Source organism: Flagellimonas alvinocaridis (assembly GCF_004916895.1).
GTDB classification, from domain to species: Bacteria; Bacteroidota; Bacteroidia; order Flavobacteriales; family Flavobacteriaceae; genus Flagellimonas; species Flagellimonas alvinocaridis.
The window spans coordinates 1-57,671 of the sequence record NZ_SNTZ01000005.1 but is presented as its reverse complement, the minus strand read 5'-3'; the positions used below and the strand labels follow the sequence as shown (position 1 = coordinate 57,671).

The 57,671-nt window shown below is 42.4% G+C and carries 56 protein-coding genes and 1 tRNA gene (1 of these 57 running past the window's edge); 23 read left to right on the top strand and 34 right to left on the bottom strand.

What is annotated here, in order from left to right; all coding sequences use genetic code 11:
* Nucleotides 1–289: the end of a flavin reductase family protein gene (locus EZV76_RS11330; protein WP_136566676.1), read on the top strand. The gene continues 581 nt to the left of window position 1, outside the view; 289 of the gene's 870 nt are visible here — the last part of the coding sequence; the start codon falls outside the window, past its left edge; it ends in the stop codon at nucleotides 287–289.
* 3 nt (nucleotides 290–292) lie between these two features.
* Nucleotides 293–1,399, top strand: a complete 1,107-nt coding sequence (hisC, locus tag EZV76_RS11325) for a histidinol-phosphate transaminase (RefSeq protein WP_136566675.1) — start codon at nucleotides 293–295, stop codon at nucleotides 1,397–1,399.
* On the opposite strand, the gene EZV76_RS11320 is transcribed toward hisC, so the two are convergent.
* Together EZV76_RS11320 and EZV76_RS17205 are read right to left on the bottom strand one after the other, a co-directional pair.
* Nucleotides 1,394–3,952, bottom strand: a complete 2,559-nt coding sequence (locus tag EZV76_RS11320) for a DUF5916 domain-containing protein (RefSeq protein ID WP_439107981.1) — start codon at nucleotides 3,950–3,952, stop codon at nucleotides 1,394–1,396. The two genes, hisC and EZV76_RS11320, sit on opposite strands and share 6 nt — an antisense overlap.
* Nucleotides 3,933–4,211 carry a hypothetical protein gene (locus EZV76_RS17205; RefSeq protein ID WP_201741856.1) on the bottom strand — a complete coding sequence of 93 codons (279 nt, stop codon included), beginning with the start codon at nucleotides 4,209–4,211 and terminating at the stop codon, nucleotides 3,933–3,935. Before EZV76_RS17205 ends, EZV76_RS11320 begins: the two co-directional genes overlap by 20 nt.
* A gap of 76 nt (nucleotides 4,212–4,287) precedes the next feature.
* Between EZV76_RS17205 and rplM the strand changes: the two genes are divergently transcribed.
* The 10 genes from rplM to EZV76_RS11270 all read left to right on the top strand — a co-directional run bounded on the left by rplM (nucleotide 4,288) and on the right by EZV76_RS11270 (nucleotide 14,888).
* On the top strand, nucleotides 4,288–4,743 hold the full coding sequence (gene rplM, locus EZV76_RS11315) for a 50S ribosomal protein L13 (RefSeq protein ID WP_136566673.1): 456 nt from the start codon (nucleotides 4,288–4,290) through the stop codon (nucleotides 4,741–4,743).
* Nucleotides 4,743–5,129: a 30S ribosomal protein S9 gene (rpsI, locus tag EZV76_RS11310; protein ID WP_136566672.1), complete on the top strand. Its 387-nt coding sequence runs from the start codon at nucleotides 4,743–4,745 to the stop codon at nucleotides 5,127–5,129. Before rplM ends, rpsI begins: the two co-directional genes overlap by 1 nt.
* A 205-nt stretch (nucleotides 5,130–5,334) precedes the next feature.
* A complete protein-coding gene (rpsB, locus tag EZV76_RS11305; RefSeq protein ID WP_136566671.1) occupies nucleotides 5,335–6,435 on the top strand; it encodes a 30S ribosomal protein S2 in 1,101 nt (366 codons plus the stop codon).
* An 80-nt stretch (nucleotides 6,436–6,515) separates the two neighbouring features.
* Entirely contained in the window at nucleotides 6,516–7,340 is an 825-nt protein-coding gene (gene tsf, locus EZV76_RS11300; protein ID WP_136566670.1) for a translation elongation factor Ts, read from the top strand.
* A gap of 140 nt (nucleotides 7,341–7,480) precedes the next feature.
* Nucleotides 7,481–8,188, top strand: a complete 708-nt coding sequence (gene pyrH, locus EZV76_RS11295; protein WP_136566669.1) for a UMP kinase — start codon at nucleotides 7,481–7,483, stop codon at nucleotides 8,186–8,188.
* 43 nt (nucleotides 8,189–8,231) lie between these two features.
* Nucleotides 8,232–8,786 carry a ribosome recycling factor gene (gene frr, locus EZV76_RS11290; protein ID WP_136566668.1) on the top strand — a complete coding sequence of 185 codons (555 nt, stop codon included), beginning with the start codon at nucleotides 8,232–8,234 and terminating at the stop codon, nucleotides 8,784–8,786.
* Nucleotides 8,787–8,861: 75 nt separating this feature from the next.
* Nucleotides 8,862–11,258 carry an efflux RND transporter permease subunit gene (locus EZV76_RS11285; protein ID WP_136566667.1) on the top strand — a complete coding sequence of 799 codons (2,397 nt, stop codon included), beginning with the start codon at nucleotides 8,862–8,864 and terminating at the stop codon, nucleotides 11,256–11,258.
* A gap of 90 nt (nucleotides 11,259–11,348) precedes the next feature.
* A complete protein-coding gene (gene asnS, locus EZV76_RS11280; protein WP_136566666.1) occupies nucleotides 11,349–12,782 on the top strand; it encodes an asparagine--tRNA ligase in 1,434 nt (477 codons plus the stop codon).
* A 46-nt stretch (nucleotides 12,783–12,828) separates the two neighbouring features.
* Entirely contained in the window at nucleotides 12,829–14,286 is a 1,458-nt protein-coding gene (gene rpoN / locus EZV76_RS11275; RefSeq protein ID WP_136566665.1) for an RNA polymerase factor sigma-54, read from the top strand.
* A complete protein-coding gene (locus EZV76_RS11270; RefSeq protein ID WP_136566664.1) occupies nucleotides 14,286–14,888 on the top strand; it encodes a hypothetical protein in 603 nt (200 codons plus the stop codon). Before rpoN ends, EZV76_RS11270 begins: the two co-directional genes overlap by 1 nt.
* Here EZV76_RS11270 and EZV76_RS11265 read toward each other — a convergent pair.
* The 8 genes from EZV76_RS11265 to EZV76_RS11230 form a co-directional block, all read right to left on the bottom strand.
* Nucleotides 14,883–15,590 carry a porin family protein gene (locus tag EZV76_RS11265; RefSeq protein ID WP_236640911.1) on the bottom strand — a complete coding sequence of 236 codons (708 nt, stop codon included), beginning with the start codon at nucleotides 15,588–15,590 and terminating at the stop codon, nucleotides 14,883–14,885. The two genes, EZV76_RS11270 and EZV76_RS11265, sit on opposite strands and share 6 nt — an antisense overlap.
* Nucleotides 15,591–15,659: 69 nt before the next feature.
* Nucleotides 15,660–16,142 carry an ExbD/TolR family protein gene (locus EZV76_RS11260; RefSeq protein ID WP_136566663.1) on the bottom strand — a complete coding sequence of 161 codons (483 nt, stop codon included), beginning with the start codon at nucleotides 16,140–16,142 and terminating at the stop codon, nucleotides 15,660–15,662.
* A gap of 9 nt (nucleotides 16,143–16,151) precedes the next feature.
* Nucleotides 16,152–16,757: an ExbD/TolR family protein gene (locus EZV76_RS11255; RefSeq protein WP_136566662.1), complete on the bottom strand. Its 606-nt coding sequence runs from the start codon at nucleotides 16,755–16,757 to the stop codon at nucleotides 16,152–16,154.
* 11 nt (nucleotides 16,758–16,768) lie between these two features.
* Entirely contained in the window at nucleotides 16,769–17,206 is a 438-nt protein-coding gene (locus EZV76_RS11250) for a hypothetical protein (RefSeq protein ID WP_136566661.1), read from the bottom strand.
* A gap of 26 nt (nucleotides 17,207–17,232) precedes the next feature.
* Entirely contained in the window at nucleotides 17,233–17,967 is a 735-nt protein-coding gene (locus tag EZV76_RS11245; RefSeq protein ID WP_136566660.1) for a MotA/TolQ/ExbB proton channel family protein, read from the bottom strand.
* Nucleotides 17,968–18,045: 78 nt separating this feature from the next.
* Nucleotides 18,046–18,133 (bottom strand) — tRNA-Ser (locus EZV76_RS11240).
* A gap of 65 nt (nucleotides 18,134–18,198) precedes the next feature.
* Complete coding sequence (locus EZV76_RS11235; protein WP_439107973.1) at nucleotides 18,199–19,236, bottom strand: asparaginase; 1,038 nt, start codon at nucleotides 19,234–19,236, stop codon at nucleotides 18,199–18,201.
* Nucleotides 19,233–20,000, bottom strand: coding sequence for a TatD family hydrolase (locus tag EZV76_RS11230; protein ID WP_136566659.1), 768 nt, complete (start codon nucleotides 19,998–20,000; stop codon nucleotides 19,233–19,235). Before EZV76_RS11230 ends, EZV76_RS11235 begins: the two co-directional genes overlap by 4 nt.
* A 101-nt stretch (nucleotides 20,001–20,101) precedes the next feature.
* Between EZV76_RS11230 and EZV76_RS11225 the strand changes: the two genes are divergently transcribed.
* Complete coding sequence (locus EZV76_RS11225; protein ID WP_136566658.1) at nucleotides 20,102–20,545, top strand: retropepsin-like aspartic protease; 444 nt, start codon at nucleotides 20,102–20,104, stop codon at nucleotides 20,543–20,545.
* A gap of 6 nt (nucleotides 20,546–20,551) precedes the next feature.
* Here the strand turns inward: EZV76_RS11225 and EZV76_RS11220 are convergent, their stop codons facing one another.
* From EZV76_RS11220 to EZV76_RS11190, 7 genes are all read right to left on the bottom strand, one after another.
* The gene (locus EZV76_RS11220; RefSeq protein ID WP_136566657.1) at nucleotides 20,552–21,064 is read right to left on the bottom strand and encodes a GNAT family N-acetyltransferase; all 513 of its coding nucleotides are present in this window, start codon (nucleotides 21,062–21,064) and stop codon (nucleotides 20,552–20,554) included.
* A 64-nt stretch (nucleotides 21,065–21,128) separates the two neighbouring features.
* A complete protein-coding gene (gene odhB, locus EZV76_RS11215) occupies nucleotides 21,129–22,346 on the bottom strand; it encodes a 2-oxoglutarate dehydrogenase complex dihydrolipoyllysine-residue succinyltransferase (protein ID WP_136566656.1) in 1,218 nt (405 codons plus the stop codon).
* 21 nt (nucleotides 22,347–22,367) lie between these two features.
* Nucleotides 22,368–25,166: a 2-oxoglutarate dehydrogenase E1 component gene (locus EZV76_RS11210; RefSeq protein WP_136566655.1), complete on the bottom strand. Its 2,799-nt coding sequence runs from the start codon at nucleotides 25,164–25,166 to the stop codon at nucleotides 22,368–22,370.
* 97 nt (nucleotides 25,167–25,263) lie between these two features.
* Nucleotides 25,264–25,620 carry a hypothetical protein gene (locus EZV76_RS11205; RefSeq protein ID WP_136566654.1) on the bottom strand — a complete coding sequence of 119 codons (357 nt, stop codon included), beginning with the start codon at nucleotides 25,618–25,620 and terminating at the stop codon, nucleotides 25,264–25,266.
* Nucleotides 25,621–25,652: 32 nt separating this feature from the next.
* Entirely contained in the window at nucleotides 25,653–26,930 is a 1,278-nt protein-coding gene (locus tag EZV76_RS11200) for a metal-dependent hydrolase family protein (RefSeq protein WP_136566653.1), read from the bottom strand.
* A gap of 137 nt (nucleotides 26,931–27,067) precedes the next feature.
* The gene (galE, locus tag EZV76_RS11195) at nucleotides 27,068–28,084 is read right to left on the bottom strand and encodes a UDP-glucose 4-epimerase GalE (RefSeq protein WP_136566652.1); all 1,017 of its coding nucleotides are present in this window, start codon (nucleotides 28,082–28,084) and stop codon (nucleotides 27,068–27,070) included.
* 2 nt (nucleotides 28,085–28,086) lie between these two features.
* Nucleotides 28,087–29,241: a DegT/DnrJ/EryC1/StrS family aminotransferase gene (locus EZV76_RS11190; RefSeq protein ID WP_136566651.1), complete on the bottom strand. Its 1,155-nt coding sequence runs from the start codon at nucleotides 29,239–29,241 to the stop codon at nucleotides 28,087–28,089.
* A 178-nt stretch (nucleotides 29,242–29,419) separates the two neighbouring features.
* Between EZV76_RS11190 and EZV76_RS11185 the strand changes: the two genes are divergently transcribed.
* The 3 genes from EZV76_RS11185 to EZV76_RS17075 all read left to right on the top strand — a co-directional run bounded on the left by EZV76_RS11185 (nucleotide 29,420) and on the right by EZV76_RS17075 (nucleotide 32,242).
* A complete protein-coding gene (locus tag EZV76_RS11185; RefSeq protein WP_313790961.1) occupies nucleotides 29,420–30,565 on the top strand; it encodes a 3-deoxy-D-manno-octulosonic acid transferase in 1,146 nt (381 codons plus the stop codon).
* A gap of 34 nt (nucleotides 30,566–30,599) precedes the next feature.
* A complete protein-coding gene (locus EZV76_RS11180) occupies nucleotides 30,600–31,991 on the top strand; it encodes a sugar porter family MFS transporter (protein ID WP_136566650.1) in 1,392 nt (463 codons plus the stop codon).
* A 104-nt stretch (nucleotides 31,992–32,095) separates the two neighbouring features.
* Entirely contained in the window at nucleotides 32,096–32,242 is a 147-nt protein-coding gene (locus tag EZV76_RS17075; RefSeq protein WP_161594410.1) for a hypothetical protein, read from the top strand.
* Here EZV76_RS17075 and EZV76_RS11175 read toward each other — a convergent pair.
* The 4 genes from EZV76_RS11175 to EZV76_RS11160 form a co-directional block, all read right to left on the bottom strand.
* On the bottom strand, nucleotides 32,239–32,868 hold the full coding sequence (locus tag EZV76_RS11175) for a hypothetical protein (RefSeq protein ID WP_136566649.1): 630 nt from the start codon (nucleotides 32,866–32,868) through the stop codon (nucleotides 32,239–32,241). The genes EZV76_RS17075 and EZV76_RS11175 overlap by 4 nt on opposite strands.
* 43 nt (nucleotides 32,869–32,911) lie before the next feature.
* Nucleotides 32,912–33,211, bottom strand: coding sequence for an HPF/RaiA family ribosome-associated protein (locus EZV76_RS11170; RefSeq protein WP_136566648.1), 300 nt, complete (start codon nucleotides 33,209–33,211; stop codon nucleotides 32,912–32,914).
* 74 nt (nucleotides 33,212–33,285) lie between these two features.
* On the bottom strand, nucleotides 33,286–34,593 hold the full coding sequence (locus EZV76_RS11165) for an ATP-dependent 6-phosphofructokinase (RefSeq protein WP_136566647.1): 1,308 nt from the start codon (nucleotides 34,591–34,593) through the stop codon (nucleotides 33,286–33,288).
* An 89-nt stretch (nucleotides 34,594–34,682) separates the two neighbouring features.
* On the bottom strand, nucleotides 34,683–35,474 hold the full coding sequence (locus EZV76_RS11160) for a universal stress protein (RefSeq protein WP_136566646.1): 792 nt from the start codon (nucleotides 35,472–35,474) through the stop codon (nucleotides 34,683–34,685).
* A 165-nt stretch (nucleotides 35,475–35,639) separates the two neighbouring features.
* On the opposite strand from EZV76_RS11160, the gene hemN reads away from it, so the two are divergent.
* Together hemN and EZV76_RS11150 are read left to right on the top strand one after the other, a co-directional pair.
* Entirely contained in the window at nucleotides 35,640–36,998 is a 1,359-nt protein-coding gene (gene hemN / locus EZV76_RS11155) for an oxygen-independent coproporphyrinogen III oxidase (protein WP_136566645.1), read from the top strand.
* 16 nt (nucleotides 36,999–37,014) lie between these two features.
* Nucleotides 37,015–37,836: a universal stress protein gene (locus tag EZV76_RS11150; RefSeq protein WP_136566644.1), complete on the top strand. Its 822-nt coding sequence runs from the start codon at nucleotides 37,015–37,017 to the stop codon at nucleotides 37,834–37,836.
* 90 nt (nucleotides 37,837–37,926) lie between these two features.
* Here EZV76_RS11150 and EZV76_RS11145 read toward each other — a convergent pair whose 3' ends face one another.
* The 9 genes from EZV76_RS11145 to EZV76_RS11105 all read right to left on the bottom strand — a co-directional run bounded on the left by EZV76_RS11145 (nucleotide 37,927) and on the right by EZV76_RS11105 (nucleotide 48,048).
* A complete protein-coding gene (locus tag EZV76_RS11145) occupies nucleotides 37,927–39,195 on the bottom strand; it encodes an acetyl-CoA hydrolase/transferase family protein (protein ID WP_136566643.1) in 1,269 nt (422 codons plus the stop codon).
* A gap of 75 nt (nucleotides 39,196–39,270) precedes the next feature.
* On the bottom strand, nucleotides 39,271–39,981 hold the full coding sequence (locus tag EZV76_RS11140) for a sulfite exporter TauE/SafE family protein (RefSeq protein ID WP_136566642.1): 711 nt from the start codon (nucleotides 39,979–39,981) through the stop codon (nucleotides 39,271–39,273).
* Between the two features lie 3 nt (nucleotides 39,982–39,984).
* Nucleotides 39,985–40,431 (bottom strand): FixH family protein, encoded by a 447-nt coding sequence (locus EZV76_RS11135; protein ID WP_136566641.1) that lies wholly within the window; start codon nucleotides 40,429–40,431, stop codon nucleotides 39,985–39,987.
* 50 nt (nucleotides 40,432–40,481) lie between these two features.
* Nucleotides 40,482–41,891: a cytochrome c oxidase accessory protein CcoG gene (ccoG, locus tag EZV76_RS11130; RefSeq protein ID WP_136566640.1), complete on the bottom strand. Its 1,410-nt coding sequence runs from the start codon at nucleotides 41,889–41,891 to the stop codon at nucleotides 40,482–40,484.
* A 49-nt stretch (nucleotides 41,892–41,940) separates the two neighbouring features.
* Nucleotides 41,941–42,897, bottom strand: coding sequence for a cbb3-type cytochrome c oxidase N-terminal domain-containing protein (locus EZV76_RS11125; RefSeq protein WP_136566638.1), 957 nt, complete (start codon nucleotides 42,895–42,897; stop codon nucleotides 41,941–41,943).
* 4 nt (nucleotides 42,898–42,901) lie between these two features.
* Nucleotides 42,902–43,090: a CcoQ/FixQ family Cbb3-type cytochrome c oxidase assembly chaperone gene (locus EZV76_RS11120; protein WP_136566636.1), complete on the bottom strand. Its 189-nt coding sequence runs from the start codon at nucleotides 43,088–43,090 to the stop codon at nucleotides 42,902–42,904.
* A 121-nt stretch (nucleotides 43,091–43,211) separates the two neighbouring features.
* Nucleotides 43,212–45,392: a cytochrome-c oxidase, cbb3-type subunit I gene (ccoN, locus tag EZV76_RS11115; RefSeq protein ID WP_136566635.1), complete on the bottom strand. Its 2,181-nt coding sequence runs from the start codon at nucleotides 45,390–45,392 to the stop codon at nucleotides 43,212–43,214.
* A 2-nt stretch (nucleotides 45,393–45,394) separates the two neighbouring features.
* Nucleotides 45,395–45,604 (bottom strand): cbb3-type cytochrome oxidase assembly protein CcoS, encoded by a 210-nt coding sequence (ccoS, locus tag EZV76_RS11110; RefSeq protein WP_136566634.1) that lies wholly within the window; start codon nucleotides 45,602–45,604, stop codon nucleotides 45,395–45,397.
* Between the two features lie 71 nt (nucleotides 45,605–45,675).
* Nucleotides 45,676–48,048, bottom strand: coding sequence for a heavy metal translocating P-type ATPase (locus tag EZV76_RS11105; protein ID WP_136566633.1), 2,373 nt, complete (start codon nucleotides 48,046–48,048; stop codon nucleotides 45,676–45,678).
* A gap of 121 nt (nucleotides 48,049–48,169) precedes the next feature.
* Here EZV76_RS11105 and EZV76_RS11100 point away from each other — a divergent pair, with 121 nt between their 5' ends.
* The 3 genes from EZV76_RS11100 to EZV76_RS11090 all read left to right on the top strand — a co-directional run bounded on the left by EZV76_RS11100 (nucleotide 48,170) and on the right by EZV76_RS11090 (nucleotide 50,828).
* A complete protein-coding gene (locus tag EZV76_RS11100) occupies nucleotides 48,170–48,859 on the top strand; it encodes a Crp/Fnr family transcriptional regulator (protein ID WP_136566632.1) in 690 nt (229 codons plus the stop codon).
* Between the two features lie 78 nt (nucleotides 48,860–48,937).
* On the top strand, nucleotides 48,938–49,843 hold the full coding sequence (locus EZV76_RS11095; RefSeq protein ID WP_136566630.1) for a universal stress protein: 906 nt from the start codon (nucleotides 48,938–48,940) through the stop codon (nucleotides 49,841–49,843).
* Between the two features lie 49 nt (nucleotides 49,844–49,892).
* Nucleotides 49,893–50,828, top strand: a complete 936-nt coding sequence (locus tag EZV76_RS11090; RefSeq protein WP_136566629.1) for a threonine/serine dehydratase family protein — start codon at nucleotides 49,893–49,895, stop codon at nucleotides 50,826–50,828.
* 18 nt (nucleotides 50,829–50,846) lie between these two features.
* Here the strand turns inward: EZV76_RS11090 and EZV76_RS11085 are convergent, their stop codons facing one another.
* From EZV76_RS11085 to EZV76_RS11070, 4 genes are all read right to left on the bottom strand, one after another.
* Nucleotides 50,847–52,298, bottom strand: a complete 1,452-nt coding sequence (locus tag EZV76_RS11085) for a sensor histidine kinase (protein WP_136566627.1) — start codon at nucleotides 52,296–52,298, stop codon at nucleotides 50,847–50,849.
* A 47-nt stretch (nucleotides 52,299–52,345) separates the two neighbouring features.
* The gene (locus EZV76_RS11080; protein ID WP_136566626.1) at nucleotides 52,346–52,741 is read right to left on the bottom strand and encodes a response regulator; all 396 of its coding nucleotides are present in this window, start codon (nucleotides 52,739–52,741) and stop codon (nucleotides 52,346–52,348) included.
* 365 nt (nucleotides 52,742–53,106) lie between these two features.
* The gene (locus tag EZV76_RS11075) at nucleotides 53,107–55,050 is read right to left on the bottom strand and encodes a heavy metal translocating P-type ATPase (protein ID WP_136566625.1); all 1,944 of its coding nucleotides are present in this window, start codon (nucleotides 55,048–55,050) and stop codon (nucleotides 53,107–53,109) included.
* Between the two features lie 44 nt (nucleotides 55,051–55,094).
* Entirely contained in the window at nucleotides 55,095–55,511 is a 417-nt protein-coding gene (locus EZV76_RS11070) for a Fur family transcriptional regulator (RefSeq protein WP_136566624.1), read from the bottom strand.
* Nucleotides 55,512–56,340: 829 nt separating this feature from the next.
* Between EZV76_RS11070 and EZV76_RS11065 the strand changes: the two genes are divergently transcribed.
* Nucleotides 56,341–56,595 (top strand): hypothetical protein, encoded by a 255-nt coding sequence (locus tag EZV76_RS11065; RefSeq protein WP_136566623.1) that lies wholly within the window; start codon nucleotides 56,341–56,343, stop codon nucleotides 56,593–56,595.
* A complete protein-coding gene (locus tag EZV76_RS17070) occupies nucleotides 56,588–56,752 on the top strand; it encodes a hypothetical protein (RefSeq protein ID WP_161594409.1) in 165 nt (54 codons plus the stop codon). The genes EZV76_RS11065 and EZV76_RS17070 overlap by 8 nt, the downstream gene beginning before the upstream one ends.
* The last annotated feature ends 919 nt before the right edge of the window (nucleotides 56,753–57,671 follow it).

Below are 57,671 nucleotides of genomic sequence, written 5' to 3'. Positions count from 1 at the left end.
CTCGAAGGATGCCCTTTTTGAAATTCCCAAGCCTCTTCGCACCAAAGGTATGGGCGTGGATGCCTTACCCCAAGGCATTAAGGAAAGTGAGGTATTGACAGGAAACAATCTGGGACGATTGGGGAATATGGAACAGCTACCTTCCCAAGAAGATGTAACTCACATTTCCCAAGACCCAGAAGTAAAAACATTGTCCAAGATTGAATTGCACCATTTGGCACAGCGAATTTTGGAAGAAGGAAATACCCACAGGGCCATGTCCATTTTGTTGCACGCAGAAACCTTATAGTTCATGAAAAACGGAATAGAATCCATTTTTAAGGCCCATTTGGTGCCCAAAGAAGTATATAAAGGGGGTAAGAACATCCCTCCTTCCGACAAAAAAATATATAAACTTTCCTCCAATGAAAATCCGCTGGGAGCATCACCCAAAGCGGTTGAGGCCATAAAAAAAACCGCCGATCGGATTGATTTGTATCCTGACCAGACCGATGTCCGTCTCCGACAGGCCCTTGCCCAAGATTTTGATGACAAACTGAACGAAAATCAATTTCTCTGTGGGAATGGTGGCTCCGAAATCATAGATATGATTCTACGGGCCTTTATCAATGAAGGGGACGAGGTCATTTATTCCAATCCCTGCTTTTTGCCCTATTCGGTCTTTTCAAGGTGGTATGGCGCCAAACTTTTGGATGTTCCCTTGATGCAACCCGACTACACCTTAGATGTGGAAGGAATCCTCAATGCCATTTCGGAACGGACCAAGGTCATTTTTCTGACCAGTCCCAACAATCCCACAGGAACTTATATTCCAAAATCGGTGATGGATGATTTCATCTCCCGTATCCCCAAAAACATTGTAGTGGTGTTTGATGAGGTATACCGTCATTTTGCCGATGCCGAAGACTATGTGACCGCGCTCCCCTATGTGTTGGGCGGTCATAATGTGATAGGCTTGAACAGTTTTTCAAAAACCTATGGTTTGGCAGGCCAACGGGTGGGCTATTGCTATACCACTGCCAAGATTGCCAATTACATCCGGTTGATCCACAAACCCTTTTTGTTGCCCCAGACCTCGCTTGAGGCAGCTCTGGGCGCTTTAAGCGACCATGGGTTTATTAAAAAAACAGTCCAAACCGTACACGATGGCCGAAAGTTTTTGGCCAAAGCCTTTGATGAAATGGGAATTACCCATTGGGCCAGTCAAGCCAACTTTTTCATCATAGACCCTCCACTTCCTGAAATGGAATTTACTGATAGGATGATGGATGAAGGCATCATGGTACGGCCGGTCTCCCAATTTGGGGCTCCAGGAAAGGTGCGCATTACCATTGGTGACCACGAGGCCAACGAAGCCGTGGCCCATGCCGTTAAAAAAATTCTTGGCCTTCAATCATAGCACAAAGCGATAGGTAGCCTTCAACAGGAAAATGTTCTGTGGTTTCTGTCCAAAAATATTATCGTTCAAGCTGGGCAGTAATCCGTTTGTGGGGTCTCCATTACGGGACACGTCTTGGGACCACACCAAGAACAGTTCGGAACCTGGAATGTACTCCCATCGAATCACCAAATTGGAACGGAACTGCACAAATGAAAAGTCTGGATTGTCAAAGCTGAAATCTTCAGTACCGTCCAAATTTTCATCAACGGAATAAACATCATCCATCAATGCAACCTGATCTTGATCATAGGTCATAATCCTATCTTCAAACCGTTTGGCCGTGGCATCGGTCACATGTTTAAAGTTCGTATACCTACCTCTGGAAATAAAAGGTTGTCCCCAATATTGAATGGTAAGGTTGGGATTGATGGTATAATTCAATCGAATGGACATACTCAAGGTGCGCTGGTCAATCTCGCCATTTAGGTATCGGGGTGACCCGTTCACATCATCAAAATTATCAATGAACTGAAGCTTGTCGTGGTTGATCCGTAGCGAGGGAAAAGCCGAGACACTCAAGGCATTGATCGGTTGATAGGTTACCCCTCCCTCCATATAATAGGATTTGTATGAATTGTCCAACGCCTTTTGGCCATTATGGAAATAGAAAAACCGCATTTTCTTCCGGTTATCCGTCTCGATATTGTTCCAAAAGCTCACCCAGGGCGATAGCCGTAGTCTAGGGCCTCCCCGCAAGGCAAAGTTGGAATATTCAAGAGGTGCATAATTCAAACCAATATTGCTGAACCAATTGCCTTTCCAGTTTTGCCAGCTGTTGGTATTGAATTGCAAATAATTGTGATTACCCCCATAGTCCCAAGCGGTGTAATGGTTATAATTGATGCCCAATTGTCGAAACGTGTTGTCCGGTTTTAAGGTGCGGTAACCTACCCAAGTGTAGTGTCTAATATCATCGGACTGGCGTTGAAAGCCAATATCGTTGAGTTCGAGTTCCGGGGAACGCCAGGTTGCCCCACTTTCAAATCTAAAATTACCTTTACCGAGCTTCCCTATCTGAAGATTTCCCCCAGTACCGGTCAAGGAAGTCCTGGTTGAATCCAGCTCCAAGTAATCGGCATCAACACGGTGAAACAGGTGGGTGATGGATTCTTGGGTATTCTTGATGGAAGCTTCACCCCCTTTTACATGGCTAAAGGTGATGTTTCCCTCCAAGTACCAATCCCTATTATTCCATTGGTGCTTAAAATCGACTCCTCCTGTAAACGCGGATCTGTGTAAAAAGTCAAGGGCCTGGGGCAATTCTTCCCGATGGGTAGCCGTAAAGATACCTCCTATATATGAGTTCCGGTCATTGAAGTCTTTCTGCAATCTTCCCACAAAATAATTGGTCATGGGCTCCACCATCTCCTTTCTACGGTCACCGTTCACTCCCGAAATGGTGGCCCGTCTTTGGGCGGTGAAACTTTCCAAAACCCCAATGGCCCAACCATTCTTGGTCTTACCACTGAACTTGGCCGCTCCTATGATCGGAGTATTGGCCGGTTGGTCCACAAACTCACCATCTTCGGTATCGGGGCTTCCCTGTGGGCTTCTACCGATACGCCTCGAATAAAATATATTGTCGGAACCAAACGTGTTGCCGGCCTCGGATTGGGAAACATTAAAATCAAAAATGTTCTTGTTCTCCACAAAAAAGGGTCGCCTTTCTTGAAAGAAAATTTGGAATCCATCCAACGCAATGGCCGAAGGGTCCGCTTCCACTTGCCCAAAGTCGGGGTTTACCGTTAAATCCAAGGTAAGGTCATTGGTCACCCCTATCTTGGCATCCAAACCTACGGTAATATTGCTATCGCTGCCATCCTCAAAGGGATTCCCCTCCTCTGCTTCAAAGGTTTCGGTCTTGGCAACCGTGTAGGGCTGTATTTCCACTTGCCTTTGAGGTTCCATATTCTTTAGTCCATGCAATTCCCCAAACTCACTGGTCCAACCAGCAACATCCCTAGGCAAACGCTGCCACACGGAGCGCTCCTCGTTCCTAAAATACCTTCGCATCACCTGAAACCCCCATACCTGATCTTCGGCATGGCCAAACTTGATTTGACTGAGCGGTATCCGCATTTCGGCGGTCCACCCTTCCTCATCGGTATGGGTCTTTACATACCAGATGGGATTCCAACTGTCGTCCTCATCGGCACCATTGTTTGATCCAAAAACATCTCCCTTTACCCCTGCTGCGGTGACAATGAAGCCAAAAGAGGTTCGCTTATCCAAATAGCTGTCTATAAAAATGCCGATCCAATCTCCGTCAAAGCCATCCCTTCGGGACAATCGCTTTACAATTTTCCCTGGTTCGTCATCAAAACACCGAACACCTATATATAAAGACTTCTCATCATAGAGTACTTTGAATGCAGTCTGTTGACTAGGAGGAGTATTTTCATCTGGGCGTTGTTCTATAAAATCATCTCCCCATTGCACAAGATTCCATGAGGTATCATCCAAAACACCATCAATAATAGGTGCTCCCTCCTTATCCAGCGCTTGGGTCAAGTATTTCTTTTTGGGAACTACCGTAGTTGAATCTTGGGCCTGAATAATCTGAATAAAGAAGATACATAGAAGGGAAAGGCATGCTTGTTTCACTAGATTTATTTTTTGATTGATTGAGGTAAAGACCCATGAAGAAAGCAGCAGTTACAGTTTGAGATGACTTTATATTTTTTTTAACAAAAGATGGTGGATTTAGCCGTGGTTTTGCCTCTCTTCCATATAAAATGGAAAAAGCAAAAAAATATTCCCAATCAACCATTTGTAATTCAATCTAATAATTGTACATTTGCAGCCCGTTTATCGGGATAGGTTATTAAATCAATACTATTAGAGCAGTGGACACATTAAGTTATAAGACTATTTCCGCCAATAAATCTACCGTTGACAAGCAATGGTTATTGGTTGATGCTGAAGGACAGACATTGGGTAGATTGGCGTCGAAAGTAGCCAAATTGCTTAGAGGAAAGCATAAAACCAATTACACTCCCCATGTGGATTGCGGAGACAATGTTATTGTCATCAATGCCGAGAAAATCAATTTGACCGGCAATAAGTTGGATGACAAAGTATATTTGAGATATACAGGATATCCAGGTGGACAGCGCTCTGCTTCCGCTAAGGATGTTTTGGAAAAGCACCCTGAGCGAATCATTGAGAATTCGGTGAAAGGAATGTTGCCCAAGAACAGACTTGGCGCCGACCTTTTCCGAAACCTAAAAGTATATGCTGGTTCTGAGCATGGACAAGAAGCACAAAAACCAAAAGCAATAAACTTAAACGACTACAAATAATGGAAGTGGTTCATAAGATTGGTAGAAGAAAAACTGCTGTGGCAAGGGTATACGTTTCTGAAGGTAAAGGAAACATTACCATCAACAAAAGAGATTTAAACGATTACTTCACCACGGCCACTTTGCAATATAAAGTAAAGCAGCCTTTTGCCCTGACAGAAACTGAAGACAGCTATGATGTTAAGGTAAACGTATATGGTGGTGGAATCACCGGCCAGGCTGAAGCCGTTCGTTTGGCTTTATCCAGAGCCATGTGCGAAATAAATGAAGAGAACAGAAGCGTTCTTAAACCAGAAGGACTCTTGACCAGAGACCCAAGAATGGTGGAAAGAAAGAAATTCGGACAGAAGAAAGCCCGTAAGAAATTCCAGTTCTCCAAACGTTAATATTTCGGTGCAGTTGCACCTATATATAAGTTCATTGAAAACCCTGAATTTATTTTCAGGGTTAAATTTTTAACCAAGTTGTCGTTGTTCCAAAAGGAAAAAAATCGACTTTTTGGAATTTAGTTTAGCATCTAAATGGAGAGGGCGAACTTTTGTGACCACCTCTTTATTGCTACTACAACGGAACGTAAACTAAGTACAAAAAATGGCAAGTAAAATCGAAGTCAAAGACTTATTGGAAGCAGGTGTGCATTTTGGACACCTAACCAGAAAGTGGAATCCCAACATGGCGCCCTACATCTATATGGAGCGCAACGGAATCCACGTTATCAACCTTTATAAAACGGTTGCTAAACTAGAAGAGGCCAACGAGGCCCTAAAGAAAATTGCCGCTTCTGGCAGAAAAATCCTTTTCGTAGCCACAAAAAAACAAGCCAAGGATATTGTTGCAGACAAAGTATCCAAGGTAAACATGCCGTACATCACTGAAAGATGGCCCGGTGGTATGTTGACCAACTTTGTAACCATTCGTAAGGCCGTTAAAAAAATGGCTGCAATTGATCGCATGAAAAAGGACGGGACTTTTAACACCCTTTCCAAAAAAGAAAGATTGCAAGTAGACCGTTTACGTGCAAAACTGGACAAAAACTTGGGCTCAATAGCTGATATGACCCGTTTGCCAGGTGCTATCTTCATAGTGGACACCATGCGAGAGCATATAGCCGTAAAAGAAGCCCAAAAATTGAACATTCCCATTTTTGCAATGGTGGATACCAACTCAGACCCAAGACCTATTGATTATGTGATTCCTGCCAACGACGATGCAGGTAAATCCATAGAAGCCATCTTGGAGGAAGTAACCAAAGCAGTTGCTGAAGGTTTGGCCGAGCGTAAAAATGACAAACAAGACGATAAGGAGGAAGAGGAAGAAGTAGTTGCAAAAGCTGTTGCTGCTGAAGATGATGACGATGATGCAACAGAAGCCAAAGCTCCAAAAAAAGCTAAGCCAGCCCCTAAGAAAGAGGAACAAGCCCCAAAGGCCAAAGCCGCAAAAGCCGATGACCTTACCAAAGTAGAAGGTATAGGACCTAAAGCAGCAGAGGCAATTGTAAGCAGTGGTATTGGAACCTATGCTGAACTGGCAAAAGCTGACCCAGAAAAAATCAAGGAAATCCTAACCGAAGCCAGTTCAAACTTGGCTCATCTAGACCCAACTTCATGGCCAAAACAAGCAAAATTGGCCGCTGATGGCAAATGGGATGAATTGAAAGAATGGCAAGACAGTGTAAAAGGTGGGGTTGAATAAACCAACGCTGATTTAACATTGTCCTAAAACAAAACACCTTTATAGTGTTTTACTTTACATAAATTTTAAAAGCATAAAAAATGGCAAAGATTACCGCCGCTGAGGTAAATAAATTAAGACAGACTACTGGAGCCGGAATGATGGATTGCAAAAAAGCTTTGGTCGAAGCCGAAGGTGATTTCGACAAAGCAATTGAAATCCTAAGAAAGAAAGGCCAAAAAGTTGCAGCCAACAGAGCAGACAGGGATTCTTCTGAAGGTGCCGCAATAGCAAAAGTAAATGGTGATGCCACCCAAGGTGTAATTATTTCATTGAATTGCGAAACTGATTTTGTTGCCAAAAATGAAAGCTTTGTAAAATTAGCCAATGATTTGGCTGATTTGGCCTTGGGCCAAGATAGCAAAGACGATTTTCTTGCTGCCTCTTTTGATGGAATGACAGTTGCCGATAAACTGACCGAACAAACTGGTGTTATCGGTGAGAAAATAGAGATTGGAAGTTTTGAGAAATTGAGTGCTCCTTTCGTTGGTTCATACATCCACGCCGGGAACAAAATTGCCACTTTGGTTGGATTGTCCGCCAATGTTGATGGTGCCGCTGACGCTGCAAAGGATGTAGCGATGCAAGCAGCCGCAATGAACCCTGTTGCACTTAACGAAGAAGGTGTTGATCAATCTGTAATTGACAAGGAAATTGAAATTGCAAAAGATCAATTGCGTCAAGAAGGAAAGCCAGAAGCCATGTTGGACAATATCGCCAAGGGCAAATTAAAGCGTTTCTTCAAGGACAACACTTTGGTAAACCAAGACTTCATCAAGGATAGCAAGCAAAGTGTAGCCCAATATGTAAAGTCAGTAAATGCTGATTTGCAAGTAACTGGCTTTAAAAGAGTAGCTTTGGGATAATCAAACCCAACGATTGTTAAAAAAAACCGCTTTCATTTGGAAGCGGTTTTTTTATTTCCATCCAACAAAATCAAGACCTTTAGCCTATCCACCCCATAAATAATTTTGATTATTTTTGTCCGAACTTCAAGATACCTTCAATGCAATACAAAAGAATTCTATTAAAACTCAGTGGCGAGGCACTCATGGGCGAACAACAATACGGTATTGATGCCAAGCGATTGGCTGAATATGCCGAAGATATCAAGTCTGTGGTAGAAAAGGGCATTGAAGTAGCCATTGTGATTGGTGGCGGGAACATTTTTAGGGGTCTTTCGGGAACAAGCCAAGGAATGGATCGTGTTCAAGGAGACCATATGGGCATGTTGGCCACCGTAATCAATGGACTGGCCTTGCAAAGTGCTCTGGAGCATCAAGGTGTTGAGACCCGCCTACAATCGGCAATCAAAATCAATGAAGTAGCCGAACCATTTATCAGAAGAAGAGCTATTCGGCATTTGGAAAAAGGAAGAGTTGTCATATTTGGAGGGGGTACCGGTAATCCGTATTTCACAACAGATTCCGCAGCAGTATTGCGGGCCATAGAAATTGACGCAGATGTTATTTTAAAAGGCACACGGGTTGACGGAATCTATACCTCAGACCCGGAAAAGGATAAAAATGCCACGAAATTTGATTCCCTATCTTTCAAGGAAGTACTATCCAAAGGCCTTAAAGTAATGGACACCACTGCATTTACATTAAGCCAAGAAAATGAACTTCCCATAGTGGTATTTGATATGAACACACGGGGAAATCTTATGAAAATAGTTTCAGGCGAAAATATTGGGACCGTGGTCAACATTTAAGTTGGCACACGCTTTGATTTCAGACAGTTAAACTTAAAAAATTATGGACGAAGAAGTAAAATTTGTACTTGACAGCACTAAAGAAAGCATGGATGCCAGTATCACCCACTTAGAGAAGGCTTTGGTAAAAATACGTGCCGGAAAAGCAAGTCCAATGATGCTATCTACCGTTATGGTGGAGTATTATGGTTCCAAAACCCCACTTTCCCAAGTATCCAACATCAATACCCCCGATGCAAGGACTATTTCTGTACAACCTTGGGAAAAAAATCTTTTGGGTGAAATTGAAACCGCGATTATGAATGCCAATCTAGGATTTAACCCTATGAACAATGGCGAAATGGTTATTATCAATGTACCACCTTTGACAGAGGAAAGAAGAATTCAGCTTACAAAGCAAGCCAAAAGTGAAGCAGAAGATGCCAAAGTAAGTATTAGAAGTGCCCGACAGGAAGCCAATAAAGAGCTTAAGGCTTTGGACATCTCCGAAGATTTATTGAGCAATGCCGAAGTCGATGTACAGGAACTGACCGATTCGTACAGCAAAAAAGTAGACTCCATTTTATCTGTAAAGGAAGCCGAAATCATGAAGGTGTAAAACCAAGGTATAGATTGTCGGCTTTCCTAGGAACACAGCTGATCATTTTTTACCTTTGCGCCCAACAAAACCCAAATGGTAGCAAAGCTCACTAAAGGATTTTGGCCTAAGGTCGCACGGATTATTCTTCGCAATAGGATTCTGATACTTATTGCCATTGCAGGATTCACTGTTTTTTTGGCCCTTCAGTGGAAGAACATGCAGTTTTCCAATACTGAGGCCAACATACTTCCGGACGATCATCCTGCTTCGATAGAGTACAATGCCTTTACCAAAATTTTCGGTGAAGAAGGAAACGCCATTGTATTGGCTATTCGGGACTCTGCTTTGTTCACCCCTCAAAACTTCAACCGATGGAACAAGCTCAGTAAGCAATTGGAGGCTTTCCCTGAGATTGATTTTGTTTTATCCACGGACAATCTTAAGGTACTTGTCAAGGACGATGAAACGCAGGCTTTTGTCATGGAGCCCTTCATCAAAAACCCTCCAAGGACCAAACAGGAAGTTGATTCACTCACCAACCACCTCTTCAACGAATTGCCCTTTTATGACAATCTAGTATACAATCCCAAAAGTGGCACTATACAGACCATTGCCTATTTGGACAAGGATATCATGAATACAGCGGTACGCAATGAGTTCATCCTAAATGATCTTGGCGACTTGGTCAAAGGCTTCGAAGATGAAACCCAATTGGATGTCAGGGTATCCGGCATGCCCTACATACGCACTTGGAACACAAAATCCATCGTGGATGAAATAGGTATTTTTATTGTTGCTGCCCTTTTGGTGACCTCAATCATCTTTTTCTTTTTCTTTCGGAGTTTCCGTGCCACGTTCATTTCCATGTGCGTGGTGATCATTGGAGTGATGTGGGCCTTTGGCTTTTTGGGACTTTTGAAATACGAAATAACCATACTCACCGCGTTGATTCCGCCCTTGATCATTGTGATTGGAATCCCCAATTGTATTTTCCTGATAAACAAATACCAACAAGAGGTCAATAAACATGGAAATCAGGCCCTGTCGCTTCAACGGGTCATTTCCAAAATTGGGAATGCCACGTTAATGACCAACATCACCACAGCTTCCGGCTTTGCCACCTTTATTATTTTGGATAGCGATTTGCTTAAGGAATTTGGTATTGTAGCCTCTATCAATATTGTTGGGATTTTCATTCTTTCCCTATTGATTATCCCCATTGTCTACAGTTTTATGCCACTTCCCAAGACCAAGCACTTAAAGCACCTCAACAAAAGATGGATAGACTTTTTTGTCAATTGGATGGAGCGTATGGTGCGCCATCACAGAATAGCGGTCTATATTACCACAGTGGCAATTTTGATACTGAGCATTGTGGGAATCTATCAAATAAAGATTACAGGAAGCAGAATTGAAGATCTTCCAAAAAATACCCATTTTTTTAAGGACATTCGGTTTTTTGAACAAGAATTTGACGGTATAATGCCCATGGAGATTGTGGTGGATACCGAGCGTAAAAACGGAGTGATCAAACCTGCCACTCTTAAACGGATGGACCAACTGGGTATGGCCATTGACGAAATTCCCGAACTGTCCAGACCCATTTCAGTTGTAGATCTGATCAAATATTCCAAACAGGCTTTTTACAACGGCATCCCAAAATACTACCAGCTGCCCACTTCCCAAGAGAATACGTTTATTATGGACGCTGCCCGCAAATCTTCGGGCAATGACAATCTTTTGGAAAGTTTTGTGGACAGCACGGGACAAACGGCACGTTTGACCACCTTTATGCGAGATGTAAAAATAGACCGTATGGAGGAGATTGAGGAAGATGTACTACAAGCCATCGCCAAATTTTTCCCATCCGATCGATACAAGGTTTTTATGACCGGCAAGGCCCTATTATTTTTAAAAGGCACCAAATATCTGGTCAAAAATTTATTGCTCTCGCTAGCTTTGGCCATTGGTTTGATCTCACTTTTTATGGCCTATCTCTTCCGCTCGTTCCGAATGGTAATTATCTCTTTGGTCCCCAACCTGCTTCCCTTGGTGATAACAGCCGGGGTGATGGGGTATCTGGGTGTACCCATAAAGCCTTCCACCATTTTGGTATTCAGCATTGCCTTTGGTATTTCGGTTGATGACACCATTCACTTTTTGGCCAAGTACCGTCAAGAATTGGCCACCCACAAATGGCATATCAAAAGGTCGGTTTACGCTGCCTTGCGGGAAACCGGGGTAAGCATGTTCTATACCTCCATTGTATTATTCTTCGGATTCTCGGTATTTATCATTTCAAGTTTTGGCGGAACAAAGGCTTTGGGAGGATTGGTATCTGCCACACTTCTTTTTGCAATGCTTTCCAATTTGATTCTTTTGCCCTCATTATTACTTTCTTTGGAAAGAAGCATTGCCAACAAACAGGTCCTTAAAAAGCCTCAAATTGATATTCTGCCCAAGGAAGAGGACGGCCCAAAAGACAAATAATCCACGGAACAGCTATAAATTAGGCCATTCCATTGCTTTCATTTTTTATCAAAAACCTATCTTTACCCCTTAATTTACGATAGCCTTATAATGAAGTCTTATTCCATAAAAGAATTGCTTGAAAAGCAACCCGTAGGAGAACCTGTTGAAGTAAATGGATGGGTAAAAACATTTAGGAGTAACCGATTTATTGCCCTGAACGATGGTTCAAGCATACATAATCTGCAGTGCGTTGTCGATTTTGAAAATTTTGACGAGACCCTGCTCAAACAAATCAGTACTGGAGCAGCTTTAAAGATATCCGGCACCTTGGTGGAAAGCCAAGGAAAGGGACAAAGTGTGGAAATCCAAGCCACGGATGTATTTGTGCATGGTACGGCCGATCCAGAGACCTACCCCATTCAACCCAAAAAACACTCTTTGGAGTTTTTACGGGAAAAGGCACATTTAAGGGTCCGCACCAACACATTTTCAGCAGTAATGCGGGTACGTTCAGCACTATCATTCGCCATTCACAGCTATTTTCAGCAAAATGGATTCTATTATTTCCACGCACCTATCATTACTGGTTCCGATGCCGAAGGAGCTGGCGAGATGTTCCGGGTGACCACTTTGGATACCCAAAAACCTCCTGTTGATGATAGCGGCAATGTGGATTATAGTGAAGATTTCTTTGGAAAAGAAACCAACCTTACCGTCTCTGGCCAGCTAGAGGCCGAAACCTATGCCATGGCCTTGGGTAAAGTATACACCTTTGGTCCCACGTTTAGGGCCGAGAATTCCAATACCTCCAGACACTTGGCAGAGTTTTGGATGATAGAACCTGAAGTGGCCTTCAATGACTTGGATGCCAACATGGACCTTGCCGAAGATTTCATCAAATGGATCATTCAATACGTGTTGGATAACTGTTGTGATGATCTTGAGTTCTTGGAAAAACGTTTGTTGGATGAGGAGAAATCCAAACCCCAAGCAGAGCGCTCTGAAATGAGCCTGACCGAGAAACTGAAGTTTGTGGTCGAGAACAACTTTAAGAGGGTTTCCTATACCGAAGCCATCGATATTTTGCGGAACAGCAAGCCCAACAAGAAGAAGAAATTCCAATATCCCATTAATGAGTGGGGTGCCGATTTACAGAGCGAGCACGAACGCTTCTTGGTGGAAAAGCATTTTAAGTGCCCAGTAATCCTTTTTGATTATCCGGCCAATATCAAGGCTTTCTATATGCGTTTGAACGAAGATGGCAAAACCGTACGTGCCATGGACGTGCTTTTCCCAGGTATTGGGGAAATTGTTGGAGGTTCCCAAAGGGAAGAACGTTTGGATGTGCTTCAAGACAAAATCAAAGCGTTGAATATTGATGAAAAGGAGCTTTGGTGGTACTTGGACCTGAGACGATTTGGCACGGCCACACACAGTGGTTTTGGGCTTGGTTTTGAACGTATGGTGCAGTTTGCAACCGGAATGGGAAACATTAGAGATGTTATCCCGTACCCTAGAACTCCTCAAAATGCGGAGTTTTAATTGGAATTCTTAATTTTATAAGTAGGAAGATTGTAATTCAATCCCCATGCTAAAACAACATCTACAGTTTAAGCTTTCCCAGAAACTGTCTCCTCAGCAGATTCAGCTCATGAAGCTCATACAGCTCCCTACTCAGGCTTTTGAGCAACGTTTGAAGCAGGAACTGGAGGAGAATCCCGCCCTTGAAAGTGGAAAGGCGGAGAGCGATACTATGGATGACGGATTCGATGACACCTATGATGACTCATCGGACAATGAGTCGATATCCGCTGAAGATATCAACATTGATGACTATCTAAGTGATGATGAAATTCCGGATTATCGTACCCAAACCAGCAACTATAGTCCAGATGATGAAGAAAAGAGCATTCCCTATGCTGCTGGGATTTCCTTTAATCAATATTTGATCAACCAACTCAATACGGTTTATTTGGATGATGAGGAATGGGCCATTGCGGAATTCTTGGTAGGGAGTGTTGATGAAAGCGGCTATATCCGTAGACCACTTCCCGATATCATGGATGATTTGGCCTTTACCCAAAACATTTATGTGGATGAGAAAAAGATTGAATCCGTTCTTAAAGTGGTCCAAGAATTGGACCCCCCAGGTGTTGGCGCTCGTTCACTGGATGAGTGTCTTATCATCCAACTAAAACGCAAGGAACAGAAGCCTTCGATTGAATTGGCCATCAATATATTGGAAAAGTCTTTTGATCAATTCACTAAAAAACACTATGCCAAGCTCATCCAAAAGCACCATATTACCGAAGATGAACTTAAAGAAGCCATTGGGGAAATTGAAAGATTGAATCCCAAACCAGGAGGTTCCTACTCGGGCAATACCCGAATGATCGAGCATATTGTTCCCGATTTTTCCATAAGAATTGTGGATGGGGAACTGGAACTCACCCTGAATGGGAGAAATGCCCCTGAACTGCACGTATCCAAAGAGTACAGTAATATGTTGCAAGGATACAAGGACTCTAAGGAAAAATCCAAATCGCAAAAAGACACCGTTCTTTTTATAAAGCAAAAACTGGATGCTGCCAAATGGTTCATAGATGCCATTAAGCAACGCCAACAGACCCTTTTCATCACCATGAACACCATCATGAACTATCAAAAGGAATACTTTTTGACCGGTGATGAACGAAAATTGCGCCCCATGATCCTAAAGGACATTGCTGACCAAATAGACATGGATGTCTCCACGGTATCCAGGGTGGCCAACAGCAAATATGTGGACACTCCTTATGGCACCAAGCTCATTAAGGATTATTTTTCCGAGGCCATGAAAAATGAGCAAGGGGAAGATGTGTCCACCAAAGAAATCAAAAAAATATTGGAGACCGTTATTGGCGACGAAGAAAAGAGAAAGCCGTTAACGGATGATAAACTGGCAAAAATCCTTAAGGAACGAGGCTATCCAATTGCCCGTAGGACCGTGGCCAAGTACAGGGAACAATTGGGAATTCCTGTGGCCCGGTTAAGAAAGGAAATCTAATGCGCCATTTTTTCAACATTGTTTCCTACTTGTTCCACCCGTTGTTTATTCCGGTTGGTGGCACCGTTCTTTACTTTCTTATTGCCCCTTACAGCACTTTGGAGATTCAGAGCGGCAACATCCTACCTATTTTTATCCTAACGGTGATCATCCCCATCATTTTTTTTCTTATCCTGAAAAATTTGGGGATCATCAATTCCATCTTCCTCCCCACCCTCCAAGAACGCAAATACCCGCTCTATATAAGCTGCGCCTTATTTTTGATGATATTATATAAGGTGATACCCAATAACTACGTACAGGAGCTCTTTTACTTTTTCACCGGACTTTTAACCGCCACAGCAACCGCGCTCATCTTATTGTTTTTAAAGTTTAAGACCAGCATGCATTTGCTGGGCATGGGTAGCATATTGATGTTTATGATCGGACTTAGCATCCATTTTGAGGTAAACATTACCCTTGGTATTAGCCTCTTCACACTATTTACGGGTTTGGTGGCCACATCACGATTATATTTGAAGGCCCATAGCAAGTCTGAACTGCTTATTGGGTTTCTTGTTGGACTTTGCTCCCAACTAATCATACTGAAATATTGGCTATAGAATGTAGAAAATTAGCCCAATTCGCAACGCCCTCATGTCTACGCTCTCCCCGCTTTGTAACTGAACACTTTCTTCGAGCAATGGGTTTAGACCATAGTAGGCATGGATATTCCACGTATTGTAACCAAAATTGAGTATTAGCCCATACTGAAACTGTTGTACATCTGTATTGGAGAAACTTGTTGAGCCACTATCCATAACCAGTTTAGATCGTCCTGAAAACACATATCCGAATTTCATTCCGGCGTAGATACGCCAAAATTTATATTCTTCAGGTGTTGAGGTCCTCCAACGTAGCTCCACGGGAAACTCCACCGCATGGGTTTCCAATTTACTACGCTTGAAATCAGCTTGATCCATAACCTCATAGAGTATTGCATCTCCTTCTTTGGCAGCTACAATAGTACTATAATAGGAATTGACCGCATACCCAAGCCCAATTCCCAAACCTACAGTTCTTTTCAGGTTAAGGGGTATATCCTTTATAAAACCGGTCTGCAAGTTATAGGAAAGGTTACGCTGTACCGTATTATTGGGTCTGTTTAAAAGCAGATTATATCCCAATCCGATATAGAATTGATCTTCCAAATATCTGGAAAAATCTTCTTTATCGGCAGTTTCTACATTTTGTGCCCAGATATTTACCGGAGCCCAAATTAGAAACAGTCCCAAAAAACAATAGATAACTCCTTTGCGCATCATTATACATTTGAACAAAAAACGCTCCAAATTTATAATTTGGAGCGTTTCCCACTAAATCTAAGTTATTGTTTACTGCAAATTATTGAAAGCATCGCCTTCATAGGTCGTATAGTTGACCTTTAGGGCATTTACTTCTCTAAGTTGTTGCTTAATATCGGTTATAAGACCCATATTCGCATTTTTGTCAACCTTTAGGGCAGTAGTCAATACATTTTGAAGTTCCTGCGGTTTATTGGCACGTTCGGCCAAGATGTATGATCCAACTTCATCAACATTCGCAAACTTGTCATTCAATTGGATCCTTGGTTCTGTTCCAAATACACTTTGATATTCTTGGGTTGGTTTTCCAACGTAGATATAAATCACACGATCTTTTTTCTCCAACTTTTTGATTTCCGTTGCATTTGGAAGTGTATTCTCAACCAACAGGGAACTATCTTTCATGGTGGTCACCGTCATAAAAAAGAACAGCAACATAAAGACAATATCAGGAAGTGAAGCAGTTGAAACCGCTGGCAAATCCCCGTCTTTCTTTTTTGTAAACTTAGCCATACTATAGTTTTAATTGGTTGATGTTTCTGCTTCAGAAAGCTTCTGTGGAAACATATCTTGAATACGCTTTACCTTATCCTTCAAATCATCCCGAACTGCAGATGGCGTTTCTGGGTTTAAATACTCAGCCTCCATTTTTGTAAAATCCTGATTGTACAGACGCTGGGCTTCCCGGTTACGCAAATCGTTATAGGCACCTACCAATTCGTTTTGAACGGTTATATAAGTACTGTATTTGGTCTCCCGGTCATTCTTTAAAGAAATAATCGCTTTTGTTGGGTTATCTGATGAAGCTGCATCCTTTCTACCCTTACAGTAGTTACAGCTCCCATCCGCGTTGTTCTCCAGAAATGCTGTAGCCGCATTTCTTAAGTTCTTCAGATTCATCAATTCGTCCTCCACTAGCAATTGACCATTCTTGTTGATATTCACCGTAAAAATGTTCTTCTGCTTGATGATTACGTCTTCTTCGGGCGGCTCAATGGGCGGTAACATACGATCCAATCCTGCATCAGTTTCAATGGTGGTGGTCACCAAGAAAAATATCAACAAGAGGAACGCTATGTCTGCCATGGAACCGGCATTTACTTCCGGGGCTCCTTTTCTTCTAGGCATAACTTAACTTTTTACTTAACGAACATTTTCTTCAATCCGGGCAAAACCATAAGAAGTACGGCCAATACCGTTAGGATGAAAAACACATTCAGTCCCATTCCAATGTTCTTTACAGTACCCTCGGTAGTTTCAATTCCTCTTTGGGACATAGCTTCAACAACAGCCATGTTATCTGAGGAAAGTCCGTAAGATACCGCCACGATTATGGCCAATCCACCTATGGCGAACAAGGCCTTTTTAATGCTTCCAGGCGTGGTCAACAATTTTTTGAGTCCAAAAAACACTGCTGATACGACGGCTATGGCCAACAATATGTACATGATCACGAACATAAAGTTCATGGCACCACTACTGATGGCATTTGGATCATCAGCTGATGGCAAAGAGAACCAAAGAACGGCCGCTATCAACCCGATGACAATAAGCGCTATTTTAATTATTTTATTCATGACTCTCGATAGTTTTAGTTCCGTAATTATTTCTTGTGTGCTGCCAACATATCAATCAAGGATATGGAGGAGTCTTCCATGTCGTTTACGATACTATCGATTTTTGCAATGATATAGTTATAGAAAATCTGTAGGATGATCGCAACAATAAGACCAAATACCGTGGTCAAAAGTGCTACCTGGATATCACCAGCAATCAAAGATGCACTCAAGTTACCTACTGCTGCAATTTTCTGGAAGGCCTGAATCATACCGATTACCGTACCCATGAACCCAAGCATGGGCGCAATAGCGATAAACAAAGACAACCAAGAAACGTTCTTCTCCAATTGTCCCATCTGTACACCTCCATAAGCTACAACAGCTTTTTCTGCAGACTCCAAACCTTCACCTGCTCTATCCAATCCTTGGTAGAAGATGGAAGCAACGGGTCCTTTGGTGTTCCTACAAACTTCTTTGGCGGCCTCTACACCTCCAGAAGCCAAGGCGTCCTCAACTTGCTGCTTTAGTTTAGCGGAATTAGTGGTTGCCAAATTCAAATAAATAATTCTCTCAATGGCAACAGCCAATCCCAAGATTAGACATAGAAGTACAATCCCCATAAAAGCAGGGCCTCCTTGAATAAACTGTTCTTTCAATACTTGGGTGAAACCTTTGCTGGCTTCAGCAGCAGCTTCATCTTGCAACATAGCAGCCGATGCAGTTGTTGTTCCCAAAACAAACATTCCGGCAGCAGCCAGAGTAAAGGATACTTTTTTCATTTCTCTTAAACTTAAATTTAGTTAGTTAATAATGTTAAAGATATAAAAATTTTATAATTGAAAAATTAAAATACCTAGCAGAGAGGAAGGGATTCGAACCCTCGATACACTTTTGGTGTATACACACTTTCCAGGCGTGCGCCTTCGACCACTCGGCCACCTCTCTAATTGTCAATTGGGTCGACCAATAAACGAAAAAATAATCAGTTTTAGAAATTTGAGGCGTTAATTTTACAGCATTTCCCCGCGTAGTGATGTTTCAAAAATGGTTTTGAACAATTCGTCCGAAATATCACTCCCCAATAGGTACATGGCCTTTGTTATGGCTGCTTCAGTTGTAATATCCTTTCCATTAACCAGTTGCATTTCCTGAAGCTTTTCACTGGTCTCGTAATGACCCATGGACACACTTCCCCCAGAGCATTGGGTTACGTTAATTATGTGCAATCCTTTTTTAACGGCTATTTTCAATTCTTCCAAAAACCATTCATCCATCGGGGCGTTTCCAGCACCGTATGTCTCCAAAACCAACGCTCTTAAACCCGAAATGTTCAATACAGATCGTAAAACCTCCTTGTTCAAACCTGGAAATAATTTTAAGATAGCGACATTATCGTCCATATTCTTGTGAACTTGAAAGATTTTGTGCTTGGGCGTTCTGGGCAGTAGATTGCCATAGTGCACATTTAAATGCACCCCTGACTCCACCAAAGGTGGATGATTAAGGGAAGCAAATGCCTCAAAATGTTCTGCATTGATTTTAGTGGTCCTATTGGCCCGGTATAACTTATATTCGAAGTACAGACACACCTCCTGCACTACAGGCTTCCCATTTTCTTGCAGGGCCGCAATCTGAATTGATGTTATCAAATTCTCCTTGGCATCGGTTCGCAAATCGCCAATAGGCAATTGAGACCCCGTGAAGATGACTGGCTTGGTCAGGTTCTCCAACATAAAGCTCAAGGCCGATGCGGAATAGCTCATGGTATCGCTTCCGTGAAGCACAACAAAACCATCATAATCCGCATAGTTTTCTTCAATCATTGAAGCTATTGTGGCCCAATACCTTGGATTCATATTGGATGAATCTATAGGCTTTTCAAATGAAACTCCGGTCAAGGTACAATCCAATTGGTTCAACTCAGGGATATTCTTGATGAGCTCATCAAAATTGAAAGCACGCAAAGCCCCGGTCTTATAATCCTTAACCATACCAATGGTGCCTCCGGTATAGATTAGTAGAATATTGCTTTTTTGCTTCACGGTCATATATCAAATACCTTTTGGGAATTCTTGGTGGTCACTGACGCAATTTCTTCAATGGATTTTCCATAGATATCCGATAGCTTTTCCAACACCTTACTAATATAGGCGCTTTCATTTCGCTTTCCCCTATATGGAACTGGAGCCAAATACGGCGAATCCGTTTCCAAAACTATATGTTCCAAATCGATTTGATCTAAAAATTGGTCGATTTTTCCATTTTTATAAGTGGCCACCCCGCCAATCCCCAATTTCATACCATAGGAAATGGCTTGATGGGCTTGCTCCAAAGTTCCCGTAAAACAATGAAAAATTCCAAATAGACCATCTCCTTTTTCCTGCTCGAGAATCTCAAAGATTTCATCAAACGATTCCCGACAATGGATCACAATAGGCAAACCATGTTTCTTGGCTAGACGTATTTGATACACGAAAGCATCTTGCTGTTGCTTCAAAAAAGTTTTGTCCCAATATAGGTCGATACCTATTTCGCCAACGGCATAAAACTTCCGTTTGGACAACCATTCCTCGACCTGTACCAATTCCTCCTTGTAGTTTTCTTTGACGTGTGTAGGATGCAATCCCATCATTAAAAACACATTTTCTGGATATTCCTTTTCCAAATCCAACATGGATTGGGTATAGGTGGAATCAATGGCGGGAATGAAGAAACGCTGCACCCCGGCATCCACCGCACGCTGCATCATTTCTTTTCTATCACCGTCAAAGGCCTCGCTATAAAGATGGGTGTGGGTATCTGTTATAATCATATCGCAAAAATAGGCTTATCTTAGACCTTCCAAAACTTTGTTTTGCATATTACACATAGATGCTTCGACTGGGCTCAGGATGACATCTCTCAATCAACCATATGGCATCACTTAAAAAATTTCTTGAATCCAAAAGCTACACTAAGATACCCCTGTCTTTCACGGAGACCAACCATTTTGAACTTGCTGCCAAAATCAATGGGATCACCGGTAGATTTATCCTAGACACCGGAGCTTCCAACACTTGTGTGGGAATGGACAGGATTGATTTTTTCAAGATGGTTTCCGAAAGCACCGATGTAAAAGCCGCAGGAGCTGGGGCCACCGAAATGGAAACCTTGATTTCTACCAAAAACAAAATCAAAATAGGGGATTGGAAAAAGAGTCGGCTTAAAATCGTTCTCTTTGATCTAGTACATGTAAACAAAGCCCTTACCTCCCACAATGCGTTACCTGTAGATGGCATTATTGGGGCCGATATTCTTAAAAAAGGTAACGCTGTTATTGATTATGATAAAAAATGCCTTTATCTAAAATTAAAGTAGACACCTTCACCTCAATTTCTTTTCAAAAAAGCAAACATCTGCATTGTGGTAGTGAACCGGCAAATCTGAAGTATTCTTAAGCTTCCGAATTCCTAAAAATTCAAAGCCACTTTTGGTATAATGTCCTATTAGGCCATCATTTTTTCCACACGTATCCATTCGGATAAATTTCTTATCGGTGGCTTTCGCAAAATCGGTGGCCCAATCCAAAATCTTTGCAACAAAATTCCCGCCCCTAAAATTTGGGTTGGTAGCAATTCTATGGATATATATGGAAAATTCGTTGTCCTTTTCCTCCCAGATTTGGGGGTCCCTGAATGTTATGGCCCACACGCAAGCAATCTCACCATTGATCAACAACTTAAATTGTCGGTTGTCATCGACCTCTGTAACCACTAATTCATGGCTAAATTCAGGCCACTGGTTCTCAGGAAACTTCACTTTCTGAAAATCGGTGGCCAGTTTATAAAGCCTAAAAATTTCGGGAATATCGTTTCTGGTGCTGTTGGTAATCAGCATTTTTCGATACTTTAAGTTGTTTGAAAGAGAGGCATCCACATTAACCTCACTAAAACCCTACGATTTAAAGCTCCAGAGCTTTTTTCACATCACCATCCATCAACAGCTCCACCGGGCTTTCCAAAGCTTCCTTGACCGCTACCAAGAAACCAACGGACTCTTTTCCGTCAATGATTCTATGATCGTAGGACAATGCCACATACATGATAGGCGCAATGGCAATGGCACCATCTCTTACAATGGGTCGCTCTACAATGTTGTGCATTCCTAAAATCCCACTTTGTGGTGGGTTGATGATGGGTGTGGACAACATGGAACCAAATACCCCTCCATTGGAAATGGTAAAGGTACCACCTGTCATTTCATCAACGGTAATTTGGCCATCCCTTGCCCTAAGCGCCAAACGCTTTACTTCAGCTTCAACACCCCTAAAGGTCAAGTTTTCCGCATTTCGGATTACAGGTACCATAAGACCTTTGGGCCCGGAAACAGCAATACTGATATCGCAGAAATCATAGGTGATCATCTCCTTGCCATCGATCATAGAATTTACGGCAGGATACATTTGCAATGCTCGGATAACCGCCTTGGTGAAGAATGACATAAAGCCCAAACCTACGCCGTGCTTTTCCTTAAATTCTTCCTTGTACTGATTGCGTAGCTCAAAGATAGGAGACATATCCACCTCATTGAAGGTGGTCAACATCGCGGTTTCATTCTTGGCTGCTACCAAACGCTCTGCTACTTTTCTACGAAGCATGGACAATTTGGAACGGGTCTCCCCCCTATTCCCTCCAGTAGGTGTACCCATGGATGGAACTGCTTGCACCGCATCTTCTTTGGTGATGCGACCATCTCTACCCGTACCAGAAACGGACGAAGGTTCAATCCCTTTTTCATCCAAAATCTTCTTGGCAGCAGGCGAAGGTGTACCAGAGGCGTAAGTTTCCTTTTTAGGCTCGGCTTTCTTGGCTTCTGCCTTAGGTTCTTCTTTTTTGGGTTCCTCTTTGGCTTCTGCCTTGGGAGCATCTCCTTCCGGTTTTTTGGCACTGGTATCAATAAGGCATACCACTTCGCCGACCGCCACAGCATCCCCTACTTCAGCTTTTAGCGTTATAATTCCACTTTCTTCCGCAGGAAGTTCCAATGTTGCCTTGTCCGAGTCAACCTCTGCAATGGCTTGATCCTTTTCCACATAATCTCCATCCTCAACCAACCACTCGGCTATCTCAACCTCTGTAATGGATTCCCCAGGAGAGGGAACTTTCATTTCTAGTACCATGCTATACGCGTTTATACTTTATTATCGAATTAACATATTGTCCTTACTCTTATCAAAGACATACTCCAACACTTGGGCATGCCTTCTTTGGGAACGCACCGCACTTCCTGCGGCGGGAGCTCCATAAAATCTTCGTGAAGCCACCCTGAATTGTTTGGCTTCATCAAAATGCATCATCAAATGCCCCCAAGCACCCATATTTCTAGGTTCTTCTTGAGCCCAAACAATGTCGTCTGCATTTTTATACTTCTTGATGATGTTCTGCATCTCACCTGTTGGCAAGGGGAACAATTGCTCCACACGCACCAAGGCCACATCATCCCTTTTCAATTCTTCCCGTTTATCCAAGAGATCATAATAGAACTTTCCGGTACAGAACACCAATGTTTTGACTTTGGCTGCTTTTGCCTCGGCATCATCGATTACCATTTGGAAGCTTCCATTGGCCATTTCCTCTTTGGTGGAAACCACTTTAGGATGCCTCAACAAACTCTTCGGCGTGAATACCACCAAAGGTTTCCTGTAATCGGCTTTCATCTGTCTACGCAACAAATGGAACAGGTTGGCCGGAGTAGTGACATCTGCTACATACATATTGTCCTTGGCACACAACTGAAGGTACCGCTCCATTCTGGCGGATGAGTGTTCAGCTCCTTGTCCTTCATACCCATGTGGCAACAACAGCACCAAACCGTTCTGCAATTTCCATTTATCTTCGGCAGAAGACAGGTATTGATCAATAATGATCTGGGCTCCATTACTGAAATCCCCAAACTGAGCCTCCCAAATGGTAAGGGTCTTTGGGCTTGCCATGGAATACCCATAGTCAAAGCCCATTACCGCATATTCCGACAACAAGGAATTATAGATATGGAACTTCCCATTTTGGTTGTCCCCAAGTTCATTCAACAAAGTTACCTCTTCCTCGTGCATCTCTGTCTTGATCACAGCATGACGATGGGAGAAAGTCCCTCGTTCCACGTCTTGACCCGTCATACGCACATCAAAGCCTTCCTCGATCAGGGAACCGTAGGCCAAAAGTTCACCCATGGCCCAATCCAACTGATTGTCCTCAAAGTACATTTTATGGCGTGCCTCCACCAATCGCTCCAGCTTTCTCAGAAACTTCTTGCCTTCAGGAAGCGCAGTGATTCCTTTGGCAATTTCCGTCAATTTTTTGAGGTCGTATGAAGTATCCATGGTTTCCAACATGGTATCTTCGGTCACTTGGCCAAATCCTTCCCATTCATCTTGCATGAAAGGGGTTATTCTTGTTTTCTCTATTTTTCTGGAATCGAGAAGGTTTTCTTCAAGGTTCTTTTTGTATTCCTCCTCCAGATTTCTTACGTAGTCCTTGTCAATAATGCCCTCGGCAATCAGTTTCTCTGCATAGATATCCCTTGGGTTCTGGTGCTTGGATATGGACTTGTACAGCAAAGGTTGTGTGAACTTCGGCTCATCCCCTTCGTTATGTCCATATTTTCTATAACCCAATAGATCCAAGAAAATATCTCGCTTGTATCGCATTCTGTACTCCAATGCAAAAATGGAAGCATGCACCACAGCTTCGGCATCATCCGCATTGACGTGCAATACGGGGGACAGGGTAACCTTGCCCACATCGGTACAATAGGTAGAGGAACGGGCATCTAGATAGTTGGTAGTAAACCCGATCTGGTTATTTACCACGATATGGATAGTCCCTCCGGTAGCATACCCGTCCAAACGGGCCATTTGTATGATTTCATAAACCACACCTTGTGCCGCAAAGGCCGCATCGCCATGCACCAAAATAGGCAGGACCTCTGAAACATTGTCGGTATGGTCACGGTCTTGTTTTGCGCGGGTTATTCCTTCAACAATGGCATTTACGGTTTCCAAATGCGAAGGGTTGGGCGCAATGTTCATGTTCACCATCTTTCCGGAATCGGTCTCCCGCATGGAGGTCCATCCAAGGTGATACTTTACATCCCCATCAAAGATGGTCTCTTCATAATCTTTTCCATCGAACTCACTGAAAATGTCCTTGGGAGATTTCCCGAAGATGTTGGTCAGCACATTCAAACGGCCACGGTGGGCCATTCCCATTACAAATTGTTTCACCCCGCTATCCGCGGCCTTTTCTATGATTGCATCCAAAGCAGGAATCAAAGACTCTCCACCTTCCAAAGAAAATCGTTTCTGACCCACATATTTGGTATGCAAAAAGCTTTCAAAGGAAACGGCCTCATTCAATTTTCTAAGGATGGCCTTTTTTTCTTCCGGATTGAAATTGGGATGGTTGTCGTTTACGTTGAGCCAATCCTGGATCCATTGGATACGTTCAGGGGTACGGATGTACATATATTCCACTCCAATGGAATCGCAATAAATACGCTCCAAATGGGCCACAATTTCCTTCAAAGATGTGGAACCGATTCCCAGAATCTTTCCAGCATCAAAAATGGTATCCATATCCGCTTCGGACAGGCCAAAGTTGGCAATGTCCAAAGTAGGCTCATACTTTCTTCTTTCCCTTACCGGGTTGGTTTTGGTAAAGAGGTGCCCCCGGGAACGGTACCCATCTATCAAACGGATGACCTGAAACTCCTTTTGCAGGGTTTCGGGCATTTCCACCTGTTTTCCATTGGCAAGAATTACCGTGCCGGTATTGCCGGAATCTATCCCCAAATCTTCCAAGGAGCTTTCCATTCCGAAATCAAATCCTTGAAAAAAAGCCCTCCAACTGGGCTCCACACTATCGGGGTTCGTAAGATATTTATCGTACAGCTCCGCAAAAAATGAGGTGTGTGCTGCGTTTAAAAATGAATATTTGTCCATGGACAGCTAATAGCTAAAAACCTATCTAAAAATTTTATCAAAAATACAACAAATACAACAGTTGGCCTACAAAGTTGCATTTAATCAAAAAAAACTTTTAGGTGTGATATTTGTGTTTGTACCAAACTTTCTGCCATTCTCTTTTCAAGACCAGAAATGCCACTTGTGCCGATAGGTCCACTACATCGGAAAAAGGTAAATTTCCAATCTCTTCTTCCGGAATATCCACCACATAAAGCAGATTTAGGTATTGGGGGAACTTTTCAACAATGAGCACATAGATTTTTTCATGGAGAAGACTTTTGAGTTCGGTTGGTGTGATACCCTCATGAAGAATGAATGGCACATTGGCCAAACCAAAGTCCTTTTCCAGTTGGAGCAATAGATTCTGGTACAATTGCTCCTTTTGGGCCATTTCCAAAAGTTCCAGACTGTTGTTAAAGTTGGACAGCATATGGTATGTACGTCCTATCCGGTAAAAAAGATTTACTCGGACTTGACTATTTCACCTTCTTTCATCACAAAAACTACATTCCTTAAGGTATTCACATCGCTCTCTGGATTTTCGTTCACAGCGACAATGTCTGCCAAAAACCCTTCCTTGAGCTGTCCAAGACTATCTCCCATCCCCAAAAGTTGGGCATTGGTAATGGTAGCTGATTTTATGGCTTCCACTACAGGCATCCCCGCCTCTACCATGTATACAAATTCGCGTGCGTTTTCACCATGTGGAAAAACAGCGGCATCGGTTCCAAAAGCAATTGGGACCCCTTTTTTATAGGCTTTCTGGAAGGTAGCTTGAATTTTTGGACCTATTTCACTGGCCTTCTTGGCCACCACATCTGGAAAGTATCCTGGCTTTTTGGCATTTTCAGTAACTTCCTTGCCTGCAGTGATCGTAGGCACCAAATAGGTATTGTGCTTTACCATGAGATCCATGGTTTCCTCACTCATTAGTGTTCCATGCTCAATGGTTTTGATACCACCCAAAATGGCCCTTTGCATTCCTTCATCACCATGGGCATGGGCCGCAGTGAGCATGTTGTAGTCTTTTGCGGTTTCTGTAATCGCCTTTATTTCTTCAATGGTGAATTGCGGGTTCTGCCCACTCTTGGCCACACTGAGCACTCCTCCCGTAGCGGTGATTTTAATAACATCCGCCCCATCTTTATAACGTTGTCTAACCGCTTTTTTTCCATCTTCAGGAGAATTAACCACCCCTTCCTTGGGACCGGGGTCTCCCATTAAATCTTTCTTCATCCCATTGGTTGGATCCGCATGGCCTCCTGTTGTACCAATGGCCTTACCTGCCGTAAAAATCCTTGGTCCCATAACAACCCCTTTGTTTATGGCATTTCGAAGTGCGATGTTGACCCCGCTCCCACCTAAATCGCGAACGGTGGTAAAGCCTGCCATTAACGTGTTTTTGGCATATATCGTTGATTGAAATGCTACATCAGCATCATTTAAAGTAAACCTTTGGATGTAGGTATTTGGACTGGACTGACCTTCAATATGCACGTGCATATCTATGAATCCGGGCATTACGGTCTTGTTCTTCAAATCTACCACCGTATCTTCCGAACCGCCAGTTTTATACCCATTCTCAATGGATTTAATACTATTTCCCGAAACAATTATGGTTTTCTCGGCGAGCATTTTACCTGATTTCACATCCAATAAACGCCCACAATGGAGATAGGTTTCTTGAGCCAATGCCAGGGTACTAAAAAGCAATACGGAAAGAAAGATGAGTTTTTTCATTTTAAAAGGTTTAGTCAATTAGTTTGACTAATGTAAGTATCCATTCCGTGATAACCTAAAATCAGAACCCCAGTACTCTTGAATAAAAAAGCCTGTCCAATGGGCAGGCTTCACTATTCCAATGAATCATAAAAACTCTATCTTCTTACTTTAAGTTCCCAATCCCATGCAGATTTCAGGGCCTCATCCAAAGAAGATTTGGCTTTCCAACCCAACACTTCATTGGCCTTTTGGGTATTTGCATAAGCTTGCATAATATCCCCCGCCCTTCTATCTACGATCTTATAATTGAGTTCTTTTCCTGACACGCGTTCAAAACTTTGAATCACTTCCAATACCGAGCTTCCTTTTCCTGTCCCCAGATTGAAGACCTCGTAGTTCTCTTGGTTATTCCCATTAATCAAGCGCTTTAAGGCAACAACATGGGCTTTTGCCAAATCGACTACATGAATGTAATCCCTTATACAGGTACCATCTTCCGTAGGGTAGTCATTACCAAACACAGAAAGCTGCTCTCGAAGTCCAACCCCTGTTTGTGTAATGTAAGGCACCAAGTTTTGCGGCACCCCAATGGGAAGTTCCCCAATATGTGCCGTTGGATGTGCGCCAATGGGATTAAAATAACGAAGTGCAATGGCATTTAGGTTGGCGTTTACCCGACATGTATCATAAATGATCTCCTCTCCAACCTGTTTTGTATTTCCGTAGGGAGATTCGGCAGATTTAACCGGTGCATCTTCCGTAATGGGCATTTCATCAGCTTCACCATATACCGTACAGGAAGAACTGAAAATAAAATTGGAATTGTTCTTTTTAATCAATTCCTGCAAAATGTACACCAGAACCCCAAGGTTGTTTTCGTAGTAGAGCAAGGGGTTTTCCATACTCTCGCCCACAGCTTTGGATGCTGCGAAATGGATTACCCCAGCAACATCACCATGTCTTGCAAAAAAATCTTGGACTTTGGTTTTTTCCCTTAAATCCAACTCTTCAAAAATGGGTTTCTTTCCTGTGATGGCCTCTATACCTTCCAAAACATCCTTGGATGAGTTGGAGAGATTGTCAATGGCAACCACTTCAAAGCCTTCGTTCTGTAATTCAACAACAGTATGGGAACCTATGTACCCCAATCCTCCTGTTACAAGTATTTTCATGTTTATTGGTTTACGAAATCAATAACCAAACTGGTTATAAACTGAATCTGCTCATCATCCAATTCAGTGTGCATGGGAAGTGATATCACTTCCTCCACCAACCGATTGGTTACTGGAAAATCAGCTTCATTATATCGTGCATCCGCATAAGCTTTTTGCTTGTGCAAGGGAACTGGATAATACACTCCACATGGAACGGAATTACTATTTAAATATTGCACCAAGCCATCTCTTTTGCCATTCAAGATTCGTAACGTATACTGATGGAAAACATGACAGTCACAACTATTTTGGCTCTCGCCACAAGCACATACGATCCTAGGGACAACTATGTGCTCCTGCCCTTCAAAAGCCTTGGAGTATTTAGAGGCAGCCTCCCATCTTTTTTGATTGTACATATCCAACTTTGGAAGTTTGGCGCGCAGCACCGCCGCCTGAATGGAATCCAATCGTGAATTGACACCAACCACATCATGATAATACCGTTCATACATGCCATGGTTGACCATCCCTCTTATTATATGGGCCAAATCATCATCATTGGTGAATATGGCACCACCATCCCCATAGCATCCTAAATTTTTTGAAGGAAAAAAAGAGGTTGACGCAACATGGCCTATGGTTCCGGCTTTCTGTTTTTTACCATTGGCGGAAGTATATGTGGCCCCAATGGCTTGGGCATTATCCTCAATCACATACAAATCATGCTTCTTGGCCAAGTCCATGAGGGCATCCATATTGGCACATTGCCCAAATAAATGAACCGGAACAATGGCCTTGGTCTTTGGCGTAATGGCTTTTTCAACTGCCTTTATATCAATGTTAAAGGTATCTGGCTCCACATCCACCAAAACAGGGGTCAGGTTCAAAAGCGCAATAACCTCCACCGTGGCCGCAAAGGTAAAATCGGCCGTAATTACCTCATCACCGGGTTGCAATCCCAGCCCCATCATGCAAATCTGCAGGGCATCTGTACCGTTGGCACAGGGTATTACGTGTTTTACATCCAAATATTCCTCCAACTCCTTCTGAAAGGCATGTACGTGCGGGCCATTGATAAATGCCGAGGAATCCAAGATTTCGGCTATGGAATCGTTTACCTCATTTTTAATGCCTTCATACTGGCCTTTGAGGTCTACCATCTGTATTTTTTTCATGCTGATAAGTTATGGCTCAAAATTAAGAAATAAAGATCCCATAATGTCCTATTCCCGAAAGAATGTATTTTAGCGGAATATGATGGTCCTACGCCTTGTTTACAACATTCTAATGCATCTTTCATGGCATATCTTGAAGGTCATTGCGCTATTTCAGCCCAAAATGAAGCTCTTTGTCATGGGGCGAAAAAAAACCTTCGAATTAGTGCAGACCGCCATCCCAAGAGGCACCAAATCTATTTGGATGCATGTAGCATCACTGGGAGAGTTTGAACAAGGGCTCCCCCTTTTGGAACAATTGCGCCTGCAGTACCCCGACCATAAATTGTTACTTTCCTTTTTTTCCCCATCGGGCTATGAAGTAAAAAAGAACACCTCAGCTGCTGATGTGGTGGTATATCTTCCCATGGACACCCATTCCAATGCATCCCGGTTTCTGGATTTGGTGAATCCCTCACTGGCCATTTTCGTTAAATATGAAATTTGGCCCAACTACCTGCATCAACTCAAAAAAAGAAATGTACCAACCATATTGGTATCGGCCATTTTCTCAAATCGTCAAATCTTTTTTAAGCCGTTTGGTGGATTTATGCGAAACAGTCTAAAAAGTTTTTCCCACTTCTTTATTCAGAACGAGACCTCAAAAACCTTGTTGGCTTCCATTGGTTTTACCAATAGTACCCTAAGTGGGGATACCCGATTTGATAGGGTTCATGAAATTTTGAAACGGGACAACCGTCTCGATTTTATGGAACAATTTAAAGGAACCCAACCCTGCTTTGTGGCCGGCAGCACTTGGCCTGAAGATGAGAAGATACTGGTGGACTATATCAATTCTTCCGATCATGATTTGAAATTTGTACTTGCCCCGCACAAAATTAAACCCGAACATATTGAACGACTGATGGGCTCCATTTCAAAAAAAACCATCTGCTATTCCAACATGGGCAACCATCCCCTATCAGATTATGACGTTTTGATTATTGACACCATTGGCCTTCTCACCCAAATTTATAGTTATGCAAATGTGGCCTATGTAGGTGGAGGGTTTGCCACAGGACTGCACAATACCTTGGAACCCGCAGTGTATGGCATACCCGTATTGATTGGCCCCCATTTCAAAGGCTTCAAAGAGGCTGAAGATTTGGTGGAACTTAAGGGAATCATTCCTATTTCCACTTCAAAAGAATTTGCCCTTGCATTGGATCAACTGATAACCGATGCTGATTTTTTGGAAAAAACAGGAAAAATCAACGCTACATACATTTTACAAAACGTTGGGGCCACTCCTTTGATTATGCAGCATATAGCCCATTTACTTTAAAATATTTTGGTTAGTTTTAACAAAACTGACCTCCATGGATAAGCGTATTTTCAGGATTTCTTTGACCGCCGCTTTGGCGGGTTTTCTATTTGGATTTGACACTGTGGTCATTTCCGGGGCTAACCAACCCATTAAAGATCTTTGGGGCACCAATTGGTTTTTGGGAGATTCAATTTTCACCTTTCATGGCATATTTATTATGTCCATGGCGCTTTGGGGTACGGTAATGGGCTCTCTTTTGGGAGGTATCCCCTGCGATAGACTGGGCCGAAAAAAAACCTTGCTCTGGGTAGGAGCGCTTTACTTTATTTCTGCCTTGGGTTCGGCATTGGCACCGGAAGCGTACAGTTTTTCATTCTTCCGATTTATTGGTGGGGTCGGGGTTGGAATCTCATCTGTGGCGGCACCGGTTTATATCTCCGAAATCTCAACGGCGGAAAATCGTGGCAGGCTTACTGCTCTGTACCAGTTTAATATTGTCTTTGGCATCTTGGTTGCCTTTGTATCCAATTTTCTGATCGGGGCCATATTTAACGAGGGTGTAGCATGGCGCTGGATGCTGGGCATTGAGGCATTGCCTGCACTCATTTATACCCTTATGGTCCTGAAGATTCCACATAGCCCCAGATGGCTTTTGCTCAAAAACCATGAAGAAACCATTGTTATCCGTTCCTTGACCTTATTGGGGATAGGACAAGATCAGGCAGTTGTGCAGTTATCAGAAATAAAACTGGCCCTTCAGGAAACGGCTCACAAGCAAAAGGACAAGCTCTTCTCCGGCAAATACAACAGACCCCTTATTTTAGCCTTTCTGATTGCGGCCTTCAACCAACTTTCGGGAATAAATTTTGTATTGTACTACGCCCCTGAAATACTGGAGCGGGCAGGTCTGGCTTCCGGCGAATCACTTTTCAGCTCCATCTCCATAGGCATCATTAATCTTATTTTCACGTTTGTTGGGATTTCTTTGATAGACAAATTGGGCCGCAAACAATTAATGTACATTGGTTCTTTTGGGTATATCATAAGTCTATCCATGGTAGCGTGGTGCTTTTATTCCAATGCAGGTTCCGTATTGTTGCTCATTTTTATTCTCATTTTCATTGCATCACATGCCATAGGTCAGGGAGCTGTGATATGGGTTTTCATTTCAGAAATATTCCCTAACAAAGTACGGTCCTACGGTCAATCATGGGGAACTGGAACACATTGGGTGTTTGCCGCGCTCATCACCCTATTGACCCCAACGTTTCTGGATGCAGAAATTGGAATTTTCAAGGATAATCCTTGGCCCATTTTTATCTTCTTCGCTTTTATGATGTTACTGCAGTTGTTCTGGGTCGTTTTTATGATGCCCGAGACCAAAGGTGTTAGTTTGGAGGAACTTGGTAAATTGCTCAGCAGAAAAAAGGGTGACGAACATTGATAGGGTACGGCACATGAGGAAAACCTGTCCGTTAATCGAATATGGATCAATTTAGGGTGGCAAATACGTGATTAATTCCTTACATTGGAGTAAATTACACTATTATGACTGATGAAATCTCTTTTGGCAACAAGCTCATGGTCGCTTTCTTGCGATTCATGGTCTTTGTCTTGGTAATTATTTTGATTGCGATCCCTGTTTGTATTTTATTGGATGTTCTTGGCGTACTGGACGCCTTAGGCATGGGTTAATAAAAAATGATATCCTGCTTTTCCATTTCGCCCGTGATCAGTTTAATGTAGGTATCTACAGCCTTATCTACGTTAGGAGACTCCGTCATATCTATATTGCCTCTCCATATCAGCTCCCGTTCTTTACCAACGCATATACAGTACAGAGAGGTTTCCAGATGGTAAATATTGAATGAATCGTAATATTCGGGGTCGTAATAAATGTCTTGATGCTCCAAGTAATCTGCGTTGAAACGCATGAACATCCTATCAATATTGTTTATTCTTTCCTTGAGGGTTCGCTTGCTATCCGCCCCAACAATCTTGGTAAACAAAATAGCATCGAAATCTTTATCCAACAATTGTTGTTCAACTTCCGACAGTTCTTCTTCCGACTTTTGCGATGATGTAAAATCCACATCAAAAAGATCTATACTGCGCATGGCTTCCACTCCTTTTTCCTCTAACTTCTTGACCAGTTTGCTCTCAAAATCCATTTGTACGGCTTCATCCTTGGCCATACCCACCACCAATACCTTGTACGCATCAAAAAGAACAATGTCAGGATTCTTCCAAGTGCTCACCAACTTTGCCGTGGAGCAACTGGACAAAACTAAAATACCAAGAACTATCAGTTTTAATTTCATTGGAGTTGATTTAGGCCCATGCCCAACAAAGATCTGATTCTATTTAATGGGATACAAACTTACCCTGTCTTTTTTCCAGCTGTCTCTGCAATTCCTCAATGGTTTCTGCCAAGGATTTTTCAAAATCGTCCGTTCTGGACTTGGCAAAAAGTCTAGGTCCGGGAGCACTCAGTTCTATTTCGCATATTTTCCCCTCTCCAGCTTTATCGTTCTCCATTTTAAAGAGCACATTGGCTTTGATCAACCAATTGTACTTATGCTCCAACCCGTCCAACTTTTTCATTAAAATTTGATTCAATGATTCGCTGGTCTTCATTTTTAAATATTGAATTTGTACTTCCATGATTCTTATTTTGATTTTCTCCAAAGCTATGGAGTGAAACTAGAAAATTAAATGACAAATGTCAGCTTGACGAATCATCGCCATGAAAAGGGTTGGCCGGTACTTTGAAGTACCGAGAACCAAAACTCTCCCTCCATGTCTATTTTCTTCCTTTTTTTGGTCACCTCGGCTATAGGCACATAGACAAACTTGTTATTGACCTTGCTGCTCACAAATCTGGTCTTCCCTGCCATAGCCCCGTGGACTGCATGATATGCCAACCTACTGCAATAAACACTATCGCTGGAATTTGCCGGAGCACTTCTTATAATGTAACTGGGGTCTATATATTTTATGGTTATCGAAGCGTCCTTGAAATGTTCAGCTATGCGTTCCTTTAAAAATATTCCAATGTCCTGATGCTTCACATTGCCCGACGCATCCTTAACACCACTTTTCTTTTGGAACAGATGCTGCCCAGCCCCTTCCGCCACAACAATTACGGCATGTCTTTTCTGTTTCAGGCGTTGTTCCAAAGCTTTCAGGAATCCTTTTTCCCCTTCCAAGTCAAAATCCATTTCAGGAACCAGCACAAAGTTTACAACAGGCATGGCCAAAGCGGCAGAAGCAGCAATAAAACCACTATCCCTCCCCATAAGTTTTACAATGGAAACTCCGTTGAAAGCCCCTGTAGCTTCATTGTGGGCATCACGTAGAATAGGGCTGGCCACATCAAATGCGGTTTCAAACCCAAAAGATTCATCAATAAGGTCGATATCATTGTCAATGGTCTTGGGAATGCCCACTACACTGATCTTGGCATTTCGCTTTTGGATTTCTTCGCCTATGGCATCAACTCCTTTAAGCGTACCGTCTCCACCAATGGCAAATAACATATCTATCTGGTTGGCCTCAAGCGTATCTACCATTACCGAAACGTCCTGGCCACCTCGTGAGGACCCCAAAAATGTACCTCCAAACTGGTGAATGTCCTTTACCTTGTCCGGGGTAAGTTCTACAAACCCATGCCCTTTATCCGGATTCAGACCCTCATATCCGTAGGGTACACCCAGTATTTTTTTGACCCCATAAAAATAATGGAGTCCCATAACCACACCACGAATTACATTATTGATGCCCGGGCACAAACCTCCACAAGTAACAATGGCCGCCGTTGTATGCTTGGAATCAAAAAAGATGTTCTGTCTGGGGCCTGCCTTTTCCAAACACGATGGCTCCTTCCCTGTCTTAAGACAGTGATGGTACTGGTCTATGGATAGGTCAAAGACCAATCTATCGGAATCGTATATAAAATCGAAGATATTATCACCCTTAACTGTACTTAGCTTCAGGGGCGATTTATATTGGGGCTGGCCTAAACTTGCTATCCGAAATTCACTCATTTGCTCTCTATGTTTTGGAGGTAAAATTTTGTTGCCATTACCCCTCTCTCCAAAGTTACCATGAAAAGGAGCAATAGCAACAAAAATCATCAATCTAAAGCAAGAACAGGAATTTCCGAATGCAACGTTAACAGTTTTGTTAAACGACCTTCAGAGGGTGTACTGTTTTGCGCATGGTTTCTGGGCAAGATGGCCAATAAGTCAATCTGTTTTTCATTGATGTAGTTGAAAATTCCCTCCTCTACATCTTGATTCTTATTGAACGTATGCTCCAAATAGAAATGCTCCAAGTAGTATTCCAAAGAATCCTCGGTGCTTTCCGCAACAGATTCTTCATCATAGATGGATTCTTTGTAGATGGTCAGCACATGTACCCTTGAATTAAAAGTACGCGCCACATCCAATAAAGTCTCCAAAACCTTCTTATCGTCAATTTTCTCTCCGCCCATGACCAAAGCAATGTCCTTAGGCTCCTTGATGCGACAACCATAAGGAATCGAAATTACCGGACACTTGGCATCCAGAACAAGTCTTGAGGTGTTGGTTATGGCCTCATCCGTAATTTTATCCCCCATGGTCCCCATCATGATCAGGTCTGCATTGTTCTCGGATTGGGCCGATAAAATTGTGCTGGTCATCTTACCGGTAGCCGTCTGGAATTCGGGGGGCAATTTTAATTTCTTGTCTATTGACTTTACCACATTTGAGAAATCTTCTTTCAAAGACTCTTCCTCTGAGGTGCTAATGGGCATTGCTCCTACATACATCGCCAAAATGGCAATGGAACGATCTGGCCCCACAAAGTTGATCACATATTCCAATGCGTTCACTGAAGCTTCAGAAAAATCAAAAGGAATCAATATTTTTTTTATGCTGCTCATACCAAAAAAATTAAGTGTTTTAAAACCTTCATATCAAAAATAGACCAGATAAGTTAACCAAAACATGATAGTTGTCATGTAAGGATTTCGCCCAGACTGACATTTATCATATTTTATACTAAGCTGTGCATCTAATTTTGACCTATAATCCAAAGGTATGCAGCTATGTGTGAATTAGTTCAAAAGTATAACGTTCCTGGACCCAGATATACCAGTTACCCCACGGTTCCTTATTGGGATTTGGAGAATTTCTCTGGCAAGAAATGGAAATCAACCGTACTAAAAGCGTTTCAGGAAAACCCAGAAGAAGGCATCAGCCTGTATGTGCATCTACCTTTCTGCGAAAGTCTTTGCACTTTTTGCGGATGCCATAAACGTATTACCAAACGACATGAGGTAGAATTACCCTATATAAAATCGGTAATAGAGGAGTGGCGATTGTACACGGAGCTTCTTGGCAAAAAGCCCATACTAAAGGAACTTCATTTAGGTGGAGGCACTCCTACTTTCTTCTCTCCAGAACATCTGACCATGCTGGTTAACGGCATTCTTAGATTGGCAAAAAAGGCTGAAGATGCCCAATTCAGTTTTGAAGGGCATCCCAACAATACCACAAAGGCACACTTACAGGCCCTTTTTGATGTAGGGTTCAGAAGAGTCTGCTACGGTGTACAAGACTACAATTTAACGGTACAAAGGGCCATCAACAGAAAACAGCCTTTTGAAAATGTAAAAAATGTGACGGAGTGGGCCAGGGAAATTGGGTACACATCGGTTGGACATGATATTATCTATGGCCTACCTTTCCAAGATTGTTCCCATGTGGAGGAAACCCTAACAAAGACCAGAGCCCTTCAACCCGACAGGATCGCCTTTTTCAGTTACGCCCATGTTCCATGGTTAAAAGGCAATGGACAACGAGGTTATAAAGAAACCGACCTTCCTTCGTCCGTTGAGAAAAAAGCACAATATGAAATGGGCAAAAGAATGCTTACCGAATTTGGATACAAAGATGTGGGCATGGATCATTTTGCACTTCCTACCGATAATTTGTACACCGCACTCAATAATGGCACCCTGCACCGAAACTTTATGGGCTACACACCCTCCAAGACCAAACTTTTGATAGGTTTAGGAGCATCAAGCATTAGCGACAGTTGGTATGGATTTGCCCAAAATGTAAAGAGCGTAGAGGAATATCAACATTTGGTATCACACGGACTTATTCCTATTTTTAGGGGACATATCCTAACTCAAGAAGATCAAATTGTTAGACAACACATTCTTAACTTGATGTGTCAGTTCGAAACCTCTTGGGACAAGAAGGAAGAAGAGGTGGTCGATTTTCAAAAAATCATCGGAAACCTTTACGAAATGGAATCCGATGGACTCATTGAAATCGGAAAAAACCACATCAAAGTAACGCCAAAGGGAAGACCCTTTATACGGAACATCAGCATGGCCTTTGATGTAAAGTTACATCGAAAACAGCCCGATACCCGAATATTTTCCATGACCGTTTAACCTAAACATGAAAAAAATGAAAAGCATAATCGTACCCATCGATTTTTCAAAACAATCCGAACGAGCCTTAAAAGTGGCGGCCTCCCTCGCAAAGAAAAATGATGCAGAGTTACTCGTCCTGCACATGTTGGAACTGTCGCCAGCCCTAATGAGTGAATCTGGCTATATTTCACAGGAACAGGTCGTCCATTTGATCAAAATAGGGGAAAAAAGGTTCGCAGATTTTTTAAACAAGCCCTATTTAACGGGTGTTAAAATTATCCCGGTAATCAAACATTACAAAGTTTTCAGTGAAGTGAATGAAGTAGCTGAAAAACATAATGTAGACCTAGTTGTAATGGGGTCTCATGGTACGGACGGGTTAGAGGAAATCTTTATTGGCTCCAATACCGAAAGGGTGGTGAGAACCTCAAACGTACCCGTACTTGTAATCAAGGGAGATGCGAAGGAATTCACTCCCGAGCGATTCGTTTTTGCTTGTGATTTTGCCAAAGAGAGCATACCCGCCGTGCAAAAAGCCGCGGACATGGCCAAATTGCTAAAATCGGAATTACTCTTGGTTTATGTGAACACCCCAGGGGATGAATTCCTAAGCACAGACGATGCATACGCCAAAATCACCAAATTCCTAAAAGATGCCAATTTGGGAATTCAGGTAGAAATCCATAATGACTATACGGTTGAAAAAGGTGTTCTTAATTACAGTGAGAAAGTTGCTGCTGACCTTATTGGAATACCCACCCACGGAAGAAGAGGACTTTCCCATTTCTTTATGGGCAGTATTGGCGAGGACATTGCCAACCATTCCAAAGTACCTGTAATGACTTTTAAAATTTAATTGGGTTGCATTTTTTTTGATTGGTTTAATGCAAGCCAAAAAGGGGAGGTCGGTAAAATCGGTCTCCCCTTTTTTCATGATGTCCCAAAATCACCCATTAAACCGTTCATGGGCCGCTTTTTCAAGAACTTCCCTATGGTCTGGATGCGCAATTGAAATCAAGGCCCGAGCCCTTTGTTGAAGATTTTTCCCGTAGAGGTCTACCACCCCGTGCTCCGTGGCGACATAATGCACGTGGGCCCGGGTAGTGGTTACTCCCGCCCCTTGCTTCAAATAGGGAACAATCTTGGAAACACCTTTGTTGGTGGCCGAAGACATGGCAAAGATAGGCTTCCCTCCTTCAGAAAGTGATGCCCCCCGAATAAAGTCCATTTGTCCGCCAACTCCAGAGAACTGCCTGCTTCCAATGGTATCCGCACACACCTGTCCGGTGATATCAATCTCAATGGCACTGTTGATGGCCGTTACTTTGGGGTTCTTTCTAATGACGGCAGTGTCGTTGGTATACGCTGCTTCTTTAAAGTGGCACAGCGGATTGTCATCAATAAAGTCGTACAGTTTTCTTGATCCCACAGCAAAGCAACTTACCACCTTTCCCTGTTTCACCTTTTTATCCTCTCCTGTTACAACACCTTGTTCTATTAAAGGCAGCACCCCATCCGAAAACATTTCAGTATGGATTCCCAATCGTTTGTGATTTCCCAATTTGGACAATACGGCATTGGGGATATTGCCTATGCCCATTTGTAGGGTAGCCCCATCTTCAATCAAAGAAGCCACATGGCCTCCTATTTGAAGTTCCAGTTGGGATATTTCCGTTTGTCCATGTTCATGTATGGGTTGGTTCACTTCAATGGCATGATCTATTTGATTGATGTGGATAATACCATCTCCATGGGTTCTTGGCACTCTTGGGTTGATCTGTGCTACTACTTTTTTTGCCATTTCTATGGCGGGAAGAGTTACATCCACCGATACTCCCAATGAACAATATCCGTGTTTATCAGGTGGTGAAACCTGAATGAACGCCACATCCAAATCAATAATCTTTCTGCGGAACAATAAATGGATCTCGCTAAGGAAAATAGGGACATAGTCCCCTTTGAAGCCATTTACAAATTGGCGAACGTTTCCACCTACGAACAAACTGTTCAACCGAAAGCTTTCATTACAGGGTGCCTGGGTATACCGAGCCTCGCCTTCGGTATGGATGGACACAATTTCTACATCCGATAGTTCTATATGCCTGTCGCAAAGTGCATCAATAAGCACATTGGGAGTCATGGCCGCACCTTGAAAAAAAACCCTGTTTCCAGATTGCACAATTTGTACTGCTTCTTCAGCTGATGTTATCTTCATGTCACAGATTTATATGGTGGGCACAACAATTCGTTGCACCCTATTGAGTTCTTATGTTTTAAATATTCAACGGATTTAAGGTTGATGGCACTCTATGGTGGTCGAAGCCAGGTTGGTGGGCACAGGTTTGGGTGAAACATAGGGAATACCCAATCCAAGCCCTCGGATGATAAAAAGAAGACCAATGAGCACTACAAAAAAGGGAATCAGTTTTTGCACACGAAATTTGAACGAGTTCCCCATCCATGTTTTTGAAAAGACCACTAGACTCATCAAAGGCACTGTCCCCAATCCAAACAAAATCATGTAAAGTCCTCCCTGAACTGGACCAGCCAAGGCAATGGCACCCAATACGGCCATATATACCAATCCGCATGGCAGAAATCCATTCAGAAACCCAATGGTCAAAAAAGCATCCGGCGTCTTTTTCTTGAGCTCGGCCCCAAGTTTCGATTTCACCCTGCCCAAAATTGTATAAATCGGTCTTAAAAACTTATGCCCATTGAGATACTTCCCAGGAATCAGAACCAGTAAAATCATGATGGCGCCTATGGCAATGGACAATTTTTGCTGCATCCCAAAAAGGGACAAGCCTTTCCCCAAAAAGCCAAAAAGCATTCCTATTATTCCATAAGCCATGAGTCTCCCTGCATGGTAAAGGGAAAGCTGGCCCATTTTTTTCACGTTGTTCTGTTGATCCACCGGTAACATAAAGGCAATGGGACCGCACATGCCCAAACAGTGCAGACTACCAAACAACCCAAGAACCAACGCTGATGACAACATAACTTAATACACGAGTTTCTGTTTATGAAAAAAAGTATTCCCCTCGTACTGCCAATCTACGGTAATGTCCCAGCGACCGCCCACCAAGCTATTGTCAGGTATGAGCAAATGTGTTTTGGACAAACTTATGGGAAAGTCAGTATCCAAGCGCTTGTTGGACGGTCTGTATAGGGACACTCTTCCTGATATTTTTTGAGGGTCGAACTGTTCTGGAAAAAAGATGGTCACCCCTTCCGAAGATTTCTCAATTCGAAGTACGGCATCCATATCACGGGCCGTATTGGAAGCATCCAAGTTTTGTTGATAGGTCAGTTCTTTTTTATAGTAATCTTCCGTAACCAAATCATGGTTGGCCCTATCATCTGTACTCATTCGAAATACAAAATATAGAATAAAGGTTATAAACCCTATAAAAGCCAACACTATTCCCGTTCCCCAATTGATCTTCATTGCTTTTCTTTTTGTTGGGTCCGGCAAACATCCAGACCTTCGTTCAACTCCTAATTATAACTTCTTGGGCCCAAAAACTGGGTCGTAGTGGTTTCAATCACTTCGTCACCGCTATAGACCGCAATCTTCAATTTATCCTTGTCGCCCGTTAACTCCGAAGCATTGATCTCTACAAACAATGTTCCTTCGGTGAGTTCTTCTGCCGGCACCTTGAAGGTATCTTGGGACACCATTTTTATGGTTCCCCTGTGCGACATTAGTTTAAAGGATACATTTTCTATATCCTTCGTGGTCTTGTTCACCAATTTGTAGGTATACACATTACTGATGATGTTGTTCTCCTTACGTTCGTACAACTGCCCAGGCAAACGCAGGATGTTTGCCTCAACCTCATTGCGTAAGAACAACATACCGATCAATATACCGATCAGCACGGCAAGAACGGCCGTATACCCTTTCATTCTCGCTGTGAACTTAAACTTGTTCTTGTTAAGAATTTCATCTTCACTGGCGTACCTGATCAAACCTTTAGGTTTGTTGATACTATCCATGATGTGATCGCACTCATCAATACAGGCGGTGCAGTTGACACATTCCAACTGGGTGCCATTTCGGATGTCTATTCCTGTGGGGCATACATTCACACATTGAAAACAATCAATACAGTCACCATGACCCAATGCATCCCTATCTTCATTTTTTCTGAACTTTTTACGTCCATTCTCTCCTTCACCTCTTTTATGGTCATAGGCCACCACTATGGATTTATCATCCAACAACACCCCTTGAAGCCGTCCGTATGGGCATGCAATAATGCAAACTTGTTCCCGGAACCAGGCAAAAATAAAGTAGAACACTGCGGTGAAAATCAACAAGGGCACCATGGTTCCCAAATGGGCCGTTGGGCCTTCGGTGATATACTGAATCAGTCTATCACTGCCAATCAAATAGGCCAAAAAGACGTTGGCAATCAAAAAAGAGATGATAAAGAAGATGGTCCACTTTAATACCCGTTTTCTAATTTTCTTGCCATTCCATGGCGATTTATCCAATCGCATCTGGGCTCCACGGTCTCCATCAATCCAGTATTCAATCCTCCGAAAGACCATTTCCAAAAAGATAGTCTGGGGGCACATCCATCCGCAAAAAATACGGCCATAGGCCACGGTGAACAATGCAATAAAGACCACTCCAATGATCATGGAGACCACCACAAGATGAAAGTCTTGGGGCCAAAACGGGAGTCCAAAAATATTGAAACGCCGTTCCACTACATTGAACATTAAAAACTGGTGTCCGTTGATCTTTATAAAGGGAGCTGCCACCAAAAAGGCCAGTAATGCATAACTAACGTACTTGCGATAGTCATAAAAACGCCCGCTTGGTTTTTTGGGAAAAACCCACGCCCGTTTACCTTCTTCAGTAATCGTTCCTATGGAATCCCTAAAATTCTCCTCCATTGCCCTCTTTTTTGTTTGGTGAAAACCTATTGTTTTCTAGATCCTGTTCTTACTCCATTACCACATCGGTAGAATCTGAAACCTGCTCTGCTGGTTGGGTATCCGGTGTAGCCTGTGCAGGTTCGGGTGCATTTGGATCTACCCAAATATCTCCTTCGGGTGCTTTTGGATTGGCAGGTGTGGTTCCTCCCAAGCTTATCACATAACTAGATACTTGGGCAATCTCGGCAGGCTTAAAGCTTTGTTTCCATGCCACCATTCCTTTACCATCACGTCCTCCTTCGGAAATGGTATTGAACACATTTTTGATGCCTCCACCCAAAATCCAATATTCATCAGTTAGGTTGGGTCCAATTCCACCACCACCATCTGCCATGTGGCAAACCACACAACTACTGTTAAAAATCTTCTCTCCTGCACTTAGGTCAGCGGCATCGGTCAACAATTCAACAGTACTGGCATCCACCAAATCCTTTGCGGTTTTTTTGTACTCTTCAATCTCTATTTTGGCTGCAGCCACTTCTTGTTCGTATTCTTCGGCTTGGGTATACTCCCCAATAACATGAAAGCGTACCAAATAGACTACACTGAAGACAATGGTTGCATAGAAAAGGTAGACCCACCATGGCGGCAAGACATTGTCCAATTCTCGGATGCCATCATAATTGTGATCCATGATGATTTCTTCTTCACGCTCTATGGATTTGGTCCTTGTAAGGCGCTTCATGAGGTTATTGACCCATGTCCACTCCATTTTTTTGTTCTTGGTGGCCAAGTACCTTTCCTTACCTTCTTCGGAAAGGGTCTGGAACATGATGTTCTCAATGGAACTCAGTATAAGTTCTATGGCAATGAGAATCATCAACACCAATAGCATAAAAAACTGTGTTATGGGATATTCGATGATGGCAGGTTTGTCGCCAGAGTCTACAAAGTATTCCATTAATCCGAAGATTAAGAAGAATAGTACGGGTACGCGTATCCACCAGGGTGTTTTTGTGCTCATAGTATTATAGTTTGTTTTGTTGATCATTATGGTCCAATGGCAGTTCCCCCATCTCTTTTATGTGCTCCTTGGAGGCAGTAAATACCCACCAAAAAAGAAGAACAAAAAACAAGAAGAAGATCAAGAGGGAAACCATGGGGTAGTTGGCCACCCCTTCTATAGTTTCCATATGGTTCTTTACAAATTTCAACATGGTTATGTTAGATTTTAGAGACAAGAATCAAGACGTAAAACTTTAAAGTCATCTTAATTTTGGTCTTGCTTCTTGACTCTTGATTCATGATTTCTTTTTACTCTTTATTTTCTGATAACAGTTATTCCGCTTCCTTGATTTTGATATCCGTACCCAAACGTTGTAAGTAGGCTATTAGCGATACGATTTCACGGTCTCTCATCTCTACGAAGTCATCTCCATTTTCCTGAGCGTATTTTTTATCGGCCTCATAGGTCTTTACAAACTCTGGATCGGCATATAGGTTCTTTTCTATTTGCTCTGCTTGTTCTGCCATGGATTGTTGTGCGTTGGCGATATCTTCTTCGGTGTAGGGCACGCCCAATTTTACCATGGCCTCCATCTTGGCTTGAACACCACTACGGTCATGCTCATTTTTAACCAACCATTGATAGGCTGGCATGATGGAACCTGAGGAAGTACTCTGCGGGTCCAACATATGGTTCAAATGCCAATTGTCTGAATATTTACCTCCAACTCGAAGCAAATCGGGCCCTGTACGTTTACTACCCCATAGGAAAGGGTGATCGTACACAAACTCACCTGCCTTTGCATATTCTCCATAGCGCTCCACCTCGCTCCTGAATGGTCTTACCATTTGGGAATGACAGCCCACACATCCTTCACGAATGTAGAGGTCACGCCCTTCAAGCTCCAATGGTGTGTACGGTTTAACACTGGTAATGGTCGGGATATTTGATTTTACCAATATGGTTGGCACAATCTGAACAATTCCTCCAATTAAAATAGCAATGGTAGCCAAAATGGTCAATTGGACGGGTTTTCTTTCCAACCAGTTGTGGAAGGTTTCCCCAGCTACACGTTTTTTGGACACTCGTTCCAAGGCAGGAGCCTCGGCCAACTCATCCTCAACACGGCTACCGGACTTAATGGTTACCACAACATTGTATATCATCACGAACATTCCCAAAATAAAGAGGCTACCTCCTATGGCCCTCATCCAATACATTGGGATAATCTGGGTTACGGTCTCCAAGAAATTTCCGTAAACCAATGTCCCATCCGGATTAAATTCTTTCCACATCAAAGCTTGCGTAAATCCGGCCACATACATGGGCAGCGCATAGAGTACAATCCCCAACGTGCCTATCCAAAAGTGAAAGTTGGCCAATCCTTTGGAATACAGTGTGGTCTTGAACATTTTAGGAACTAACCAATAGATCATACCAAAGGTCAGAAACCCGTTCCATGCCAATGCTCCAACGTGTACGTGTGCAATGATCCAATCACTGAAGTGGGCAATCGCGTTCACATTTTTTAGGGAAAGCATGGGACCTTCAAATGTTGCCATACCATATCCGGTAATAGCCACAACCATAAATTTTAAAGTAGCATCGGTTCGTACTTTGTCCCAAACACCTCTTAAGGTCAATAGTCCATTGATCATACCCCCCCAAGAAGGCGCAATCAACATAACGGAGAAGACCACCCCAAGGTTTTGGGCCCAATCAGGCAGAGATGAGTATAACAAGTGGTGCGGTCCGGCCCAGATATAAATGAATATCAACGACCAGAAGTGCACAATGGACAATCGATAGGAATAGATAGGCCTATTGGCCGCTTTGGGCACAAAGTAGTACATCAATCCCAAGAAGGGCGTAGTCAAGAAAAAGGCCACCGCATTGTGTCCGTACCACCATTGTACCAAAGCATCCTGTACCCCAGCATAAACGGAGTAACTCTTCAATGCAGATACAGGCAGTTCCAAACTATTGAAAATATGTAACACCGCAACCGTTACGAAGGTTGCCAAATAGAACCAGATGGCCACATACAGGTGCCGTTGTCTACGTTTTAGGATCGTGCCTATCAGGTTCCATCCAAAGACCACCCAAACTACAGCAATAGCCAAGTCAATAGGCCATTCCAATTCGGCATATTCCTTTGAGGTGGTATACCCTAATGGAAGGGTAATGGCGGCCGCCACAATGATCAGCTGCCAGCCCCAGAAATTTATGTTGCTGAGCGCATCACTGAACATCCGTGCTTTTAGCAATCGCTGGGTGGAATAATAAACCCCTGCAAAAATGGCGTTCCCCACAAAGGCGAAAATTACAGCATTGGTATGCAAGGGACGTAAACGCCCAAAACTTAGCCAAGAAACACCATCCGTGAGATTGGGGAACAAAAACATGAAGGCCAATAAGAGCCCTACCAACATACCTACCACACCCCAAAGCATGGTAGCGTACAAGAACTTTTGAACGATTTTGTTATCGTAGCGAAACTGTTGAATTTCCATATTTATTGGTTTGTACTTTCTGTTTGTTTGATTTTTTCTTTATTGTGAGCGTGTTTGTCCGAATCCTTGAGAAGCTCATCTTCAAAGAGCATTCTTACCGAAGGGGTGTATACATCATCATACTGCCCTTTTTTTACCGAAAACACAAATGCGGCAAAAAAGCAAAGGGCCACAGAAATGCTTATGGCCAACAAAACATAAATAACACTCATACCTTACTGAATTTAGGTGTAAAACTACTATGGTAATCTTCCTCAAAAAATGACATATATCAGCTTTCCTATTATTTTAATTTCTTTCCCAACAAATTCGTGCATACCGTGGTAAAAGCCACAATGCTTACGGAACTCAACGGCATCAAAATGGCTGCTATCACGGGTTGTAATTGACCCGTTACGGCAAAGTACAGTCCCACGACATTGTAGCACAACGAGAGCATGAAACTCAATTTAATGACTTGCATGGATTTCTTGGACAATTGCAAAAAAACAGGCAACTTGGTCAAGTTGGATGCATCCAAAATACCATCACAAGCGGGCGAAAACACATTGACGTTCTCCGACACGGCCACCCCTACATTGCTCTGGGCCAATGCCCCCGCATCATTTAACCCATCCCCAACCATAAGCACATTATGGGATTTTTGTGTTTTTTCTATACACTCCAATTTATCTTCGGGCTTTTGGTTGAACAGTATATGGGCTTGGGGCGGAAGTATCTTTTCCAGTTGTTTTTGCTCTCCATCATTGTCCCCGGACAATATTCCCACTTTATATTGAGTGCCCAATTCATCAAAAAGTTCTTTTACACCTTCCCGATAGGTATTCTTGAATACAAATCGACCTTTTACATCTTCATCTGAACTAACATAGACCGCCGTATGGGTTAATTCCGAGGATGCTTCTTTCCCAACGTAGGTGGCCGAACCCACTTTCATGGAGTGTTGGTTTACTTTTCCCTCGATACCCTTGCCGGTATGTTCCTGGAATTCATCCAAGGTCATTATGGCGTTGGATTTAAGAATGTCGTACAACGAACGGCTCAAAGGGTGATTGGATGCCCTGAGTGTGGTCTTTAGAAGAGCAGTCTCATCCTCTGTCAATTCCACCCCTTCATACAAGATAGTCTCTTGTTGATTGGTGGTCAAAGTACCGGTCTTATCAAAAATGGCCATGTCTATTTGGGCCAAACGCTCTATGGCATTCGTGTTCTTGAGGTAAAATTTATGTCTTCCAAATATGCGAAGCATATTCCCCAATGTAAATGGGGCCGCCAAAGCGATGGCACAAGGACAGGCAATGATCAATACTGCTGTGAAGACGTTGAGCGCCATACTGGAATCATGGAACAGCCAAAAAGCTGTTGCCAGAAAAGCAATGGTAAGCACAGCCACGGTAAAACGTTTGCCAATGCTATCGGTGAGTGTCTGGAATTGACTGGCCTTATCTTTGGAAAAAACCGTATTCCCCCACAATTGGGTCAGGTAGCTTTGCGAAACGGATTTTAAGACTTCAACTTCCAAAACCCCCGATTGCTGTTTCCCGCCGGCAAAAAGTTTTTCTCCAGACTCTTTAAAAACTGCTTGGGATTCTCCCGTCACAAAGCTATAGTCAACCTCAGCAGTTCCCTTGATCAAGATACAGTCCACTGGTATGATTTCCTGACTGCGAACCAAAATACGATCACCTTTCTGTATTTTATGTATTTGGATGTTCTCTTCATTTCCATTGGAATCCAATCGGGTGACCGCAATGGGAAAATAGGATTTGTAATCGCGCTCAAAGGAAAGATACGCATAGGTTTTTTGCTGAAAAAACTTTCCAAGCAATAGGAAGAAAACAAGCCCGGTAAGACTATCAAAGAATCCTGAACCCAAATCCAAGGCTACATCCACGGTACTGCGCAAAAAAAGCACGAGAACCCCCAAGGCAATGGGCACATCTATATTCAAAAGCTTGGAACGCAATCCCTTGTAAGCCGAAATAAAATAATCTTGCGCAGCATAAAAAACCACAGGCAGGGAAAAGGCGAACATTAACCAACGGAACACGCCTTTGTATTGATCCAACCAAAACTCCTCCACCTCAAAATATTCGGGAAAGGAAAGCAGCATTACATTGCCAAAGGCAAATCCGGCAACGCCCAATTTGTAAATGAGCGACCTGTCTACCACATTCTTCTTTCCTTCCAAGGTTTCCAAGGATATATTGGGTTCGTATCCAATACTTCCCAACAGCAACACCAAGGTCTTTAAAGAAAAATCTTCCGTTTTATAGGTAACCCTAATAGTTTTCTTGGGAAAGTCAGCTTGGGAGACTGTAATCGCCGAATGTAGACGGTTCAAGTTTTCCAACACCCATATACAGGAGCTACAGTGAATTGAAGGAATCATTAAACTCACCACCTGCACTCCCTCTTCATTGAACTCCACCAACTGTTCTACAATTTCCTGATTGTCCAGAAAATCGTATTTACCGCGCAGTTCATTGGGTGTGGTCCCTGCTTTTGCTTCTATCTCATAGAATGCTGTAAGGCCATTTGATGAGAATATTTCGTAGACGGTCTTGCAACCATTGCAACAAAATTCCTTTTCATCAAACTGCACCCCGTTCTTCCCACATTCATCCCCACAATGATAACAGGTTGTGTTTGCCATTTACATTTGCTTTACCTAGTGCAAATTTGTAATACTCTTCTTCCTAAAAATATGATATTTATCAGTACATCCTATTATTATAAACCTTAAATTTGAGGAGTCAGGTAAATCAGTCAACGGTATGGAAAGCAGATGTGAAAATTGTATTGTACGGCAATTCAACTCCTTGCGTGCCATGAGCAAGGAAGAGTTAAAACAAGTTTCAGATTCCAAAACCACCAAAGTTCTAAAAAAGGGGGAGTCCATTTTTGGGGAAGGTGATAAACTCAATGGGGTTTATTGTGTTCGTAGCGGGGTTTCCAAACTCTCCAAACTCAGTGCCAACGGCAAAGATCAGATTGTAAAATTAGCCTCGAAAGGTGAGGTTATCGGACAACGTTCCGTGATTGCCGAGGAGAGCACCAATCTTAGTGCCATTGCCGTAAGCGATATGGAGGTTTGCTTTATTCCCAAAGAGAGTATTACCCATACTCTTCAGAAAAACCCAGACTTTACCTTGGAAGTGCTCCGCCACATGGCCCATGATTTAAAAGAGGCCGATGATGTAATCGTCAACATTTCCCAAAAAACCGTAAAGCAACGCATTGCCGAGGCCTTTTTGTATCTGAAAAAGAATTTTGGCGAGGACAAAGATGGCTTTTTGGCCTTGACCCTTTCCCGGGAAGATATATCAAATGTGGTTGGCACCGCTACGGAATCGGCCATCCGGATTATTTCCGAGTTCAAGAAAAAAGGTCTTATCCACACCTCGGGGAAAAAAATCGGTATCAAAGACGAAAAAAAACTATTGGAGATGGTCGAAGGTTTTTAGCATCTCCTAAAACCTGATATTTATCATAGTATCCCCTGGGCTGCACGCTTAATTTTACCTTATATAAAAGCTGCCCAGATGCAAAGGATTCTAATACCTACGGATTTTTCGGAAAATGCATGGAATGCCTTAACATACGCCATGCAGCTGTTCTGCAACAAGCAGTGCACTTTTTATTTGTTGAATACATACACCCCCATAATTCCAAGTAGTAGGTTTATGGCCAAAATGGTGGATGGGGAGCGTATTGTTGATGCGGTTCGTGATTCTTCCGAGTTGGGACTGCAAAAAACTGTGGAGCGCATCCAAAAACAGTTTAACAATCCCTATCATCAATTTGAAACCATCAGCTCCTTTAACTTACTCTCTGAAGAGGTAAAAGAGATTGTGGACACATTCAATATCGATTTGGTGATCACAGGAACCAAGGGAGCCTCCGGTATTGAAGAAGTTTTCATGGGAAGCAATACTGTACGGATTATAAAGAGTGTAAAAAAATGTCCCATTTTGGCTATACCCCGCCATTTTAATTTTATTTCACCTACGGAAATTGCATTTGCCACCGATTTTAACCGGTTCTACACCACTTCAGAACTTGCCCCTTTGTTGGAAATGGCCAGAATGTTCCAAGCCACTATTCGAATCGTTCATGTACAATACACCATCAAAGCTTTATCGGAACTCCAGCAGTTCAATTTGAATATGCTACGCAGATATTTAAAGGATGTTGAGCATTACATTCATACTGTATCCGAACTTCATTCTGTTTCAAAAACTTTGGAAATATTCTCTAAGGAGCTCGATATTCATTTATTGGCAATGCTCAACTACCAGCATAGCCAAATGGAGAAAATGACCCGAGAGCCCATAGTTAAAAAAACCGCCTTCCACACCCAGATTCCGCTATTGGTCATTCCCGAAATAGGCATGGAGGGAACAACTACCAAAGCCAAAACAAGGGAACATTCCTTTCCTTCATCATAAATTGATTGGAGGTCGCTATCTTTATGCCATTGTACATCAAAGAAATCGAATGGATAAGCACCAACTTATTGAATGCCATGAACGGATAAAACCCTATATCCACAACACCCCCGTGCTTACCTCCCACCTTATTGACCAAATGGTGGGCGCATCCGTTTTTTTTAAGTGCGAGAACTTCCAAAAGATGGGCGCCTTTAAAATGCGTGGGGCTGCCAATGCCATTATGCAACTACCCAAAGCATTGCAACAAAAAGGAGTGGTTACACATTCTTCAGGAAACTTTGCCCAAGCACTTTCTTTGGCCGCACAAGGTCTAGGTGTGAAAGCTTTTATTGTGATGCCCAAAAATGCACCACAGGTAAAGAAAAATGCCGTGAAGGGCTATGGTGGTATTGTCATTGAATGCGACCCAACCCTAGAGGCAAGGGAAAGACAAGCAAGAATGATAGAAGAAGAACATGGTGCAACTTTTATACATCCTTCCAACGATGACAATGTGATTTTGGGACAGGGAACTGCCTGCAAAGAGCTATTGGAAGTCTATCCCAACCTTGATTATGTTGTTGCTCCCGTAGGCGGTGGCGGATTGATTGCCGGAACCGCCCTGGCCGCACATTATTTTGGAAATCCCTGTCAAGTAATAGGTGGAGAGCCCCTAGAAGTGGACGATGCTTACCGATCCTTGCAAAGTGGCACAATTGAAACCAATAGCACCACAAATACCATTGCGGATGGGCTAAAAACCCACTTGGGTGACCGTAACTTTCCCATTATCCAAAACTATGTGAGCCAAATTATCCGGGTCACAGAGGATGAGATCATTGAGGCCATGCGGATGATTTGGGAACGGTTGAAAATTGTCTGTGAACCCTCAAGCGCTGTCGCTTTGGCTGCAATTTTTTCTAAAAAGCTTCAGTTTAAAGGCAAAAAAATAGGGGTTATTGTTTCAGGTGGAAATGTGGATGTAAATAATTTACCCTTTTAAGCAAAAGTCGCTAATCTTTTATTTTATAAAAGACACTAAAAACGTGCTGCCTATATCTTTTTCGCTTTTTATCTCAATTTTTCCATCCATGGCCTCCACTTGGGTCTTCACCAAATACAATCCCAGTCCCTTCCCTTCTGTTGCCCCACTTAACCTTCCGTACATATCAAAAATTTTCCTTTCGCGCTCTGGGGTCAAATCCATACCAATACCGTTATCTGAAACATTTAAAATTATCGCATCCTCTGTTTCCTCAGTAAAGATGTCAATAATTGGAGCAACTCCATCTTTGCTATAATGGATAGCATTTAGAACAAGATTGTACACAATATTCACCAAATAGCCTTTGAGCCCAAATATGGTGTCCGCTTTCGAAAAATCTGTTCTAATATCGGCTTTGGACTTGCTTATATCCTCAGCCAACAAAGCATCCACATCTTTCATGACATGGCTCATACTGATTTTCTTAAACTGCTCTTTGCTTGCATTTTTAAGCGAAAGTGAAAGGCTAAGGTCTTTAATGGTCTGATCTAGGGCTTCGGTGGTTTGCTCTATTTTTCTGAGCAAATCATCGTTCATTTCATCCTTGCCAAATTCATAAATCTTGGACAGCATCAACAGGTTGGATATAGGCCCTCTTAAATTATGGGATATGATTCTGATGAAGTTTTGAAGTTCGTTATTTTGTTGAACAATCTGTTGATTGGCCAATACTTCCTTGGTCACATCCAGAGTAATGCCCGCAATTCTTATGGGCTCATTATCGGTATTGTAAAATGCCCGTCCTTTATGGTGTAGGTATCTTACTCCCCCATCTCTTACAATAATCCTATTGGTAATGTCATGGGGCAATTTTTCTTCCATGCAACGCTTTACATCCTCTATGAATGCCTCGCGATCTTCACGATGAATAAGCTCCACCAAAGCTTCTGAATTGGCCTTGAACTCGCCTGGGACTTGGTCATAAATTTTGAACACCTGATCGGACCAAGTGATTTCGTTCTTCAAAACATCATAACTCCAATGCCCCATGTTGCCAATTTGCTGGGCTTCCTTATATTTTCTTTCGACCTCCTTTAATCTGATTACATTTTCGACTTCCTTTGAAATGCTCTTTTGCCAAACACAACATCCGACCACAGCTCCAGAGGCATCCATATAGGGTTGGAAGAAAAATTCAAGAACTTCCGTACCATCGTTGTCCCCTACAGACTGCCTTGATGTGGTAGCATATCTATCCAATGCCCGGTCACAGCCTTGCTCACAAGTTATAAAAAAAATACTTTTCCTGTAATAGGGTCTTAAATCGATTCCTATATGGGGGTCTTTGTGAAACTCCTTTTTAAACCTCTCACTGAACGGGGCGTTGAAAGCAGTTAGCAGAAAACTTTTATCCATGGCCCATACAGCATCATTCTTTGCTTTAAGGGCTTCCTTGTCATTGTTTATTCTTACCTGCTTTTCTTTCAATGCTACGGGTTTTCACAAAGGGGAACTATGTGATTCTTCTAAAGCATTTACTTGGCTTTGTATGAGCCCTGCAAATAGTCTTCCAAATGTTCAATGCGTAATGGCTTTGTAATAAATTCCTTTACATATGCTTTGTATTTCTCCGCTTCCTCGCGATCGGCCTCTGATTCGGAAGAAGTGACCAATAGTACTTCATTGGTTTCCGGAAAACTTTCGAGAGCCATAAATTCCAAGAATTCAAAGCCACTCATTTCGGGCATATTAATGTCAAGCAGTATAAGTGTTTTCGTGTTGGGATTATCCCTAAAACGAAGATCATCCAGAGCCAATTCGGGATTTGTAAAACTTTTGATCCTATCTTCCAATCCTAGTTTTCTAAAATGGATTGCATTCACGGTGTTCACCAGGTCTTCATCATCGACCAAATAGATTTCCTTGTACATGATTTTGGTAGTAATATGAGTTTTGTTTGGTTTTTTGGTAATTTATGTTAAATATCGTAAAAAAACGATAGTTCACGACTATGAGAACATTTTTTGAAGGGAATTATTGTCGCCCTAATGTAAGAAAATTGATGATGGTCAATTGATAAAAGTCAATTATCCATAGGGCATACACGCCATTTATCTCACTCGAAAACACATAACCAACTACTAATCAATAATTAAAGTTTGAACAGACACGTTCCCACATGAAAAACAAAAATAGATTATAAAGGGTCAGTCGTTTAACGGTAGTGTAAGAATTTTTTCTTGGCTTTTAGTTTATCCAAGGTTCCGATTTGACTTCTTTCTATTCATTTGTCAAATTATTTCCATTCCATCCTCTGCAGTCTAATCGCATTTAGGATGGCCAATAAGGCCACACCCACATCAGCAAAGACAGCTTCCCACATGGTAGCAAGTCCACCGGCGCCCAAAATAAGGACCAACGCCTTTACGCCAAATGCCAATGCAATATTCTGCCAAACAATATTGCGTGTGGAGCGCCCAATTTTTATGGCTCTGGCTATTTTACTGGGTTGATCGGTTTGAATGACCACATCGGCAGTTTCAATGGCCACATCACTGCCCAAGCCTCCCATGGCCATCCCCACATCACTTGCAGCAAGCACGGGAGCATCATTGATGCCATCTCCCACAAAGGCCACCTTGGTATCTGGGTCTTTCTTGAGCTTCTCAACCTCTTTGAGTTTATCTTCGGGAAGCAGCCCTCCCTTGGCCCAATTTAACTGGAGTTCCTTAGCCAGTTTCTGGGTGATGGAATCCTTATCCCCGGAAAGCATACCAATTTTTGGGACACCCGCCTTCCGTAACTGTTGAATGGCTTCACGGGCATCTTGCTTGAGCTCATCGGCAATTATAACGTATCCGGCAAAACGACCTTCAATAGCCACCAAGACCATGGACTCTACTATTTCTTCCAGTTCTTGGGGTACTTCAACATGGTTTGAAACCATCAAAGCCCTGTTCCCAACCCATACGGATTTTCCATTCACAAGTCCTTTTAAACCCTTTCCTGCAATTTCGGTAACCTCGGTGGCAGTATTAGCTTCACCTTTAAGCTTATATTCCATGATAGCTTTAGCAATGGGGTGGGTGGATTGCCTCTCCATGGCCATCAGATACTTCATAAAATCATTTTCCTCCAACGAAGCATAACTTACCACCTGCTTTATCTTGAAGACTCCTTTGGTCACGGTTCCAGTTTTATCCATCACCACGGTATTTACTTTTGCCATCGTATCCAAGAAAGAAGCTCCTTTAAAAAGAATACCGTTCCGCGAAGCGGCACCCAATCCGCCAAAATATCCCAAAGGGATGGATATAACCAATGCACAGGGACAGGATACCACAAGAAATATCAAAGCCCTGTACAACCAATCCCCAAACACATATTCGTCCACAAAAAAGTAGGGCAGAAATGTAAGTCCAATGGCCAGAAAAACTACAATAGGGGTATAAATCCGGGCAAACTTTCTAATGAAAAGTTCTGTTTTTGATTTTCGCGCGGTGGCATGCTGCACCATTTCCAAGATTCGGGCTATGGAGCTGTCCTTGAATACCTTGGTTGCTTGAATTTCAATTACTCCATCCAAATTAATGCTTCCAGCATACACCTCTTCATCCCTTTGAAGCGTCTGGGGTTTGCTTTCACCGGTTATGGCCGCGCTATTCAAAGATGCCTTGGAAGATAGTAACACGCCATCCAAAGGTACTTTTTCCCCAACACGCACTTGAATGCGCTCCCCAATCTGCACCATTTCCGGGTTTACCGCAACAAAATTCCCATTCCGAAACACCAAGGCTTCATTGGGACGCACATCCAACAAGGCCTTTATATTTCCTTTGGCGCGTTTTACCGCCGCTTCTTGAAACAGTTCCCCTACGGCGTAGAACAACATAACCGCAACACCCTCTGGATATTCCCCAATGGCAAATGCCCCCAGTGTGGCTATGGCCATCAGGAAAAACTCCGTGAAGAAGTTTCCTCTTTTGATACTGTTCCATCCTTGTTTTACTACCGGAAATCCTACGGGCAAATAGGCAATTATATACCAAACTACCCTTGTCCATCCTTTAAAAAAAGGAACGTTGTCAAAATAATCCGCGGTTATGCCCAATAAGAGCATTACAAAACTGAAGAGTGCGGGCAGATAGGTCCTAAAATCGGAGGTCTCTCCAGAACAACAGTGATCGTGATTGTGATCGTGGTCTAAACTTCGCAGCTGATTTTTTTTCTTTTGTGCCATATGGGCCGCAAGTTCCCAAAAACATTCATGCAACGGAAGTGCATTTATTTTCCGCTACATTTATCGCACAGCCCTTTCAGCACCACATTGGCGTCTTCGGCCACAAAGCCTTCTGGAAGATTGATGTGTGGTATTTTATGTTCCGTCAAACAAACGGTCTCATTGCAACGAACACAGTGAAAGTGGAGATGTAGGTCTTGCTCCAATTCACAATTGCAGCCAGGTTCGCAAAGTGCGTATTTTTTGGTACCCGTGCCATCATCAATTTGATGTACTACACCCTTCTCTTCAAAAACCTTCAAGGTGCGATATAGAGTAGTACGATCTGCCTTGTCAAAAGCATTTTCCACATGCGTCAACGAAACGGCAGCATCTTGACCCATAAAGTATTGATAGACCAACATCCGCATTGCTGTGGGCCGGACTAGTTTGTTCTCTAATATGCTTTCTATTTTTTCCATGGCAGACACCCAAAATTAACCATTTTCGGGGAGTGGTGTCTTAAGACCTATCAGGGATTTCTGGAATAAGGAGGTAGAACGCTACAATTTTACAACTTCATCAATTACATACAATTTGATTAAATCAACAAATCATTTTTGTACAATATATAGCACACTATAAATACAGTAACAATTAATACTCCCAATGAGCCATAGATTTGGTTTTTGTAACTTTTCATATAGACTAGGTTTAGTTTAGGTTCTAAATATACATATTATAGCATATTTTGTACATATTATCCTTGATTTATGTAAACTTTTTCATTCACATCATTCTTTAACCAATATCCTAATCCATTCATAAATAAAACTTGTAATTGATGAAATTACAGATAGGTACTTACCCATAATAAAGGCCCCAATGGGCAAAAAAATTTACAGCGATCCAGACCGCAAAGGAGCGATTAAACAAGTGACCAAAGGTAAAAGATATTATCAGACAGGTTGTAAAGGTTCGGGGTCTGGAAAATCACAGGGGACTTCGATTTGCCTATCACCACCCATTTGTTGGTTACCGTATAGTGTTTGGGTCTTCGTACAGTTATCATCATCCGAACAGGAAAAGCAAAACGCAAGTACCGCGATTAAAAGTATTTTTTTGGTCATTTTGAGAAAGTCTGGTCCTCAATAATAATAAATAACCTCATAATGTCTGACAAAAAAGTTTACAAAAGGTAACAGAATTGGAGTAAATGATTGATAAGAAGTCCTTTGATGTCTACATGAAGAACAATGGCCCTCAAATGAATTGATTGACTATATCTATTCACAAATCAGCAAAGCATACATGGACAATGATATGGATGAATCAATCTACAATGACATTCTGGTTGACACTTTCCCCAAGTCTCCTGAACTCAAGCATAAGGCCGAAAGAGTCAGAAACCTTACCTATAAGATAATAAGTGCATGCATACACAATTACGTAAGGGAAAAGACCGGGTTGAGCAGGGCTACCATGTACAGGGACGATTACACCCTAGCCATCAAATTGATCAAAGGTAAATTAGATGTAATGGCCACAATGGCACGAGATGTATAAACAACATATCCAAATAAACAATCTTCAATTGACGAAGGAGGAATTTGAACAATTGCCCAATGAGGTCATTCTTCAAAGCGAAACTCTGATCACGGATTTTAAGGTCTCATCTAAAGAAAAGAATGGCAAATTGGGAGACTGGACATACCTGCTTTAAATTTCGTGGAAACCTTTTGCGACATTACCATAAATATTGAGAATATTTGAAAAAATAGGATGCAAAACATTTTGAAAACCATCATATTTTCAAAATACAATATCAAAAATTGCATTCCCCCTAAAATTTAGGGGGTGTTTTTTTTATCGTAATAAAAATCCAATCAAACACCTTGCATTTTATAATCCAAATAGCCAATATATCTATCTTTGAATCAACGATAAAGTTCATTTTCATTATGCGATTTACAATCACAGATTTCTAACGAATATTTCAGGTTTTTCTTGAAATTATACTGGTTCGTCCAGTTTTGTTGAATCATAAATTGCATACCTATGGAAGTGAGTGTATTGTTTCAGGCAATAATCACAGGTTGCAGTATATGTTCTTTGGGCATTCTACTATTCGAAAGAAGGAAGAGAGTCCGGTTTCACCTTAAAAACGTAATGGATACTATCAAACGTGCCATTAAAAAAATAAAGAAGCCTTAAGAAGAGCAAGTAGTGTCTGTGGTTGTTAGAACCCTCCGAGTCTGTTTCCGCTGCTTGGGGGGTTTTCTACTTGATAACATTAAGACTTCTCCAGCAACATTTTGCGTAACAAATATAAATTATACCTGATAACTGCAAAATATAAACGATTTTTTTGCCATGACAATTTAGAATACCCTTACATATTCCATTATTTACAATTCCAACTATATTAAATTATCATTTGAACAAAATGATGATTGTTAAATTCAAAACTATTTAATGAACTTTTTGTTCAGAACTGGAAACGCCGGACATAGTATACCACCCTCGCCGGGTTAAAGTGACCATAGCTGGCCGGACGAAAGTGACCCACCCGCGCCGGGCCAAAGTGGACCACCTTTAGATTAGATCTATCTGTAAAAAGTCTAAGTGCTTTTTTTGTTAAA

Coding starts and splice junctions, on each gene's coding strand:
- EZV76_RS11080 (WP_136566626.1), bottom strand. CDS start 52,741: ATGTACAAGGAAATCTATTTGGTCGATGATGAAGACCTGGTGAACACC.
- odhB (WP_136566656.1), bottom strand. CDS start 22,346: ATGGTACTAGAAATGAAAGTTCCCTCTCCTGGGGAATCCATTACAGAG.
- EZV76_RS11165 (WP_136566647.1), bottom strand. CDS start 34,593: ATGAGTGAATTTCGGATAGCAAGTTTAGGCCAGCCCCAATATAAATCG.
- EZV76_RS11100 (WP_136566632.1), top strand. CDS start 48,170: ATGGAAAGCAGATGTGAAAATTGTATTGTACGGCAATTCAACTCCTTG.
- galE (WP_136566652.1), bottom strand. CDS start 28,084: ATGAAAATACTTGTAACAGGAGGATTGGGGTACATAGGTTCCCATACT.
- EZV76_RS11255 (WP_136566662.1), bottom strand. CDS start 16,757: ATGCCTAGAAGAAAAGGAGCCCCGGAAGTAAATGCCGGTTCCATGGCA.
- EZV76_RS11075 (WP_136566625.1), bottom strand. CDS start 55,050: ATGGCACAAAAGAAAAAAAATCAGCTGCGAAGTTTAGACCACGATCAC.
- EZV76_RS11140 (WP_136566642.1), bottom strand. CDS start 39,981: ATGTTGTCATCAGCGTTGGTTCTTGGGTTGTTTGGTAGTCTGCACTGT.
- EZV76_RS11170 (WP_136566648.1), bottom strand. CDS start 33,211: ATGGAAGTACAAATTCAATATTTAAAAATGAAGACCAGCGAATCATTG.
- EZV76_RS11270 (WP_136566664.1), top strand. CDS start 14,286: ATGCGCCATTTTTTCAACATTGTTTCCTACTTGTTCCACCCGTTGTTT.
- EZV76_RS11265 (WP_236640911.1), bottom strand. CDS start 15,590: ATGATGCGCAAAGGAGTTATCTATTGTTTTTTGGGACTGTTTCTAATT.
- EZV76_RS11095 (WP_136566630.1), top strand. CDS start 48,938: ATGCAAAGGATTCTAATACCTACGGATTTTTCGGAAAATGCATGGAAT.
- EZV76_RS11065 (WP_136566623.1), top strand. CDS start 56,341: ATGGACAATGATATGGATGAATCAATCTACAATGACATTCTGGTTGAC.
- hisC (WP_136566675.1), top strand. CDS start 293: ATGAAAAACGGAATAGAATCCATTTTTAAGGCCCATTTGGTGCCCAAA.
- EZV76_RS11125 (WP_136566638.1), bottom strand. CDS start 42,897: ATGAGCACAAAAACACCCTGGTGGATACGCGTACCCGTACTATTCTTC.
- hemN (WP_136566645.1), top strand. CDS start 35,640: ATGTGTGAATTAGTTCAAAAGTATAACGTTCCTGGACCCAGATATACC.
- EZV76_RS11185 (WP_313790961.1), top strand. CDS start 29,420: ATGGGGCGAAAAAAAACCTTCGAATTAGTGCAGACCGCCATCCCAAGA.
- rpoN (WP_136566665.1), top strand. CDS start 12,829: ATGCTAAAACAACATCTACAGTTTAAGCTTTCCCAGAAACTGTCTCCT.
- ccoN (WP_136566635.1), bottom strand. CDS start 45,392: ATGGAAATTCAACAGTTTCGCTACGATAACAAAATCGTTCAAAAGTTC.
- EZV76_RS11190 (WP_136566651.1), bottom strand. CDS start 29,241: ATGAAAAAAATACAGATGGTAGACCTCAAAGGCCAGTATGAAGGCATT.
- EZV76_RS11260 (WP_136566663.1), bottom strand. CDS start 16,142: ATGGCTAAGTTTACAAAAAAGAAAGACGGGGATTTGCCAGCGGTTTCA.
- EZV76_RS11120 (WP_136566636.1), bottom strand. CDS start 43,090: ATGTTGAAATTTGTAAAGAACCATATGGAAACTATAGAAGGGGTGGCC.
- EZV76_RS11070 (WP_136566624.1), bottom strand. CDS start 55,511: ATGGAAAAAATAGAAAGCATATTAGAGAACAAACTAGTCCGGCCCACA.
- EZV76_RS17070 (WP_161594409.1), top strand. CDS start 56,588: ATGTATAAACAACATATCCAAATAAACAATCTTCAATTGACGAAGGAG.
- EZV76_RS11210 (WP_136566655.1), bottom strand. CDS start 25,166: ATGGACAAATATTCATTTTTAAACGCAGCACACACCTCATTTTTTGCG.
- EZV76_RS11220 (WP_136566657.1), bottom strand. CDS start 21,064: ATGCTGATTACCAACAGCACCAGAAACGATATTCCCGAAATTTTTAGG.
- asnS (WP_136566666.1), top strand. CDS start 11,349: ATGAAGTCTTATTCCATAAAAGAATTGCTTGAAAAGCAACCCGTAGGA.
- rpsB (WP_136566671.1), top strand. CDS start 5,335: ATGGCAAGTAAAATCGAAGTCAAAGACTTATTGGAAGCAGGTGTGCAT.
- EZV76_RS17075 (WP_161594410.1), top strand. CDS start 32,096: ATGACTGATGAAATCTCTTTTGGCAACAAGCTCATGGTCGCTTTCTTG.
- rpsI (WP_136566672.1), top strand. CDS start 4,743: ATGGAAGTGGTTCATAAGATTGGTAGAAGAAAAACTGCTGTGGCAAGG.
- EZV76_RS11135 (WP_136566641.1), bottom strand. CDS start 40,431: ATGAAGATCAATTGGGGAACGGGAATAGTGTTGGCTTTTATAGGGTTT.
- EZV76_RS11225 (WP_136566658.1), top strand. CDS start 20,102: ATGGCATCACTTAAAAAATTTCTTGAATCCAAAAGCTACACTAAGATA.
- EZV76_RS11090 (WP_136566629.1), top strand. CDS start 49,893: ATGGATAAGCACCAACTTATTGAATGCCATGAACGGATAAAACCCTAT.
- EZV76_RS11175 (WP_136566649.1), bottom strand. CDS start 32,868: ATGAAATTAAAACTGATAGTTCTTGGTATTTTAGTTTTGTCCAGTTGC.
- EZV76_RS17205 (WP_201741856.1), bottom strand. CDS start 4,211: ATGGTTGATTGGGAATATTTTTTTGCTTTTTCCATTTTATATGGAAGA.
- EZV76_RS11250 (WP_136566661.1), bottom strand. CDS start 17,206: ATGAATAAAATAATTAAAATAGCGCTTATTGTCATCGGGTTGATAGCG.
- ccoS (WP_136566634.1), bottom strand. CDS start 45,604: ATGAGTGTTATTTATGTTTTGTTGGCCATAAGCATTTCTGTGGCCCTT.
- EZV76_RS11180 (WP_136566650.1), top strand. CDS start 30,600: ATGGATAAGCGTATTTTCAGGATTTCTTTGACCGCCGCTTTGGCGGGT.
- EZV76_RS11200 (WP_136566653.1), bottom strand. CDS start 26,930: ATGAAAAAACTCATCTTTCTTTCCGTATTGCTTTTTAGTACCCTGGCA.
- tsf (WP_136566670.1), top strand. CDS start 6,516: ATGGCAAAGATTACCGCCGCTGAGGTAAATAAATTAAGACAGACTACT.
- pyrH (WP_136566669.1), top strand. CDS start 7,481: ATGCAATACAAAAGAATTCTATTAAAACTCAGTGGCGAGGCACTCATG.
- ccoG (WP_136566640.1), bottom strand. CDS start 41,891: ATGGAGGAGAATTTTAGGGATTCCATAGGAACGATTACTGAAGAAGGT.
- EZV76_RS11230 (WP_136566659.1), bottom strand. CDS start 20,000: ATGATTATAACAGATACCCACACCCATCTTTATAGCGAGGCCTTTGAC.
- EZV76_RS11245 (WP_136566660.1), bottom strand. CDS start 17,967: ATGAAAAAAGTATCCTTTACTCTGGCTGCTGCCGGAATGTTTGTTTTG.
- EZV76_RS11235 (WP_439107973.1), bottom strand. CDS start 19,236: ATGACCGTGAAGCAAAAAAGCAATATTCTACTAATCTATACCGGAGGC.
- EZV76_RS11285 (WP_136566667.1), top strand. CDS start 8,862: ATGGTAGCAAAGCTCACTAAAGGATTTTGGCCTAAGGTCGCACGGATT.
- EZV76_RS11145 (WP_136566643.1), bottom strand. CDS start 39,195: ATGAAGATAACATCAGCTGAAGAAGCAGTACAAATTGTGCAATCTGGA.
- frr (WP_136566668.1), top strand. CDS start 8,232: ATGGACGAAGAAGTAAAATTTGTACTTGACAGCACTAAAGAAAGCATG.
- EZV76_RS11150 (WP_136566644.1), top strand. CDS start 37,015: ATGAAAAGCATAATCGTACCCATCGATTTTTCAAAACAATCCGAACGA.
- EZV76_RS11105 (WP_136566633.1), bottom strand. CDS start 48,048: ATGGCAAACACAACCTGTTATCATTGTGGGGATGAATGTGGGAAGAAC.
- EZV76_RS11160 (WP_136566646.1), bottom strand. CDS start 35,474: ATGAGCAGCATAAAAAAAATATTGATTCCTTTTGATTTTTCTGAAGCT.
- EZV76_RS11205 (WP_136566654.1), bottom strand. CDS start 25,620: ATGCTGTCCAACTTTAACAACAGTCTGGAACTTTTGGAAATGGCCCAA.